Below are 57,671 nucleotides of genomic sequence, written 5' to 3'. Positions count from 1 at the left end.
AAAGAGTACATTTCAAAGGCAGTGAGGAGTTCAACAGCCTTGCAGATTCTTTCAATACCATGGCGGAAAAACTTCAGGAGTACGAAAGCAGCAGTCTTTCGAAGCAACTGATGGATAAAAAACGAATTGAAACACTGGTGAACAATATGCATGATGCAGTGATCGGGTTGGATGAAAACCATTTTATCTACATGATCAATGACGAAGCGCTGAAGATCACCGGTCTGCATAAAGAAGAAATCATCGGAAAAACGGTCCATGAAGTGGCTGTCAATAACGATCTGATACGGGAACTTCTTAAAAATATTGATCATCCGGTGAAAGAACCGATCAAGATTGTTCGGGATCATAAAGAAAATTATTTTGAACAGGATATTATCCCTATCAATATTGTAAAAACCGGTGAAAAGGAAACCAAATATATCGGGAAAGTGATTCTTCTCCGCAATATTACCCCATTCAAAGAACTTGATTTTGCTAAAACCAATTTCATAGCCACTATTTCACACGAACTTAAAACCCCGATATCAGCTATAAAAATGGGAGTACAGCTACTTGGAAATCAAAAATTCGGAGAGCTGAATGACCAGCAGAAAGAATTGCTGAAAAGCATCAATGACGATGGTCAAAGACTATTGAATATCACCGGAGAACTGCTGAATCTTTCGCAGGTAGAAACCGGAAATATCCGCCTGACCGTTGAAAAATGTTCACCGAAAGAAGTGGTACAGGCTGCCGTTAAAAATGTCGAAAAGCTGGCAGAACAAAAGAATATTCTCATCAATACCGAATATTTTTTAGGCGACAATGATTTCGTGAATGCCGATTTCGATAAAACAGTCTGGGTGATGAATAATTTCCTTACGAATGCCGTCAAACATTCTTTCCAGGACGAAAATATTAGTATTACGGTAGAAAAACAGGACTCAATGATTCAGTTCAGCATTACCGATACCGGAAGCGGGATTGATGAAAAGTATCACCGCCAGATCTTCGACCGCTATTTTCAGGTGCCGGGAGAACATCAGAACGGAACAGGGCTGGGACTGGCTATCTCCAAAAATTTTATAGAAAAGCAAAACGGCGAAATAGGAGTGAAGAGTTCCCCCAATCAGGGAAGTACTTTTTATTTCAGACTGCCGGTGGTTTAAACCGATTTTAAATAATTTTTTTTAAATTCGAATGAAAATCGCACAAGGTGAATACATCAGATCTAAAAGCTGATTTGATAAACAGAATCAGTCAGTTAAAAGAAAAAACAATGATGGAGGAGATTCAAAAACTGCTGGATTTTGAATTGAACGAAAACGAATATATTCTTACTGAATCCCAAAAATACAGAATTGCTGAAGGACAGGCAGAATACAAAAACTCAGCATATCTTACAGAGTATAAAGCCAATCAGGATATAGAAGAATGGCTGGGAGAAAAGTAACCTTGATAAATAAGAAGAAAGGAAAATAAAATTTGATATGATGAACAGAGTTCCAAAGGTGAAAAAAGTGATGCAGGATCAAAATTCTGAAGCCTGGAAACAACTGTGTCTTTATATTGATAAAGTAGCGGAAGAAGGACATGAGGAATTTGAACCGAGAAAAGGAATTGGTTCAGAATTATTTCAATTGATTGAAACGCTTCCAAAATCTATTGCCAAGCTGAAAAAAGTGAAAAGAATGATGCTTTATGGAAGTCATTTAAAGCAGATACCACCGGAAATAGGGGAAATGGAATCGCTGGAAGAGTTTATTCCTTATACTTCTTATAACCTTATGTGGTTTCCTTATGAAATCATACATTGCAAAAATCTTAAAAGAAGTACGGTGAGTACAAGAGCGCTTTATGGAAATTATAAATTCCGGACCCATTTTCCTAATCTATATCAGCGCCCTTTAAAGTATTATGATTCTGAAATTGTAAAGTGCAGTATCTGTAAAAATGAAATACCGGAAAGTGAAACGGATCAGTATTGGGTTTCATTACCGATCGCAACAGATGTTCTTCCTCTGCTTGTGAATGTATGCTCAGAAAGTTGTAAAGCAAAAATCCCGCAGCCTTCGGAATTATATGTTCAGTTTCCACATAAAGGAGGAGAATTTATAAAGCAACCCGAAAAATATTAATTCAATAGTCATTTTTATTCTTAGTCTTAGTCAATGCTTGATCATATCTTCGATTATTTCTTATCCATCTTTATAGCTGCACCGGTGATATTTGGGATATTCTGTTATTTTCAGAATAAAAAAATCATCACAAAATACAGACAGCCAGGCTCCAGTGAATTGAAAAATATCAGTGGAAAGATCGTGGTAGAAAGCGGCCCTCTACGTAAAAATTACCGTTTTTGTACTTTTCACATTCTGCTGAATCAAAACTCGGTTTTTTTATTTCCTACGGACTTCTATTGTATTCCCAGCCGTTTTATCAATCTTAATTTTAATTCTGATAAGAGAAATACGAAAAGTCCGACGGGACTGAGGGAATTTAGTTTCAGTAATCATTCTGTTACCTTAATCTCCTATCCCGACTTTTTGGTTAACAGGAAACGGACCATTTATCTGCAAAATCTTACACCTGACCAGATCAGGCTTTTTCAGGAAGCTTTAAAGAATAGAATGCCTTCTGTCCGGCATTAGCAAAATTCTTTTAAATTTACAGCATAACAAAACCATTCCATGAAAAGACCCATCAGTCTGTTATTGCTCCTATTCTTTTTCTGTGGCTATTGTCAGGTTTCCAAGAGAACGGCGGCTATCATTAAACCTCTTGAAAAAACAAGATTATTTTATTCAAGTGAAGACAAAGAGATAAAAAAAATAGAAGAATTACTGTTTAAAGATGCGAGTCCGGAAGACCTTGTCTACCTAGCAGAGAAAGGCAAAACTGTTCATGTAAAAGCAGTGGCTATTGATGTTTTGGCTCATAAAAAAGAGGGTGGAAAAATGCTGGATGTTTTTAAGAAAAATCTTTATTCAAAGGACAAATTGGATTACAGAGGAGGATGTATTGTCAGTGAACACCTTTTATCTGCGTATATTTTTGAAGGAGTCTCTGCAGGGGATCATTTTTCAGAAATAGAAAAAGAGAATCTTCACCGTGAAATGATAGCTATTGCTCTGAATGCAAAACCTGTTAATGGGGAACTTCTGGAGGCTCTTGCCTATGATTTACCGACTGATCATGATACCTATGCGAAAATAAGAAAGCTTGTAATGGATACAAAGTCACCCATACTGCTAGTGAATCTTGCAAAATATAAAAACCCTGATGATATAGAACTGATCAAAAGTTTTGGAAAACAAGCTTACCCGGCCATTCAAGAGTTTCCGGATCCTAAGTTTCTGCCGATCATGAAGGAACGTATTACTGATTCTTCTGATTTTGCTTTCATGGTTGCCTTAGCTGAATTCTGTAGTGAAGAAGCTAAAGAAATAGTGATTAAAGCCATTGAATACAATAAGAAAATCAATAAGGAAAAGGATTGTGACGGGAATTGCCTGACTTTCCTCTATCAGCAGATTTCCATAAAAAGATGTGCCCTGTATGATTCTGCACTGGCTGATCTTTGGGTAACAGATAAAATCATTTCTTTTGATATTCTGGGTGCCTATGAAAAAACACATACCCAAAAAGAAACCGCAAAATTTCTCCTGGATGGATTTTTGAAACCCGGAAAAGCCGAAATTATTGCGGTGAATGCATACGATATGGATCACTTGGAGGAGGATGGATCCGGTGAAATGATCTTTGACGATAATCTAAGGCTGGTTACCCTGTTAGAAAAAACAAAAAAGATCTCTAAGGAAGTGTATGAAAAAGCAGTAAGAAATTCTCTTCAGTATCTGGATGATCTTGATTTGAACCGTTTCATCTCAAAACTGAAAGACAATGATTCCGTACTTCAGAACAGAGATGTTCTTCTGGACAGGGTTAGAGATAATGACAATGCTTATGGTGCCCTCACGATCATGGATGGTCTGAAAATGCTCAAAGATAAAAACCTTTTCGATGATGGGGCAGCTATTATTGTCAGCAGAAAAGCTGAATTCAAAAAGGTTCCGGTCTGGGAAAAAGAGTATAAAAATTTTATCAAAGAAAATAACGTCAAAGAATAATTGAACTATGAATACTATAAAAATCTTTATAATCAGTATGTTTTGTACCCTTCTGCATGCACAGATGTCGGGACAGGCTTTTAAACTGGAAGAGCTTGCGAGATTTAATCAACTCACGATGACTGCTTTTAAAACAGAAATTAAGACACATCAATATACGTTCTACGATAAAACAGAAAGTCCTGTATTCATTCTGTTCGAGTATGACAGCCCTGGTTATATTTACAAGATCGGAAAATTTGAATACAGGGAAGATCAATCCCAGGACAATATAGAGTTTCAGTTCAAGGACAAAAAAGAACATGATGCCTACATAAAAACAATGCTCGCGGCAGGTTACAAACAAACCGAAAAAGGAAAGATTATGACCGGAGAAATCTATGTAGATTACTTTAAAAATAAAGCACAAATCAGAATGGTTTATCCTAAAACTTCACGGGATAACTATGCGATTCTTGTTTTTAAATAAAACGACTGTTCTGCTGACAGGAATAAAAAAGAGCTGTGAACAAAATCACAGCTCTTGCAGATATAAAAAAGATGATGAGTTTAATTTTTTATGAATTTCTGAACCATCGTTTTGTCTTTGCTGAACAGTTTAATGATGTATCTTCCTTTGGCCAGTTCAGAAACATTCACAGCATTACCTTTTACACTTTTCGTATTCATAATTCTTCCGGCTGCATCATAAATTTCAGCTTTGATGATCTCTTCACCGGATTTGAGGTGAAGAATATCCTGTACCGGATTGGGATAAATACTTAGATTCCCCTTGTCAGATTTAGTTTCTGCTGTGGCTAATATACCTCTGACAGCCGTTGTATAGGTATTGGTAATAATCGGGGCATTATAATCAAAATAAATATCGGCGGTATTGCTGAATACATCACCTGATGTCAAAGTAGACTTGGTTTTGATCTTGAAAGAAATATATCCGTCGTTATTCGCATCGTCAAACGGAAGCTGGATATTCTGGAAAATAAATTCCGCCATATTGGTTCCGGACATTCTCGTTACAAAACTGTGGCTTGCGCTTAATGGAACCAACGTAGAAAGATCAAATTTCGAAGTGTCAATCACATCTTTTACCACGATATTTCTCGCATTGGCAGTACCTTTATTTTCAAAGCGGATCAGATAATGAACATAATCTCCCACCTGGGTCTGTGCGATCATCGTCCCTTCAAGGCAGGTTTTATCATTCGGATCCTGTGAATTCACTACCGTTTGGTTCAGATTAAAGGTATTGTCAGCAGGTGTGTCATCCGGCGCTCCGTTGATCTGTGCAGTATAATGCAGGATGTCACCGTTATGTAAAGGCGGAGTATCCGTAGGCGTATTCATTTCAAATTTAGCCTTGATTTCTCTTGTTTCAAATGGAAGAAGACCTGTAAAATTCCAGCTGAGATTTCCGGTTGACTGTGAATTTGGAGTCACTGTAGCATTCATAAAATCCATCACATTGTCATTGAAACTGAATCCAATGGTTCCGGACTGCATGGTTGTTCCTTTATTTTTGAAATAGATTTTGTAATCCGATTCAAATCCCGGTACTGCCGAATTCAGAGGGATAATTGCAATTTCAAGATCCGGATGAGAACCATTTGCTGTCATACAGAAATCTCGGGTTAATGGACTGGCTTGCGAAGGAAAATCTACAGTGGAAGACGCTGGAGAAATGCTGAAATAAGCTGGATTTTCAAGAACCGGCGTCAGAGTATATAATCCCGCCTGTAACGGGATAGAGTAGTTTCCGGAGTGATCTGCAACAATACTTCCCGTAGTTCCTCCTCCAGATATATTGAATTTCTGGAACGCTTTATTGGCATCGGCCGGATCGCAGCCGTTTCCGTTAAGATCGTATTTCGTATTTCCTTTAACGGTATAAAATGTACCGCCCGGCGTGAAGGAACAGTAAGAGTTTACCGTCACATTATTATATCCGTACGCCACATTTTGGCTGTTGATACTGCTTATGTCTGAATCATCACAGCAGATATAACTTAAATTGGGGTTGTATTGATAAGATACACTTGTAGATCTTCCGTTTTTTATAAACAGGCTCTGTAAATTGTTGTTCGTAACATTGAGCGAGTTCAGGATCGTGTTGTGGCTTATGTCAAGTGAAGAAAGCTGATTACTACTCAGAAAAAGTATCTGCAGTAAAGGAGAAGCTGAAACATCAAGACTGGTAATGTGGTTGTTGGACACCTTTAAATAATTTAGAAGCGGACTTTGAGGTATACTGAGAGTCGACAGATTATTATAACTGGCTTCAAGTGATTTCAATTTAGGGGTATTCTGAAGATTGATTGTATTAAGCTGATTGACCGAACATACCAGATTTTCAAGTTTTGTTAAATTACTCACATTCAGAGTGGACAGTAAATTCCCGGAAATGTGGAACGTGTATAGATCAGTCAGCGAACTTACATCAATACTGGATATTTTATTATCACTGCAGAGAAGGGATCTCATTGTTGTACTTCCCGAAAAATTAATGGTTTGTACTTTTCCTCCCGTACATACAAGGATATTCATTTTCGGAAGATTAGAGACATCCAGATTCACGATACTGGCATCAGTTACACTTATGTTTTCCAGTAAGGAACAGCCCGTAAAATTTGCAGAAGACATATTGGTATTATTGTCGAAGTTGGCTGAACGTAGGTTTTGCATACCGCTGACGTCTACGGAAAGCAAGTTCGGAGCGTCCGATACATCCAGATTTTGCAGATTGGTAAATGATTTCACACCTTCTATTGAAGAGATCTGAATAAAAGTACTGCCGGTATAGCTGTAAATATTAATACTCTTGACATTGGCAGCTTCCGAAAGCTGTATTTCGCCGTCATTATTGGTGTCAATATTAGTCCAGTTATTAGCCAGATTCTGGGTGACATGGTTGGAAGTATTTCCTGAAAGCAATAAAGCTTTAAAATGAGGATCCGGAATGTTGACAATCTGCGCAAAGACAGATAAATGTGCAAGGAATAGCACAAAAAAGTAGACTTTTTTCATGGTTTGGTGATATTAGTTGTGTAAATATATAAAAAATAATATTATGAAAAATAATTGTGTTTTAGTTTTTATTTATTTATATAATAATGTTTTTATTGTTTTTAATTGAATTAAATTATTTAAATATATTGTTTGTGTTAATTTTATTTTTTTAAATGATAATTTGAAGGCTTTTTGAATCTGAATCGTTCTGCAAACCCTGTCAAGGTTGAAAATCTTGACATCGTTAAACAGGGATAAAAACAAAAAAAGCCGTGAGAACTCTCACAGCTTTTAAGATATAACAAGGTGAATTACTTTTATGCTTTAATAAATTTAAGCGTCAGTGTTTTGTTTTTTGTAGAAACTTTGATGATGTAGTTTCCTTTCGTCAGATCAGAAACATTTACAGCATTGTTTTTTACTCCGGTTGTATTCAGGATTCTTCCGGCTGCATCGTAAATTTCAGCTTTAATGACTTCATCTTTTGTTTGAATATGAAGAATATCTTTTACAGGATTAGGATAAATATTGAAACCATTTTTGCTGCTATTCACTTCAGATGTTGCCAGTACGGTTTGCACAGAAGTGGTATATGTATTGGTGACGATAGGAGCGTTATAGTCAAAATAAATTCTGGCTGTATTACTGAAGCTGTTTCCGGCTGCTAAAGTAGATTTTGTCTTTATTTTGAATGAAACATAGCCATCGTTGTTGGCATCATCAAAAGGAAGCTGAATATTTTCAAAAATAAATTCCGCCGTATTCGTTCCCGAAATTTTGGTAACAAAGCTATGGCCTCCGCTTAATGGAACCAACGTAGACAGATCAAATTTGGAGGTATCAATATCATCTTTTACAACAATATTTCTTGCATTGGCAATACCGTTGTTTTCAAACCTGATCAGATAATGAACATAATCTCCAACCTGCGTCTGTGAGATGGATGCTCCTTCCAGGCACGTTTTGTTGTTAGGATCAAACGAATTTACAACCGTCTGACTCAGTCTGAAAAGATTATCCTTAGGCGTTTCTTCACTCACACCGCTGATTTCAGATGTATAGGTTAAAACATTCCCCGCATTCAAAGCAGGATTCTGTGCAGAAGAACTCAAATTAAATGTAAGGATGATTTCCCTGGTTTCAAAAGGAAGAAGATTACTGAAATTCCAGCTTAAAAACCCGGTAGACTGAGAAGCGGGCGCCACCGTTGAACTAAGATAATTCATCAGATCATCATTAAATCTGAACGTTACATTTCCGGATTGTGCCGCAGTTCCTTTATTTTTATAAATGATTTTATACTTTGATGCAAAACCTGGCTGGGCAACGGTTACCGGAATAATTACGGTTTCCAGATCATTATGAGTTCCATTGGCAGTAAGGCAGAAGTTTTGCAAAACCGGGCCTGTCTGTGCAGGGAAACTGGCCGTACGACTTGCTGGAGTCATATTAAAATGAGAAGCATTTTCCAGAACAGGAGTGATGGTGTAATTTCCCGGGCGTAAATGCATAGAATAATTTCCGGAATGATCAGACACAAAACGTTGTGTTGACCACGTTTCCGCTACATTAAATAACTGAAAACCTTTGTTGACATCATTCGCATCACAGCCGTTATTGTTACTGTCGTATTTTACCGTTCCAAGAACAGGGTACGTCATTCCTCCCGGGTTGACGCTACAGTAGGTATTGAGCTCTACATAGCTGTATCCGTCGGTATTTAATTTATTTCTGATAGACTGGTACCTGTCCGCATCGCAGCATACATAGCTTAAGTTGGCATTCACACCCGGCATAACTCCTAAATCGAAATTAGAATTTCCGTTTTTGGCATTGACAGATTTCAAAGTAGGACTCTCTAAAAACAGATAGCTTAATTTGAGGTTCTGACTTACATCCAGCGTTGTAATATTTTCAGCAATGCTGAAATTAAGCAGATCCGTGATGGGAGAAACATCCAGTGAGGTGATAAAATTATTTTTTAAACTTAAAAAACCCAGTTGGCTGGTCCCGCTGAAGTTTAAAGAAGAAATACTGTTACCATAGGCCGAAAAATTATATAGACTCGGTCTGTTTTGAAGATCTACGGTTGTAAGTGCCGTATTGTTGGAAAGACTCAGATTGGTCAGACTGTTGCTGTTCTGAAAATTAACTGAAGTAAGAAGCGTATTGGCATTCAATGTTAAATCTGTCATTAAACCTGAACTATTCAGATTCAGTGACGTGAGTTTGGATGCTATCAGCGTAAACTGGAGCAGATCATTCAGCGGATTTAAAGTCAGAGACGTAAGATTAGGCTGTTCAATATAAATTTTTTTCAGCTTTAAATTATTGGATAAATTGATCGTTGAAAAATACGGTTCATTAATCGAGGTTTTATCCACTATACGAAGATCCTCAAGGATAGGAAGATTGGAAAAATTCGCACCGCCCAAACGGGAATTTCTTTCCAGTGTAATTTTTTTCAGAGCTGGGTTCTGAGTGAAATTCAGATTCGGAAGATCTACGGAATTGTAACTCATGTAAAAGTTCTCCAGAAGAGGACATCCCAATGTATTAATGCCGGTTAAATAATGAAATTCAAGAGTAATGTTTTTCAGCTTCGTCATATTACTCAGGTCAAGCTGAGCGATATCATAGTTTCCGTTTGATTTAAAAGAGACCAAATTAGCAAAGCTTTTGATGCCGGTTACATTCCCGATTTGTCCCTGGATCAATTGTATGTAAGAAACATTCAGCGCCTCACTTACCTGAATCTGCCCGTCATTATTGGCATCAATTTTAAACCAGTTTCCCGAAAGATCCTGAGCTACCGCATTGGTTGGGCTGGATGATAATAATCTGGCTTTGAAATTGGCATCAGGAATGGTGACCACCTGAGCATTGCAGACCGCAAACAGCAGCATCATAAAAATGATTAACTGAGCTTTTTTCATAATTTTTAGTTTTTTTGTTTGAAAGAACGGCAAAAATAAACCATCGAGATTGTTTCCCAATGGTTTATTCATTAAAAGTTTTAAAACTTGTACTATTTTACTGTTTCTCTATTAAATCTAAAAATTGCTGTTCATCAAGAATCTCTATGGTTCCGATATCCTGTGCCTTCTTTAGTTTGCTTCCGGCTTTTTCACCTACTACTAAGAAATTAAGATTTTTAGAGACGGCAGATATATTTTTGCCACCATGTTTTTCTACCATTTCCTCTGCAGATTCTCTGGTAAATAAAGATAATTTTCCGGTGAAAAGGAACGTTTTTCCTTCCAGAACATTCGAAAGAACCTCATTCGTACTTTCGCCTTTTTCAAGCTGTACTCCGTAAGACTTCAGACGCTCAATCATCAGAATGTTTTCAGAATTCTTGAAAAAATCCACAATGCTTACCGCGATCTTCGCTCCGATATCTTCTACCTGACAAAGTTCTTCTACAGTGGCTTCTTTCAGCTCATCAATGGTAGAAAAGTTTTTCACAAGTTTCTTGGCCACTGTTTCACCCACATGTTTAATCCCAATTCCGTAAAGAACCTTTTCAAATGGAATTTCCTTGGATTTCTCAATCCCTGAAATAATATTCTGTGCAGATTTTTCAGCCATCCTTTCCAGAGGAAGAATCTGTTCCTTCGTTAAAGCATAAAAGTCAGCAGGGTTTTCAACTAACTTTTCTCTGTAAAGCTGCTCGATCGTCTCACTTCCAAGATTATCAATATTCAAAGCCTTTCTGGAAACATAATGAATCATTCTTCCCACCACCTGAGGCGGACAGTGAAGTTCATTCGGACAGAAATGGATCGCCTGATCAACGATTTTCACCAATTCAGTTCCACATTCAGGACAGTTGGTGATATATTCGATTTCTCTGCTTTCGGAAGTTCTTTTTTCAGTATGCACCCCTACAATTTTAGGAATAATCTCACCTCCTTTTTCTACATACACAAAGTCATGCTCGTGCAGATCCAGTTTTTTAATGATATCTTCATTGTGAAGAGAAGCTCTTTTAACGATGGTTCCCGCCAGTAAAACCGGTTTTAAATTAGCTACCGGAGTGATGGCTCCCGTTCTTCCTACCTGATAAGAAACACTCTGAAGTTCAGTTTCTACCTTTTCAGCTTTGAATTTATAAGCCATTGCCCATCGCGGTGATTTTGCCGTGTAACCCAGCTGTCTCTGTTGCTGTAAAGAATTCACCTTTAAAACGATTCCGTCAATTTCAAAAGGAAGATTATGACGTTCCGTATCCCAGAAACTGATAAATTCCTTCACTTCATCCATCGTTTTGCAGAGTTTCGCCTGCTGTGAGGTTTTAAAGCCCCAGCCTTGTGCTTTCTGAAGCAGTTCCCAGTGGGTTTCTGCAGGAACATCCTCGGAAATAAACTGGTAAAGTACAGAAGAAAGACTTCTTTTTCTTACCTCTCCGCTGTCCTGCATTTTTAAACTTCCGCTGGCCGTATTCCTTGGATTCATAAAAGGATCCAAACCTTCCTCCTCACGAAGTTTATTAAGTTTGTCGAAATTTTTTCTCGTCAGATAAATTTCACCTCTCATAAAAAAATGAGCCGGGAAATCACCTTTCAGCGCCAGAGGAATATCCGAAATGGTTCGGACGTTGGAAGTGATTTCATCTCCCTGAAAACCGTCGCCACGCGTTACAGCCTGAGCCAGCTTTCCGTTTTCGTAAAGAATAGAAATAGAAGCGCCGTCATATTTCAGCTCTGCAACAAATTCCACCGGATCACTGATGGTTTTGATAATTCTCTTCTCCCAGTCTTCCAAATCGTCGAAATCGTAGGAGTTATCCAGAGAATACATTCGGAACTTATGCTGAATGGTAGGAAATACCTTGGTAATTCCTCCGCCTACACGTACTGTAGGAGAATTCTCGTCGTAAAATTCAGGGTGTTTTGCCTCCAGATCCTGAAGCTCTTCCAGGAGCATATCAAACTCATAATCAGAGACTGTAGCGGCATCCAGAAGGTAGTAATTTTCATTATGCTGATGAAGCTCTTTTCGGAGCTGCTCTATTTTTTGCTGTATATTTTCAGACATTCCGTTCTATCTTTTGAGCAAAAATAGCTAAACTAATCTCATTAAAAAATACCGCAATAAAATATTGTGGGAAAATTAAAAAAGCGTAATATGGTTTAATGTGTTGATTGATTGTGAATTAAAACGCTTGTTTAAATTAATTTAACACAACGTTATGATTTAGTTGAGAATTTGTTAAAGCTCTCTTAAACACCTGGTCCATAAAGTCAAAATACCTTTGCACATCTAATTTGTTAAGATGAGAAAAGTAAAGATTGTACTAGGATTATTGTTTTTGGGATTTGGAACACTGGCTTATGCGCAGACAACACAGGCTTCAATTGTGGGAAGAATTACCGGACTGGGCAGTACCGCTCAGGAAAAAGTGAAAGTAACCATTGTGAACGAGTCTACAGGGTTCAGGACGGAAACGGAAACCAATTCGAAAGGTGAGTATATTTTCAAAGAAATTCCTCTTGGCGGACCTTATACGGTGATCGTGAACGAGGAAAAGAAAGAAGGATATAACGTCAACTTCGGAGATCAGGTTACGGTAAACATGAGCTTAGGTGGTGACGAAAAGCAGATAGAAGAAGTCGTAGTCACCGGAAACCTTAAAAACAAGATCGGAAACCTTGGAGCAGCGACCGCGATTTCAGCGAAGAACATCAGCATGCTCCCGGTCAACGGAAGAAATTTCACCAATCTTACTGAATTGTCCCCATTAAGCGGAAAAGGCGGAAACCTGTCCGGACAGCTGGGATCTTCTACCAACTTTACGATCGACGGGATGACGGCGAAAAACCCGACTTCTGCAGGATCTACAACCAGCCGTAGCGGTGCACCGTTTTCTATCTCGATAGAAGCAGTTCGTGAATTTAAGATTACTACTAACCAATATGATGTAACCCTGGGAAGAAGCGGTGGTGGAACGGTAAGTGCCGTTACCAAATCCGGTACAAATAAATTCTCGGGAAGTGCATGGGAATATCTGAGAACAAACTGGCTTTCCAGCCCGTATGACATCAGAGGGAACAAAAGAGAGAATGATTTCTCTACATCTCAGTTCGGTTTTTCATTGGGAGGGCCAATTATTAAAAACAAATTACATTTCTTCGTTGCATGGGATCACCAGTTAGATTCAAGGCCGTTGCAAATTGCAGATATCAAATCTACAGATGATGAAAAAAGATTTAATACAACCACGCAGACGCTAAACCAGTTTCTGGATATTGCAAGATCAAAATACGGGGTAGGAAATTCGCCACAGTTCGGAAGCTTTGACAAAGTAAGAAATTCAGATGCAGGATTCCTTCGTCTGGACTGGCAGATCAACGAAAAAAACCTATTGACATTAAGAAATAATTTCACGTACGATCTGAATAAAAACGGATTGGCAGATAATACCGCGATCAATTTCTTTGAGTCTTACGGGAATGATAAAAACCTTGACAACAGCTTACTTTTGACGTTGAGAACAAACGTTAAGCCGAATATCACGAACGAATTAAAAGCACAATATTTATACACGTTTCAGGACAGTTATCAGAACAATCAATTAGGAAAACCGGTGCCAAGAGCAGTGGTAGAAGGTGTTACATCCAGTGTTGGAGCCACCAATATCCAGATTGGAGGACATCGTTTCGGTCAGGAAGGTTTCAGAAATAATGTATTTCAGATTGTAGATAATTTATACTACAACACGGATAAAATTAAATATACTTTTGGGGTAGACCTGATGTATACCAGATCAAAATCTGTCTACGGAAGTGAAGTAAACGGAAGATTCCAGTTTCAGGGTATGAAGAATTTTGAAGATCTTAAGCCTTACAGATTCTACAGAGAAGTACCTTTGATGGATGATCCATCTGTAAGATCCAGTATCTGGAATGCAGGATTATATGGGCAGATTCAGACCAAAATAGCAACAGGCCTTGATTTTATGGCCGGATTAAGATTCGATTACGGAGGATATCCGAAAGCTGAATTCAATCAGAAGCTTTTTGATGAAATGGGCATCAGAACAGATAATCAGATTAAATCATTTGTGATCCAGCCGAGATTTCAGTTTGACTGGAATATCAATGAAGGCAACAAAGATTTCTTAAAATTTGGTGCGGGAATCTTCTCTTCTGACATCAACAACTATATGGTGATCAATAACCTTGTTTTTGACGGAAAGCATCTGGCAACAGTAGATGTGAATCCTGGTAATGTTGGTCTGACTCCTAATTTCCCAGGATATAGAGATGACTACGGAAGCGTACCGTCACTTTCACAGTATCAGATCCCGACTATCAATTATACCGGAAAAGATGCGAAAATTCCAATCGTTTATAAAGCGAATATCTCTTATACCCACTTCTTTAATGAAAGATTCAGAGCGGGAATTGCAGGATACATGGCATTGGGAAGAAACAATTATTTTTACTACGACAGAAATATGAAGGCTAATCCGGCTTTCAACTTAGCCAACGAAGGTGGAAGAGGCGTATATGTACCTGAATCTACGATCATCAATAATGCAAATAACAGTGTAAGTATCGACTGGAAAGAAGGAAGAATCAATAAAAAATTCGGAAGAGTGCTTGAGCTTGTGAGTGATGGTAAAGTGAACCAGTACTCATTCGTGGTGGATACCAGCTACCGTTACTGGAAAGATGGAGAGATCACGGCAAGTTATACCTGGTCTGATATCAAAGACAATACCTCATACAACGGAAACGTAGCGAATTCGGCGACACTTTCCACTCCAGTTCAGGGTGATCCGAGAGATTTAAGAATGAGCTATTCTGACAACCAGTTCCGAAATAAAATAGTGCTTTACGGAAACTCGCCTACTATTGCAGGATTTACGCTGGGAGTAAGGTACTCCGGAATTGGAGGAACCCGTTTCTCAGTAACGGCAGGTGGAAATATCAACGGTGACTTTGTAGATTCCAACGACCTTGCGTACATCTTCCCGGAAATCATTACCCAACCGCTTCTTAATGATCCTGAAGTAGGACAAGCTTTGAAAGATTATGTGGAAAAATATAACAATGCTATAGCAGAACGTAACGGTGGTAAAAACGCATTCTACGGAGTTTGGGATGTACGTGTTGCTAAAAAAATCAAGTTTGATAAAATCGGAGCCTTTGAACTTTCTGTTGATATTTTCAACCTGGCCAACCTTCTGAATAAAGAATGGGGCGTTAATAAGTCTTATGGAAATACAGCCTTATACAGAGTTACAAAATTCAACCAGGCAACCAAGCAGTTTGAATACACTAAAAATACCAGCGGTTTAGCACCTCTTTCCGGGAATCCTTACCAGATTCAGATCGGTGCTAAATACAGTTTTTAATAGGTAAACACTACCTTTATCAAACGTTTTTAAGATTTTTATCTAATTATCTAAATTGTATTATGAAAAATTTTATCTTAGGGTTAGCAGTTTTAAGTACAGTCCTAATGAAGGCACAAACCCAGATTATCGCGCACAGAGGCTATTTCCAGGCACAGCCGCCTACCACGGAAAATTCTATTCAATCTTTAGAGAATGCCCAGAAATTAAAAATATACGGATCGGAATTTGACGTAAGAATGACCAAAGACGGCGTTCTGGTGATCAACCACGATGAGCATCATGGTGAAAAAGAGATCTCTGAAACTTCTTTCAAAGAACTGGAAGCATTGAAACTTTCCAATGGTGAGAAATTCCCTACGCTGAAAGATTATCTGAAGCAGGGTAAAAAAGATGCCTCTTTAAAACTGATCGTTGAGATCAAGCCAGCCAAAACTCCTGAACTGGAAAATGAGATCACTCAGAAGACTCTTAAAATGATTAAGGAAATGAAACTGGAAGGGCAGAGTGAGTATATTTCTTTCAGCTTAAATATCTGCAAAGAGATCAAAAAGCTGGAGCCGAAATTCAAAGTACAGTATCTGAACGGAGAACTGTCTCCTGAGCAGATCAAAAAAGAAGGTCTTGACGGTATGGACTATCATTACAGCGTTTTTCAGAAAAATCCAACATGGATTACTGATGCAAAAGCTTTAGGTCTTATCACGAACTCATGGACAGTCAATGATCCGGCAGTATACGAACAGTTGAAAAATCAAGGGATTGGCTTTGTGACTACAAATATTCCTGATCAGCTGAAAAATAAATAACAGTTTTTGTTACTGAAATGAATAGCCTGTCTCTTTTTGGAGGCAGGTTTTTTGTTTTTTACACCTCTAAATCACCCCGTCAAAAATTCATTGAATTTCCGCAGATGTTTATGCATTTTGTTGGTTATCGCAAAGACGCAAGTTTTTTTTCTAATTTGAATACTTTAAGACGCAAGGATTCTATCTTCGATAAAATTGAATACCCCTGTCATTGCGAGGAGCACAGCGACGAAGCAATCTCATCATCACCCTGAAAATCTTTGATTTTCCTGCGCCTTAAAAACGTGTTTAAATAAAGTTTTGCGCTTTTGCGGTATCCCATTTTTTTCCAACATTGTTTACATAAAAAATCTTTGATTTTTAAGTGCTTATATGAACTTTTTATGCGCAAATCATTTAGATTTCAAATAACATAAGTGTTAAAAAGCTTTTGTCTCTTTTGTGGTTAAAAAAACTTCGGAATCTAATACCTCTATTAAAATTGTATTAAATGTCTATTCTTCGGGTCTTGTCAAAATGTTCTTTCGTAAATTTGTCCTAAGAAAGAAAAATATTATGAATATAAACGGAAAAAATGCCATCGTAACAGGTGGTGGAAGAGGGCTTGGAAAGGCGGTTGCGTTAGCTTTAGCCAATGAAGGAGTACATGTGGCCGTTACTGGTAGAAATGAAGAAAACCTTAAAAATACAGTCGAAGAGATCAAAGCACTTGGGGTAAACTCTGCATATGCGGTTTTCAGTATTGATAATGAATCTGAAGTGAAAGCGGGAATCGAATCTCTTGCTCAGCAATTGGGAAGCGTAGATATTTTGGTGAATAATGCAGGAATCGGAGATTTTGGAAGCATTGAAGAAATGTCTTCTGAAACCTGGGAACAGGTTATTAAAACCAACTTATTTGGAGTGTATTATGCTTCCAAGGCTGTTTATCCTTTTCTGAAAGCAAATGGTGAAGGAGATATTGTTAACGTAGCTTCTACAGCCGGCCTTAAAGGCGGCCCGAATATGTCAGCCTATGCAGCTTCTAAAGCAGCGGTAGTTTCATTATCCCAATCGATGATGGCAGAATGGAGAAAGCAGAATATCCGTGTTATCACATTGACGCCAAGTACCATCGCTTCGGATATGAGCATCCAGGGAGGGCTTACCGACGGCAATCCGGATAAAGTACTTCAGCCGGAAGATTTCGCAGAATGGGTAAGAGATATTTTAAAAATGAACAGAAGAGCATTGATTGCCAACGGTTCCATTTTCTCTACAAATCCATAAAGCAAATTGATCGTTAATAATTACAAGTTGATTTAATTTAAGCAATAAAATATTCAATAGAAGCGGGCTTTAGCCCGCTTTTTTATTTATACAGACCTGTCCGGCTTTAGCCAAAATATAAAACAGATGCCCTGCTGGGTGTCAACGTCTCTTTGATCTTAAAAAGTTACCCGGTTCATCAAAACTTTCCATCTCTGCGATTAAAGCGAATATGATTATTCTCAAAATAAACCATACTCATAGCACTTCAATTTTTTTAACCGTAATAACATTCTTATTTTTGCACCAAATTACTTACGCAATGCAAAATTATTTAGAATTCAATTTCAAGATTTCTCCATTACAGCCATGGAACGAGATATTAATGGCAGAGCTTATCGAAATAGGTTTTGACAGCTTTACAGAAGAAATCGATGGAATTTTAGGATATATTCAGAAAGAACTTTTTAAAGAAGAAGAACTTAAGGCGCTTCCGCTTTTTGAAAATGAAAATGTAGAGATCACTTATTCGTTTGAAGAAATGCCGAATATCAACTGGAATGAAGAATGGGAAAAGAACTTTTCACCCATCAATATTGACGATAAAGTACTCATCAGAGCAGAATTCCATGAGTCGGTAGCGGGGATGCATGAAATTATCATTCAGCCTAAAATGTCTTTCGGAACAGGACATCACCCAACGACACACCTGATGATTCAACAGATGATGGATATTGATTTCAATGGTAAAAAAGTCCTTGATATGGGATGTGGAACTTCTGTATTGGCTATTTACGCAAAACAGCAGGGTGCCGGAGAGGTAAAAGCTATTGATATTGACGAATGGTCGGTAGAAAACTCAAAAGAAAATGCCGCAAGAAATGGTGTTGAGCTGGATATTGAACTGGGAACTGCAGAAAACTTAGGAAAAGAAAATTTTGATATTATTCTGGCAAACATCAATAGAAATATCCTGATCTCTGATATTCCTACCTATGTTGGTGTAATGAATGAAGGCGGTAAATTACTCCTTTCCGGGCTGTGTTTCTTTGATGTAGATGATATCCTTGAAGTATGTAAAGAAAGTGGTCTTGAGCTTAAGAAAAAGCTTCAGCGTGAAGAATGGGTAAGCTTGTTGTTGGAGAAATAATGAAACAAAATACGAATATGAAATCTTTACTGACCGTTTTATGTCTGCTATTCCTGCAGCTTTTTTCAGCACAGGAAGAAAATATGATTTATGCTGACGGCGTTTTTAGCTTTGAGGAAAATAAGCCTCAGAAAGTTTTTACAGACTGGACCAGAGTAAGAAAAGAACCCAATGTAAAATCGCAGGTTACGGATTCGCTGCAGACGAATCAGCAGGTGATGATTCTTAAAAAAGAAGAAGAAGCTGTCCTGAGACTAGGGGAGAGAGGTGCGAACTGGTACAAGGTTTCTTATCAGAAAGGAGATGCCATTTCCGAAGGTTATATCTGGGGAGGAAATCTTTGCGTAGGTTTTCGCAACAAAAACGGTTACGACTTCCTTTTTGGGCTTTCTAAAACGGTAGACAGAAAAAGCAAAGAATACAACGGAGTTGAAAAGCAGAATATCGCCGGCATCAAAATGATGGAAGGAAATACATTGATTGATGAGGTGTATTTTGATACAGGAAGAGGAGAAGAACTGAGCTATGGAACATTTACCATTGAAAGCGGGCACAAGCTGCAGAATGTGGAATTAACCCTTAAGGCAATAGTTTCCGGTGAAGCCTGCGGAATTGCTAGCTATAGCCAGTATGTATTTTTTAGAAATAAAAAATTGGTAGCTCTGCCTCAGCTGACGAATGTTGGGGATGCCGATGTGTATTATCATACGGAAGAATTTGTTTTCCCTAATGACAAAGGTGGAATCTCTAATGCCTTTATCTTTAAAACGGAGGAAATGGAAAAAGACGATAATGACAGGGAAAAGAAAAAGCATTCCTCCAAAACATATCTTTGGAACGGAAGTTCTTATCAACTGAAATAAGCTTTTAACTTAAAATAAATATAACCGCTGTATCAATTACAGTGGTTTTTTTATGTTTTGAATAAATGAACTACGAATGCAATTTTGTTGTTGAATAGAAAATACAGAAGGTGGAGCTGATATCTAACCCTGATTACCTCTTTTAAAGGGGTGAAATTAGCGTAAACTTAATCTTTTGGATGTATATGTGGTTTTATGCTAAATGAGCCCGATAAAAGGACATAATGCCTGCGTGATTCTTTGAGCGCGAAAGGATGATTCGAACCTGAGACCGTCCCGATTAAAAATCGGGATGCTCTATCGAGGTTTGTCTTTATTGAGTTATTAGGTAACAAAAAAGCCTCACAATAAAATTGTAAGGCCTAAGTGAGCGCGTCAGGATTCGAACCTGAGACCGTCCCGATTAAAAATCGGGATGCTCTATCGAGGTTTGTCTTTATTGAGTTATTAGGTAACAAAAAAGCCTCACAATAAAATTGTAAGGCTTAAGTGAGCGCGTCAGGATTCGAACCTGAGACCGTCCCGATTAAAAATCGGGACGCTCTATCGAGGTTTGTCTTTATTGAGTTATTAGGTAACAAAAAAGCCTTGCTTAGAAGGCAGATGCTCTATCCAGCTGAGCTACGCACCCATTAAATAATTTTGAAAAAATTACTAAAACTGTCGGGGCGGCAGGATTCGAACCTGCGACCTCCTGGTCCCAAACCAGGCGCGATGACCGGACTACGCTACGCCCCGATTATTAGGTCATCTAGACGAATTTTACTTCGTTTTTGCGAGTGCAAAGATAGAAAATTATTTTGAATAAAAAAGACTATTTGTGAAAATTATTTAATAATTATTTGGTGCACCATCACAGTCACAGATTATAAAAGAGACCATTTCCTTGTGTCTGAAAATATTAGATCTTAAATATCAGTGTTTTATAAATAAGTGTTTTCTCAATTTTAAATTTCATCAGGAATGAAAATAAAAATAAAAAAAACCTCCGGAATTTATCCGAAGGTTTATTATTGCTGGAAAAACTGCAATGTAAAATTTAATTTATTTTTTTATAAATTTTACATTTTCTGTTTTCTTGTCGCTTTTGAAAGTAATGAAATACGTTCCTTTTGTCAATTCAGCTACACGGATTTTCTGATCTTCAAGAGCTCCGGATTTTACGATTTGACCCACTGCGTTGTAAATTTCATACTTAGTATTATTAGCTACGTTCGTAACGTTTAGAACATCACTTACAGGATTTGGATAAACACCTGCTGTGTTTTTATCTTTTGTCACTTCGCTTGTAGACAATGCTCCTAATACTTTAAATTGTTTTTGCTGTGAAGTAGTGAAGTCATATCCACCCAATACAATGTTTCCTGCAGAATTTTTAACTCTGTAGAAACCTTCGTACTCATAGATACCGTCACCTTCAGAATCATTGATCGTGAAAGTATAACAGTCATTTACGGGCAATACCCAGTTTTGAGTCATTACTGCCGGAAGAGGCGTACTTGAAGTTGGGTTTGGAACGTCAGTATAAGGACCACCGCTGTAAACTACGGCACCTGCGCTGTTTTTTAAGTCCCATGTAGTTTCAGACCCCCAGTAGTCAAGCTGTAATTCAAATGTAAAGTTGGTATTAGATACAGGGATTGTATTCCCAAGAACTACAGAAGAAGAATCATTGCTGGCTCTTTGATCGGCAACTCCGTTTACAGAGGTGATTTTAGCAGAAACCGTTCCTGATCCCGCTCCTGAAGGAATGCTGATGATTGCATATTTATCCTGAGCTAAGTTTCCTGTCCAGTTAACAGTCTGCTGAGCGCCTCCGTTTACAGAATAGGTAATCACTGCAGATGTAAGGGCACTTGTTCCTCTGTTGTATATGGAGAACTGAGCGGTAATAGGTGCAGGAGTGTCAGCACACGATGTATCAAAGCAGTTTCTTTCTCCTTTTAGTTCTGCATCGTTGGCAAATAAAGGAATAGCAATATCTGCTGTAGATGTTTTCAGTTCCATTCTTCTTGGAGAATTGTTCATTACAGCTACCATTCTGTCCTTTTGGTTAATGGTGAAGATGTTCATACATGTATCGTAGGTATAATCCATATAGTTTTCGAACATTTCATCAGGAGTACCACAGGTATTGGATTTAGGGTGCGCAGGGCATCCTCCGTTGGACGTTCTGTGTGTCGGAGTATCTGCAACGTAATCGGTACCACAGTTCGCATCTCCCCAAATGTGTCTCAGACCCAGAAAGTGCCCCACCTCGTGAGTCATTGTTCTTCCTTTGTCATATGGTGCAGCTAATAAAAATGTTCCGTCATTATAAGTGCTGCTACCGAAAGTAGCATAGTTAGCGACTACACCGTCTGTATAAGCATAACCTCCATTTGTGTTCAATCCGGGTAAAGTGGAATTGGAAGGAAACTGTGCGTAACCAAGAAGATCAGCATCAGAGAAGTTTACACTCCACATGTTCATATATTTTGTAGGATCCCAGATCGTCACCGGCTTTACGTAGCTGTCAATCGCTGCCGTAGACCATGAAAGCTGACAAAGATTAACACGGTCTACTCCGTTGGTAGGATTTCCTTTAGGATCTACTTTTGCCAAAGCAAACTGTATCATGGTATCTGCGCCTACAGGGCTGGTGTTGGCTCCGGGAGTTCCGGCCAGTTTTCTATAGTCATTATTCATTACAGTGATCTGAGACTGAACCTGTGAATCTGTAATGTTGGGTGCTGTACCTAATGCCTGCCCACTGTGGATAACGTGTACTACAACAGGAATTGTAATAATTCCGCCGTTTTGAGACTTGTTAGCCTGTGCGTTGGCAATTAATGGCCCAATCCAGTCTTCAAACTGTTGCTCAGTCATTCTTTTCGGATCTTTTTGCTGTAGCATAGCTTCATATTCTGTAGAAGCACATCTCACAAACCCATTTGTTTTTCTAAGCTCTTCAAGGGAATAGACTTTTCCAAAAACAATCTTATCTTTAGGATCGTTTTTCTGTCCAAATACCAAACAGAAGAGTGTTAAAAAAAGTAAAAACGGTAATTTAAAAGTAGTTTTACCTTTCATGTGTATATAATTTAATTAATTTTACAAATATATTTATTTTTACTAATAATTTTCGGTAAAATCTAAAAAACAATGAAAATGAATTATAAATTGTTAATTGCATTAATTCCCCTTGTTTTGTCTAATATGAATTGTACTTCTCAACAAAAAGGAAGTTCGGATACCATTACATCAAATGGCGTACAGAAAAAATCCAGGATTCAAAAGATTGAAATCACGGAGCAGACCAGAGGTACAAACAGGATCATTACATTTACTCCAGGCTCCAGAAGCACATCTGTAAACGGAAATGTTTCGGCAGATGTTTTGTCTGCTTCAGCTTGGGAAAGTATTGTAAAACAGGCTGAACTGATCGATCTGGATAAAATAGCTTCATTAAAGTCTCCTTCAGAAGGAAGGTTTGGAGACCGGGCTTTCGCTTCCACTCTATTGATTACAGCTGATGATAAGATATACGAATCATCAACTTTCGATTCCGGCGCTCCACCAAAAGAACTGGAAAGCCTTTACGGAGAACTTTTCAAGGAGATAAAAGGCAGACAGAAATTTTCGAAGTAAAATTTAGAAAATAGATTGTCGCTCTTTGGTGTTTTAGAACCGGAGAGCGATTTTTATTATTTAAACCCCTTTCTTCCTTACAAATAAGTAAAAACTCACGGCAGCAAAAATAAATACGGCGGCTATATTGCAGTAATCCAGCCGTTCAAAAGAAATATTTTCGTACATTAAATTTCCGAAAAGTTTAGAACCTTCCGTATACACCAGAAAATCTGAAAACTTTTTCTCATTCATAAGCCCTGAAAAAATAAGCATAAACATGCTGAAGCCTATCGGATAAATAAAATTTTTGAATACCAGACTCAGAGTGAGTTGTATCATAGCGATGGCAGAAAGTGTGATAGAAAATTTCAGAAAAACATAGAATACCACCTCTCTGAAATCATAATTCTGAAACCCAAGCTCCGGGAAAATAACACTCAGGAAATAACCACTCAGAAGAAAAACCAGGTAAGTTAAAATCATCGAAAACCCAACCGTTATCAGGATAAACAATACTTTTGAAACAAATATTTTTGATTTTGAAACCGGTATGGTAAACAGAATCTTATAATTATTATTTCTGTATTCTACGTCACAACAGGCATGTACGAATAGAGAAACCAAAATAGGATAGAGCATATAAAGAAATAATGACACCGTCTTTCCCAATACCATTTTCCATGGATTTACTGTTCCCACTTCGATACCTTCGGTGAGGAGCCCGTAGACATAATAAAGGTCAAAAGCTATAATAATAAGAGCGGGAAGCAGCAATATCCCGAATATTTCCCTGTTCTTGGAAAGTTTGTACTGCTCGGAAGAAAAGGCTTTATAGAAAGTATTAGTCATGGTTTTTAGAAATTAGGTTAATGAAGATCTGTTCAAGATTCGTGCTCTGAGATTCTATATCGTAGATCTCAATTCCGTTGTCAATCGCTGTCTTTAAAAGTAAATTAAACTTTTCGTCATCGTTCGCCCTTACCGAAATCTTATTGGGACTGTTTACTGAGACAGGAAAAGATTCCTGCAGGACAGAAATAGCTTTTTCGGTATTGTTTACTCTCAGAACCACGTCTTTTTCCACCTGGCTCAGAAGTTCATTCTTCGTCCCCTGGAAAACCATCTTCCCACCTTCAATAATTCCGATGTGTGTAGCCGTTTTCTCCAATTCGCTCAGGATATGACTCGACAGGAAAATAGTTTTGCCCTGCTCGTTCAGATGCTGGAAAAGCTTTCTCATTTCAAAAATTCCCTGAGGGTCCAGACCGTTCAGAGGCTCATCCAGAATCAGCAGTTTGGGGTCATGAAATATTGCCATTGCAATTCCCAATCGCTGTTTCATACCCATCGATAGGGCGCTGGCTTTCTTTTTCTTTTCCTTGTGAAGATCTACCAGTTCCAGAACTTCGTCAATTCTTTTACTTCCCTTTCCGTAGATAATATCCAGATATTTTAAATTTTCAAAAACCGTCAGCTTCGTATAAAAACAAGGCGATTCTATCAGGTTTCCTGTTGAGGCGAGAATTTCTGTGCGGTTTTGTTTTAAACTCTTATTCTGAATAAATATTTTATCACCGGTTTCCTCCAGAAGTCCCAGAAGCAGCTTTATCGTCGTCGATTTTCCGGCTCCGTTTCTTCCCAGGTAGCCATAGATGCTTCCTTCCGGAACGTTCAGGCTGATGTTATTTAAAATAACTTTAGAACCTATGGTATAACTCAGGTCTTTAGTAGTGATGCTTTCCATTATTTCTTGATGGGTGTTAAAACAGTATTGATGTCTATATAAAAGATTCCGTCAAAAGAGCGGCTCCAGTTCTTTTTCATGTCTGTTTTCTGGTTGATGGTCGATACAAATTCTTTCTTCAGGAATGAGCTTTCCGGAATATTTCTCAGGTTAAGAAAGAAATACGGAGTTTTTGTCCTGTGAAATACATTTTCAATGGCATATTTTCCAGGCTTGTCAGAAATGCTTCCATTGTTATTTTGTTGGGCATATGAAGAAAAATCAATAATATAGGCTGAGTTTCCATATTGATTACGGATATAGGCACCTAAGGGGAGATAGTCTTTATTGTATCTTTCCGCAAAAGAGTGAATATTCGCGCACCATACGATGACCTTTTTATCCTTATAAACAGAATCAATCTGATACATAAGATTCTTAGCCATCAGTGAATCCCTAAAATGCATGCTCGGCATAGATCCTGGCTTATATTTCCAATTCTTGGTCAAATTATCCTTTATATCCCGAAAATATCGGGCGTATACTATATTTTCAGGTGTTTTTTCCAGTTTTAAAACAGCCTGTTCAAGTCTGGTAAGTTCCTGTAGAAATTCATTCTTTTGATTTCCTTTTAAAACCTTGTTGATGTATCTTTTATAAATAAAATTATTAAGCTCATCAGTACGTTTGTTGAGAATGGGGAAGGTCTTAATATCGATGTTATTGCGGCTTAAAAAATCTTTTAATAGCTTTCCACGCTTGAATGCCAGTACACCTCCCGAAAATTGAATATCAAAACCTCCCAGTTCAATAGGGTTAGCAGTTGTTTTGGTTTTTTGATAATACTGTATCAGTGGCTGGCTTTCTTTAGCACCCCACCAGTATCCGAAAAGCCCCAGACCTCCGATGGAATCTGCAGAAGTTTTAAGTTTATGATGCTTCATTTCTTCGTTCAAGATCCAGGTGTCGTACTGTCCCGCTTCGTAAAGCACAACATTATAGTTCATATTTTCATGAAGATATTTGATAAGTCGGCTTTTAGCCTCAGAAGTCGATCCGTCAATATGGGTGTTTTCCCCGAGTATTAAAATTTTATTATCCTTTAGAATAGAATCAAATATTTTCAGATCGCTGTTGTCACGGGATTCCATAGAAATACTTTTCAAAGGATGTTTGTAACGCTGGATTTCAGAGAGCTGTTCTTTGGTGTCTTTCTCAGGAATTTCCTGGTATATGATTTTGTTCAGGACAAAAATGGCGATAACGGAAATGATAAAACTGTAAAGTATTTTTTTCATTCATTAAAATTTACAGGTTGATAAATTTTCTATGGTTTTCTTTGATTGGTGTTATTTTATTAAGTAATGTTACTCTTCTGTGTGAATTATTTATGAGAATGACGAAAATAGTGCCGGTGAATAGAGTAGTGACGAATTGTCATTTTGGGAGTTTGGATTGAATACAGTGGAATCAATTTGGAGATTTTAGGAGCAAATTTGCCAGTCTCGAATAAGTACAAACGCTGAAGCTCACCATAAAAACATACGCTTTCAGAAGGTAAAAGAGGCAATTAATCCAAGTAACGACTCAGTTTTATATTGTGGATTTATTTAAGTTATAATAAATGAACAATTAATACGTTATATTTGTACAATCCGGTAATGTGCCGGAAATCTCAATACCCTCCTTATTCCAACACCCGATTTTAGCACATCTGTTTGTTCGCGTCAGGTAGATCAAACAAGATATGTTATGTCGCAAAAAGTAAAATTCTCGTCGGCTTCCGGTTCTCATTTTTATGCAACCCTCAGGAGCAGGGTAGACGAATTTTTCAGTCAGAATCAAAGAAGTCAACACGCCAATGCCCATATGTGGGGAAAAACTATATTTTTCCTTACAGGGTTTATAGGGATTTACCTTGTCATCATTTCAGGCCTGATGCCTGTCTGGATGCTCTTACCATTGGCAGCGGCTCTGGGTATGTTTAGTGCCTTTGTGGGTTTCAATGTATGCCACGACGCTATACACGGTTCCCTTTCAGGTAATAAAAAGGTGAATAAACTGTTCGGATTTATTTTTAATCTGATCGGTGCCAATCCATACGTTTGGAGCATCACTCATAATCTGGTTCACCATACCTATACCAATATCCCCGGACACGATGAAGACATTGAGATCGCCCCGGGATTGATCCGTATTGCTGAAGAAGATGAAGTAAATCGAATTCAGCGGTACCAGCATTGGTACGCCTTTCCGCTTTACAGTCTGGCATCCCTGTCATGGGTATTCCGTAAGGATTATGTGAAATTTTTCCAGAAAAAAATTGGTGCACATCAGAATAAACATCCTAAGCGTGAGTATTTCAATTTATTTTTCTTTAAAGCGCTCTATTACTTCCTTTTTATCGTATTGCCTTTATTGGTGCTGGATGTAAGTTGGTGGCAGTTTCTGATCGGCTTTCTGGTTTTGCATATTGCAGAAGGCCTGACGATGGGACTGGTGTTTCAGCTGGCCCACGTTGTTGAAGGAACCACTTTCCCGTTACCGAACGAAGCAGGGCAGATAGAAGAAGCTTGGGCGGAACATCAGATGCGTACGACAGCGAATTTCGCAACACACAATAAGCTCGCAGCATTTTTCCTGGGTGGACTGAACAGACAGATCGAGCATCACCTGTTTCCTAAAGTCTGCCACATACATTATGGAGAGATCTCCGTGATTGTGAAAAAGACAGCAATAGAGTTCAATTTGCCTTACAATGAAAATAAGAGCTTTTCATCCGCGCTGCGCTCCCATTTTCTAACGCTGAAAAAATTTGGCAAGGAGGCGGCTGTCAATTAACCCAATTATACCTTTTGGCTTGTTGTAAAAGTGCGGCCAAGCTTTATGTGATAGCTGTCAAATGGCGTCTCCTTAAATGAGTTCGAAAAGATCCGAACCTGTTGACCATGTATTCTGTGGGAAATTTAAAACCAGATTCGTGTCATTTAAATTGTATAGCAATCTCATTTTTACTCTCGCAGATTTTACAGATCAAGCCGATCTATAATACTGAAAATCTGCCTCATCTGATTAATCTGCGTGAATTTTTTAAAATTATGATATATCCGTTATCTTCATCAGAATCAATGAAATTGATTCCACCTTTGCTTTTCTTTATAAAATGTCATAATAATTTTATTTGCGTAAAAAAAATAAAACTTTCAGCAAGTTTTGCACGTAATCTGTTTTAATGGATTTTATTTCAGGAAGATTAAATTTTGTAAAATGGAAAGGCATAAACAGAAAAACTCACCATAAAATTGTGAGTTTTGTGAGTATGAAAGTAACATTATCGAATACTTTTATGGCCGACTTGATGCCGTTAGTTTAATTACGTGATTTGTTTTTTTTCTTAGTATTTATTTAACCTCAATTCAATTTTCCAGATCAAAGCTTGATATTGTATGAAAAGTATCTGCTTCTTTATTTTTTTCTCCTTGAAAAGTATCATAATTAACTACTAATAATTTCCCTTTATAGATAATAGTTTCACAAGGATTATCCAGTTTTCCATCGGAACCGTCTGCATTGTCATTTTCCCAAATCAGCGAAATGGTATTGGTATCTAAGTTAAGCTGATGCACACTGTTGTTCTCATAATTGGCGATAAAAATCGAATTTCTTTTTTCGTCATAAAAAAAACCGTCACAGCATTTTAACTGGTCTGAATCGAAAACTATTGTATTCGATTTTACTTTTCCGTCTTTGTCAAATTCTAGTTTATTAATAACGCCATCTCCAAAATTTCCTGCGTACAAATTTCCTTTTTTATCAAAAGCGATCCCGTCAATTCCTATCGTGTTTTTCGTAACTTCTGATTTTAAAGTAAAAGTGGCAATGATATAATTTTTTTTATTGGCTGCATCTAAAGTGATATTTTTAGAATTTAATTGTTCCAATGAAAAACTGTAAATTCCGCTTTCTCTTCTGTTTTTAAATAAAGCATCTGTTATATAAACCCGGTTTTTATACCATCTTACGGCTTCTCCGAAATTAAAGCCTTCAACCAAAACTTCAGCATTTACCGGTTTCCCGTCTTTTACATTAATCCGAATCAATCTTGAAAAATTTTCATTTCCTGTAAAAAACTGATTATCCATTATATATAAATTTCCATCGGGACCAAACTCCATTCCCATTGGATGTACTTTTTTAGTAATAGGATGTAATGGGAGTTGATCAAACCAAATGACTGGTTTATCGTTTTTATTAAAAGTTAGAATTCTGCTTCCATATTGATCAAATGAAATTGGATTGGTGATCGATAAAAATAGATTGCCTTTTTTATCTAAGGCCATCCCGTCCGGCGTTTGGTTTGTTTCTCCCAAATCAGCAAACAAGGTCGGCTTTATGAGTTTAGAAGGTTTGCTGTATACTATTTCTTGTTTGCGCTCTTGTGAAAACAGGTTTAAGGCATTCAATATAATCAGAATACCAATTGCATTTGTAATTACTTTTTTCATTTCGTTTTGTTGGTTTAATCATTTCCCGTTAAAAAGGGGTTTTATTATAGTACTTAACTATGCTGCCAGTAGAATAATAAATTTGATCATTTTGTTATTTTAAGCGAATATAACCATGTCATTATGATCCTGTTTTGAGAACCGTTGAAGAACCTGTTTAAGCATTCATATAATCGATTTTTAAATTTTATTGAATTCATGTGCTGAAATGCGGTTTTTATAAGCTAAAACAGGCTATTCAGATTAATTATCGGACTTTACTCCTATATTTTGTTACTTTGCCGTCAATTAAAATATATAATGAATTTTATTAAGAAAATTGACTTAAAAAGGACGGCGCTTCATTGCTTATACTGGATTTTCTTTTTACTGTTTTTCTTTTCAAATAAATCGGACAATGAAGATTCTTATGCATTCATTGTTGTTTATTCCTGTAAAATTTTAGCACAGGCCGCTGTTGCTTACGGTTTGATATATTGGATTATTCCGGAAACGTTAAATAAAAAAAGATATTTACTTTTCATAATTTCTGCCTTAGGCTGGCTTTATATTGTTTTTGCTTTTTTAATAATTTTAAAATTTTATTATCTGGAACCCAGATTTCCGACTTTCTTCGATGATTGGCTTGGGCATACAATGACGGTTCGTGAACGTCTTACTTCGGGTAAATTGATATTAAGAGAGTTTTCCTTTATCACATATCCCGTTATTATTTTAGGATTTATCAGCTTTAATCGCAAACAACAGCGTCTTTTAAAATTGGAAGAAGAAAAAAGATCAATAGAATTAAAGGTGCTGAAAAACCAGCTGAATCCTCATTTCTTGTTCAATACTTTAAATAATTTATATACTTTAACCCTAAAAAAAGATGATAAGGCACCTGAGGTCATTGCTAAATTATCTGAGATTTTAGACTTTGTTTTATATCGCTGCAATGAAGATTATGTTTCTGTGGAAAAAGAAATTACGCTGATTGAGAATTATATTGCTTTGGAAAAACTACGTTATGACGAAAACAGATTGGATATTGTATTTACGAAAGATATTCAGGAAACGAATAAAATTTCGCCTTTGATTGTATTGACTTTTATTGAAAATGCTTTTAAGCATGGTGTAATCAATGAAACTGAAAAAGCAACAATCAGGTTGAATTTAGAAAGCAAAAAAGGACAAATTATTTTTAGTATTGAGAATACAAAACCTCAAAATGAATTGGCCCGAATTTCAGACAAATCTAAAATTGGCTTAGAAAACGTCCGGAAACAACTGGATTTATTATATCCAAAAAAACATCAATTGGAAATTGAAGAAACGAAGACGTCTTATAAGGTTAAACTTTGTCTGAAAAATCAAACCGGGAAAGAAGTTATATGAGACCGCCAATAGACCATTCAAAACCATTAAATTAGCTTTTAGAATTTCAAACTACTTATCTCGAATGAAACACAGATGTATTATTATTGACGACGAACCTTTGGCAAGAGAATTAATTACTTCTCATTTGGCAAATTTTGAAAGTTTTGAGTTAATAGATTCTTTTGAAAATGCATTAAAAGCATATTCCTTTTTAGAGTGTAATTCTGTTGATTTAATCTTCTTAGATATTGAAATGCCTTTACTGAAAGGAAATGATTTCTTGAAAAAATTAAAAAATCCGCCTAAAGTAATTTTTACAACAGCTTACAGAGAATATGCGATTGAAGGCTACGAACTTAATGTGATCGATTATCTTTTGAAACCCATTACTTTTGACCGCTTTTTTGTTTCAATAGAAAAATTTAAACAGCTTCAAACTCCAAAGAAAGAAGTTCATGCAGAATCTGAAGATCATATTTTTGTAACAAGCGGCAATAGACATATTAAAATTATCTTTAATGAAGTTATGTATATCGAAAGCCTGAAAGATTATATAACGATTCATTTGGAAAATGGAAAATCGCATCATATAAAACAGAATATCTCGGTTTTTGAAAAATTATTGAATTCTGATTTTATTCGAATTCATCGTTCATTTATTATTCAGGCAAAAAAAATGACTGCTTATACTAAAAACGAAATTGAAATAAATTCCATAGAAATTCCCATTGGAATCAGTTACAGGGAAAACTGGCTGAATTATTTGGAAACAATTACTTCAAAATAGTAAAAACCGAATCTCATTGTTAGTTAAGATTCAATGGGAGTGATGAAGAAGTAGCAGTTATATTGGACTTTCTGTATTGCATGTCAAAAAATTAGAATGAGCCAAAAAAAACATCGAGGCCTTAAGGGTAAGGTTGAACTTCTGAAAATAGACATTAAATCGTGTCTCCTTAAGAGCGAGAAAGGATTCGAACCTGAGACCGTCCCGATTAAAAATCGGGATGCTCTATCTAGGTTTGCCTTTATTGAGATAGTATACAACAAAAAAGACTCACAATAAAAATTGTGAGTCTTTTTAAGTGAGCGCGTCAGGATTCGAACCTGAGACTGTCCCGATTACAAAATCGGGATGCTCTATCTAGGTTTGCCTTTATTGATATAGTATACAACAAAAAAGACTCACAATAAAAATTGTGAGTCTTTTTAAGTGAGCGCGTCAGGATTCGAACCTGAGACCGTCACTTAACAGGACTATCTTCGAACACTTTTATAATTGATTTAATGGAATTAAGTTCATTAACTGTTTGATTCATAATGTAATGTATTTTTAAAGGTGAAACCTTTTTCTTTGTTTGTATCTGTTAAATTTTCAGGGGTAATTATTAGTCAGTTAAAATATCAAAATCCATCATTCGAAAATCCATTTTTCCATAGGATGGATTTTCTGCTTTAACTATTGCTTATGGAATAATAAATATTTTAAGTAAATTCTTAAAGCATAACTATAAGTTATTACCATTCCCACTTTGAGCGATGAAATTTATGAGATTTTATGAGGTCTGTTTTTAGAAATTATTTCATCCAAGCTTTATGATTCTCCATCAATAAATGTAAGCACACTAATGGAATTTTACTGCTGGATGCTATCATGGTTGTTTTTCAGTGAAGATTAGAATACTTAAACTTTTATATTTTAAGTATACAGCCTTAAGAAGACAAAACAAATTCAGTTATATAAATAATCTGTAATCATAGCTTCGCCCTTCAAATCTTGAAAGTAATTTGCCGATTTTTGCAATTTGATTAGAGGAATCAATTGTTGATGGGAGCTTGGAATAGAGATCAAGTGAGTTCCAGTTCATTTTTGTTAAGCCTAAAATTTCGGAAGCGATGACATCTATGTTGGATTCCCCATGATGTTTTGTTATTTTTATTGGAGCTGGAATACTTCTACCACCTAAGTAGAATTTATAGTTTGGCTGTTTTACGGAAGGCACAATACCATGTGTCCAGAGTAATGCGGTTCGCTTGTTGGTCACTATGCAGGTTCCCCTAGAGATTGGGAATTTGTCAACTTGCAATTTATTATCAAAAACATTCATTGCGACAAATTTTGCATCAATATCATAATTGATTTCAATTAGATCAATTTTCTTTATACCAGCCTGATTTAAACTGGCCTTAATACCATTTATTTCATCCTCAGTAAACTTAGTCCTTTTATGGATAACAACTCTTTCTGGTAGTGAATCCAATGACTGGTAAAATAATTCTCTAATCGAGACTCCGAATTGAAAAGCATCTTTATATGACAAATAAGGATTGTTCTGTTTGTCCAAAAAATAATTATCTATTTTTGAAAGTCTGTATTTTAATCCTTGACCGTTTGAATCATAAATGTGGCTACATCCAATAACAATCTCTGATTTATTTTTAACTTTTGAAATACTGTAACCGATTCCTGCGTAAGCGGTTTTTCGTTCTTGATTGTTTAGTATCCAAGGAGTCCGTAAAGATTTAACATAAAAAGATAACGAAAGCCACCAGTATATCTGACACTTAAGCTTGTCATCCAATGTGTCTTCTCTGATCAGTTGCGTTGATATGCCTTTTGAGGCTGAAAATGCTTTGATATAATCGTGGAGATCAAAAGTTTCTATTTCATTAATATACGTTTCAAAAGGCTGCCATTCAAATGGAATAAAAATTACGATAGTACTGGCGCTTTGAATCGCAGAGATCTTCTCGATTTTATTGGTTATCGCTCTTGCCAGCCTTATGGCATTTTCATGAGTCTCCTTGGAGTTATCAGCTACAAAATTGATATCCATCCATGAAGCATCATCATTGGTAGCAGGTATGTTTATAGGAAGATTAAAAGCTGATAAGAAACCAGGATAGTCAATAAGATAGTCGGTATTAATATTCTCAGTGGAATGTTTTGAATTGAGTTGGGTCAGGAATGCAAATAATCTTTCCCCGTATTTTTGTGAACAGATGATTGAAAGATTAATTTCATTGGAATGTATTATTCCATTAAGATTCACATCGTAAGGACGGTTATTAATTAAACCGCGCATAGGATGGTAATCTTTAAAATCGCTATTAGTCGCAATATTTTTAAATATGAGTTGTGGTTCCAAAAACTGAATTCCTCGAAATTGTGTTTGCTTATTATCATAATTTTGAGGAACGTATGATCGATATTTATTATCTATCACATCAATTTCTCCAAATGCTGTATTAGAACTGATCTGAAACTCAAATCCTGTCCCCGATAATGGAGGGTACTCAAATTTTACTTTTTTATGGTTAAATAAGATCCCATTCCACAGTTCTAATTCTTCATTATATTTATTGTTGTACAATTTCTCAAGCAAATTTTTACTAATACTCTGTTTTTGACTTTTCTCTATTTCACAATCTGAGTCCAAATATACAGTTGGTGCAAAAGCCATATATCCAAAGTGAGAATTTTTGTCGAAATAAAGAGAAATAAAAATTGCCTTGTGAACAGTGATATCTCCGACTTTACTGAGAATGTTTTTTAACCATATTTTGTCTTTATAATTGGAATTTACTTCTTTAGTATAGCAGAAATATTTTGAAATAGCTGTAAGCATTAGATTTTTAAAAGCTGTAACATTTTCTATGTCAAAGCGGGAAATCGCCTCTCTTTTTACTTCCGACTTTAGATATGGCTTAAAAATTGAGTTTATCTCACTCAATGTTCCTAATGCGTAGACATTTCCTTTAAATGGTACAGCAGAAATATTTGTTTGAGTAGTTAGAGTTTTGAGGAAGCTCCAAGGCTTTTCATTACCATACTCTATTTGAAGTTGAAATACTTCTTTCGGGAATACAATTGGATGAAGGTTACTTTTAATATACTTGTCCGTTTTCTTGAATTCAAGCTTGAACTCTGTATTGAATGTTTCGGTTTGATTGGTGCTTTCAAGGATTTTTTGAATTTTTTCAGAAAGCTCTTGGCTATCTTCAAATATTGCCTTTGATAAGTGAATTAGCATTTTATCAAATCCGTCAGTTGCAATATAATAGGCTTCTCTACCTGAAGCTCTAATATATTTAAGCAAGTCTTTTACCTCGCTATTTATTTTTTCACCATAGCCACACCAGTAAAGACGCCCGGAACCCTTTTTTGAATAAGCAGCTTTTAAGGCATCCATTAGCGATTTGTCTCGGCCACTGTAACCCGCTACAATAAAGTTTTTGTCAACATGGTAATTCCCTAAATGTTCCTGAAATATTTCATGCTGATTATCAAGCTCTGTATCTGTGTTTTTTAGCGTTGAATATTTATAATCTCCATGTAAGGCTATACATAGCAATTCTTTTGTACTTTGATTTCTAAATATTCGTTCTGCATTATCTAAGGTGATCTCAATAGGCGTAAGGTTATTTTGATGGGCTGCGCGAACTATCAGTCCGTCAAAGTTTGTCGTCCATACCGATTTTACAATTCCTTGTGAAGCCAAAAAACACAACAGTTTGTATCCAATATAAGGTTCTTTATTTTCGATCAAACTGAAGAAATATTTTCTTCGATCATCTGCAATGGGGTGAGCTTTCTCTGCATAGAAAGTGTATTCCTCAGCAGCGTCAAGTATAGGATAATTGCCATGATTGTCCAGCCACTTTTGAATACTCTTTCTTACTGTTTCGTTTTTGTGATTCTTGTAATATTCTGCAGCATTTATGTTTTTAGTAATGTAAATGTCCCTTTTCCATTCCCAAATACAATCATAAGCAGATTGAATACCAGAGCTAATCGAGGCTCCTGCTCCAAGTAGGAATGAATGGGGTACATCAACATTTCGTTTTACTGATCTTAAAAACGCATCGTATTCTAAATATAAATTTTCTTCCATTAAATTTTATAGGTGTTGTAACTCTGAAGTATTGTAAAAATCTTTTATAAATAATAAATTTTAGTTCACATAAATATACCAAAATTATCTTCCATCTTATAAAGGATACACAAGTATTATCAATCCGCGAATAGTAATGATTTATTTTTTTTGAACTAATTTAAGCCTAAATACCTAAAGACTTTTACGGCTTACCGTAATCTTAATTTGAAAAGATGCTATGTGCAATGGGGTTTTGCTCTATTTTTTAGACGAGACTGGCACTTGTGAGATGTAGGTCTTAATAGCATTGTTACTTAAATATCATTTCCTGACGAAAAGCAGCGAATGATTTACGTTTTACGTTTGAAACCAAAAGAGTTCTTACATTTGGGGTTGCTATGAAAGCAACTGAAAAGAAATTAAGAACTAAATTTGGAAATGAAATTGTAATTCCATAATCACTTATTAAATGTTTGAAAATGTACTAAAAATGCTAAATACATATTCATATGAAAACAGTTTATTTATATGTTCGTGTAAGTAAGGATGAACCAAAAAGAAGAGGATCCCTCCATACCACTGCAGGATGATAAATTATTGAAATAATGTAAATATAACAATAAAGAAGTCAAAGGAATTTATCGTGAAGACTTTTCAACCAAGAATTTCAATCGGCCAGAATGGAAAAAACTAATTTTAAGAATTAAGCAAAAATTAGGTCCAGGTGTCGATAAGGTCTGAAAAGTCATTGTTCTAACATCGAATCTATTTGATAAGTAAGGATTACGCTATTTATGTTCTGTTGGCGTGCAATTCTTATCAATACTGGATATTACTCTTCATCAATAGCTTTTGTCCTATGTACATATCAAAATGATCTCTTGCCCATTTTTCCTTTAAAATTGCTATATCTATAATATTATCCTTTTGAATAGCTCCTTTAGTGAAAAGATCTGTTTTGTTATGCTGTGACACATTGAAGTGATACATGATTTCATTGATATGGAAAACATAAAAGTATTGCCATCCATCTTTATTTTTCTGAGGTCTATAACAGATTTGCTTGGTCTTCAACCATCAGTGTCGATATAAATCAAGATAACTTCATATTCGTGATCATTTCGGGGATCGTTACCCATAATCATTTTGCGAATATGTTCTGCATGAGGCCCGAGATCCACATCGGAAAAAACCTTATTTTTTGAAATATGACATCGCCAAAGAATGGATAGAAAAAAACAGCTGTGTTTTAGCGTAATCCAAATTTTCGTATCGTACATAGGGGATGATTTCATGGTTGCCGGGTATTATTTCCTAGTTACACCAGAGTTAGTGGAAGGTTCTGAATATAGGTCATATTCAATATCTATCGAATTACTTATTAAGAATTGTTCTGTCTTTCCCTGCTGATTTTTTTCAATTAAATCTGTTAGCTTCATGTTTTTTGCTTATTATATTGATTTTATTCCCCATAACTGCATAACCCCTAGATCATCCGGATGCATTGTTTACCAAAAATACTACTCAGTGAAATACTGAGTTGTTGGTGCTCATTGCATTATTCCAATGCCTACATTATGATGCCAAACCCAATTTGTAGGAGATTTTACCAATATAGAACTAGTGGCAAATTTTGGAGTTTTAATCCCTAAATCTGAACTACCAGTTGCAAATTTAGCATCGGAAGCTATTTCATTTGCGAGAAAAGATAAGAGCATTAATTTTAATACTTTTATCACTCAATCTTTACATATCTTCAATATCAGCGTGTTTTATATTATACTTTTTCAACAAGATATAGGCCTTCTCAGAAAGAGCTAAAGTATTTTGCTCGGTGATTAAAAAATCATCTTTATGAGCCTCTCCATGAATTTTTGCCCAATAGAAATTTGGAAGTTCTTTTTCAGGATAAAGCTCCAAAAAAGTTTCAGACTTAGATATTAAAACCTCGTCAAAGCTAATTCCTGTCAGGTACTCTGATTCTATTCCTTTTCTTAATTGTTCGGTTACTATATAGCACGGAAAGGATTCAAGAATATCATCCCCCAACCAACCATCAAACTCATAATGGAGATTTTTAATTAATGGAGGGAAAAAAGAATTATCTATTTTAGTTTTGTCTCCTAGTCCTCCTGCTACTTCAGGTTCTAATAGTTTATACATAGATTAATAATTGGCATTTAAGAACCAAACCTGTCTTACTTTTGTAAGGCAGGTTTGGAATTAATTACGCATCATTTAATGCATAATTATAAAGAGCTTTTGTAAGTTCTTCGTTTGACAAAGCATGATTATCACCAGTATTAGATTCTTCAATAGCATCTAAGAAGTAATAAAAATCAAACAAGTTAGAATATTTCATTCCATTATTAGAATACTCTATGTTACCTTCTGTTTTCTCTATTTCAAAAAAAGCCAAATTATTGTCTATTTTTAAAGGTTGCTCCATATAAATTTCGACCACCTCAGATTCAGTATCTAAAGATTGTATTTGGCAAAAATCTTCATAAGAGCCTCCACTTCTGAAATATTGAACTAATTCTAAAAGTTTCATATTTATGCATCATTTATTCCATATTCAATATCTATCGAATTATTTAATAAATCTTGTGAAGTTTTTATTCATTTTTTAATTAAATCTATTGTAAAAACAGGGCATTGAAAATTAATATCCTGTTTTACCTTAAATACATTTGAAAAAATATTCTTTATTCTTCTTCAATTAATTCTAAGAATAAATCCTGTAAATCTTCATTAATTTTTTCATTGCTATTTTCTGTAGTTAGGATGAAATCATCATCTATTTCAGCAGTATAGGTACTTCCATCTAAGATCCCTAATACATGTGATAAAGTATTAATTTCGACAATTCGTAAAAATTTTAAAAAAACGTCTCTTTCTTCTTTTGAAAACTCTATATACATGGGTAGAATACCTTTCCATACTGGATCTCGTGCTTCATTTGTAGTATTCAGTAAATTTTCATACAACTCTATATTTCCTTCGATGACATCTCTTTTGAGAATTTTTACTAATTCTAATGGTTTCATATATGATATAATTATATTTAGTTTATTCTTAATTTATTCTATTATTTTTATAAATGAATCAGGATATTTTGTTTTGTTTAGTTGAATTAATTCTTGTAATGCACTATTGGGTATGCCCTGTGATCCATAAACTCGTCTTAGCTCAAATATATCTCTAGCCAAAACTTGACGGGCATTTTCAAATCCTTTCGTACTACGGGATACGATCCCATTAGGGCCCAAAAATCTATGCCCTTCTGCTGGAACTAAAATTGTTGGAGCGGTTTTATGCTCATAGCCAACAACTAATCTTTTCATAACTGCACTTTGTCCCACATGATGTGCGTCCAGCCCAATTTCAACACCTCTTAACTTATTATAATCTCCTACTTTCCATATTTTACTCTCTATTACCTCATCTGTAGCTTTTCCTTTGGTAACAATAATGGCTAATAAACCAACCCCCATTGCAAGATATTGATTTTCCGGTTTCCAAGTACTTAAGACCTGTCCACCTACATCAAAGAAACCTGCTGGATCACCAAAACCTCCAATCATTTTTACTGGTCCATCACTTAGCCTTCCAGCATTCTTCCATCTTGACCAGGCAAAATCACTTTTAGAGTTCCAATAATCCATGTACTCATTTACATGGCTACGAATCTCCATTCCCCAGAAAAAGCTGGTCTTAGTAAGTACAATGGGAGGAACGTTAATATGAACTCCACCTTGTTCATCAGTACTGGTGCCTATTGAAATCCCAATATTGGCAAGCAACATATTGGTATATGGTTGGCTCCAATTAATTCCATTCCCGTCGTAATCCATTGAAACACCGTCAGTACTGGTAAATCCTACACCGGTATTATACCAAGTCGTGCCATCCTGAGAATTATTCCAAAAACCTGCGCCCAAGTCCATACTCATTCTTCCATCCGGATCATATTTCATCACCGGATTATTCATCACATAAGCATAGGGAGAAGTAGAATGGTAGCTTTCAGAAAGCTGGTCCATCCCATTCCATCTTCCCAAATCAGGCATATACTGTCTCCAGCCGTAATCTAAATTTCCGCCACTCTGCAATTCTTTGCCGTTATAAAGATATTTAAATTTATTGTTCGTTGTATCCCCCGTATTATATCCTGCGTGTTTTAGTCCAAAAGGATAGTAATTATTTTCTTCCAAAATAACTGCTGCACCTCCGGTTCCCTTTGTATAAGAAACTCTTATATTCCCCAGATGATCTGAATATTGATATACATATCTATTGTTTATAAAATCATAATATCCTTCCTCATTGGCAAAAACAGACGATTGTGTGCTACCTGCTGCATTTGATGTATATTGGAACCCTCCGAGATAGTCGGTAACTTCAAGGTCTTTATGCATCTGTTGTTTGGACCCGTCAGAAGAATAGACATATTTGACTAATCCACTTGTAGAATTTGGAGTAATTTGAGAAGGAAGATTTAAAAAATTATACGTAATTTTTGCCTGCCCTTTGTCCAGGTGTTGGGTAATATTTCCATTATTATCATACTGTAAAGAGGCTCCCTGTCCAGAGGGAAGAGGGTATCCGCTTAAAGCATTTCCTTTTCCGGATTCCTGTACAAAATCCAACTGGTTACCCCCATTCAGATAATTATAGGTAAGGTTGTCTATGACCTCCGCCTTTCCATTAATAGCGCTTCCTGTTCTATGGAGCGAAGTGATATTTCCGCCAAGATCATATTCCATAACCTCACTATATTCCTTGGAGTACGGATTGGTATCAATCTGAAAAAAACCTGCCAAAAGTCTTTCTGCCCCGTCATATACATACCCGTATCTTCTCAGTGGCTCGTTGGCTCCTGAAGCTGTTTTCCAGTCTACTTCAGCAATCCTGCCATTATATTTAGGTTTTACCTTCAGATTAAAAGAATTGTTTGGCATTTCTGCTCCTTCTACAGTATTGTATTTTATTCTGTATGCGAAAAGCTTACTGCTCATATTAGCTATATCAGACGCGTTAATCCCTGTAAGCGATCCTCTGATATTATATGAATAATCAATGCTTTGAAGACCTGCTCCTGTTTTTTTATTAATGACTTGTCCCAAATCATTGTAGGTAAGCTCAGACAGCAATTCTTCTGGAGCGGTATTAATCTGTTGATAATGTTTCAGTAAGTAGCCTTGTGGGTTATACGTATATCTGTCTTTAACTGTAACTTCGGTATTGGCCGTATTTTTTGAATGATATGTAAACGTATGTTGTGTTTTACCGGAAAAGTCAAGCAAAGTCTCTGTTTTTGTAAATCCTCCCAAATGGTTTTTACTAAAGCTACCTACCGTTCTACCTAACTGATCATACCAAACAGCATCTGAAGACCAGCTGTCATTCTCAATATTTTTATTGTAGGTGATAGTAGGGAGTGTTTTTGTGCTCCTTATAGATGAAGCTCCATTAGATGTAATAACCGCAGGAATAGAAGTCAAAATCGGCTTACTTTGTATCTGGTCAGGCTGTTGAGGTGATCCCTGAGGATATTCATCATAATAGTTTACTGACAAAATGGTCATGCTTCCAGTAGGAAAAGCATCTTTTGTGTAATAAATATTAAGGTTGTTTTGAGTAAATGGAGTGATACTTGCAGTTTCATTATTACCCGCATTAACAGACATATTATTCAATGCAGTCTGCATCGCTGCTCTTGTTGCTGTATTGGCAAAAAAACCAGTATACACAACTCTTCCCAATGAATCATATTTGGTAAACAGCCAACCTGGTTTTCCAAAATTATTCACTAGTGATCTTAAGTTGGGGTCCTGCACAAGTACCTGCCTGTTCTGTTTGTCATATACAAAATATTCCATGCCCTTTCCTGGCAATTTTTTCTCTGCAAGCCTATTATACTTATCATATATATACACATAACATAAACTGCTGAGTACAGGCTGAATTTGCGCATTTGTAGTGATTACAGCTGCCTTCGGAGGAATTATAAAAGAGAGATTCCCAAAATCATCATATACATAATAGGTATCAAGATTTTCAACAGCCCCGGTTTCTTTAGTATTTAGCCTTCTCACTAAAATAGTCTGTCCTAATGAATTGGTAAAAATATGAGACTCATTCCCGTCTTCATCTTTAGATACTGATTTGTATAACGCATTCGCATTATAATATCCATTCGTTGTGTAAGTGTCACTAGCCGCAAAACTGAGTACTGCATCATTGAGCTGTGAAGAAGCATTCCAGGTAATGGTAGCTTTGAATCTTTTTACTTCATTGGCTGAATTGGATAAAAACTCAGCTTTTTTTGTATGGCCTCCGCTAAGCTGCCATTCTGTTCCAGGTGCTGCACTTTTCTCAATTCTTCCCAGTGGCGAATTTTCGTAAGCTACTTCAGAGAATGCATTGGAAACATTGTAGTAAGTATTGACTGAATTTTCTCCCACATTAGACATGTAGGCGCCATTCTGTGAATCAACAGGAAGAGGAAGGTAGCTTTTTGAAGGTCTTCCCAAATGATCAAAGGCTACAGGAACTACAACATCTTTTCCTGTTGGAGACCCCTTTACTGCAATATTCTGGATGCTTCTTCCCAACCCATCAAAATATTGGACCGTCTGCATCTGCTGAGCACCGGCCTGTTCGCTGATAACAGGTTCAAGGTAAGTTCTGCTGTAGGTGTAGTTTTCCGTATTAGTCAAACTCTGTGCATTAAACAAAGCAGACAAAAGAAAGTATATAAGTATTAATATTTTTTTCATAATCTTTGTTTTTATTGCTGTTTCGTATTGTATTTAAACTCCTGAATAATATTTCCGTTGACATTAACAACTGCTTTGAGCTTATTATTGCTGTCGTACTTATAGATCTCTCTCATACCATTAGGCGGGGTAACGGTTGTAACTCCAATTAAAGGATCATAAGTATAAGTGGTGATCAGGAATTTTTTTAACGCATTATTTGTTCTGAAGGCATCCAGCGAATTAATCAGTTCTGTTTCAGAGGCCGTATCAACATCAGAATTTGATTTTGATACAATGTCATCTGCCAATCCAGCTATATCAGCTAATGAAGCACCTTCTATTTTAGCGATAGGCATCGTATTGTTATATCCCCAGATAATCACTGAAGGAAATCCCTTCCCTGTATTTTCATCAGATACAGTAGTATATTGACGATTATTACCTGCGGAGTCATATACATCATACTTCACTGTTGTTTTAATACTGCTATCATTTGGATTAACAAATACAACAGAAGTAGGCAGAAGGCTGTTGTTGTCAAATTTCACTCTAGAGTTTAAGACTGTTTTTCCGTTGTTTTTATTAATGGTTTGAACAGCTTCTGAAAGAATATGTGCATTTTCAAGATGTGCATACTCTGCAACACCAGAAGGATAAATAAATTGTTGTTCTATATTATTTCCATCCGAGGTTACGTCCTTTATTGAGTTCGGGCCAAGGTTTGAAGAATTAATAACTGTTTCTTTTTTATTTTCTACTATACCACCTGTTTTTGTATAATCTTTACTGCTCAGGGAAATCTTTTTCACATAAGCTGGTATAGTGATATATGGATTAGGTCCAATATAAAAATCATGAATCTGATTGGTAAAGTTATCCAGTTCATAAACATAATTTTCAGAACGTATTAGCTGATTCTGATCATTATACATTTCTTTTTTTGAAACAAGACCTCCTTTGGTAATATTATAATAAGGATAATAATATATGGGGAAAAGCTGAGTACCTCCATCCTGATATTTAGGATAATCATCGGGCGTAATATAAGAGATTCTTGTATACCCGTTTCCGGCTTCAGAAACCTTTACATTTTTATACATTATAAACCCCTCATTAGCACTGTTCTTACTGTCGTTATCATAATAAAATGCATAACCACTTGAACCTGTTTCTTCGACGTTATCATAGTTGTAATTCAATGTTTTAACAGGAGATGTTTCATTAATTCCCGTGTAATATTTAATGCTATTTAAGCGTATATGCCCATAATGGACTGTATTTTTTGCCTTCCGAATAGGGCCTTGTTTAATTTTAATTTCATATACCTGAAAAATCCCGTAACCCTTTCCCCTCCCGGAAAACTGTAACGTATAAGTACCCGGATATCCATAATAGGTATTCTCAGCCCATTCAATTGTTTTTGGAAAACACTCTTTACCATACATAACCTCACCTGAACTGTTCTTAATTACAAAGTCTGTATGGAATGGTTCGGGTTCTGGGTCACCTATTATAGGTGTATTGGGAGGTGTTTCATTATAGCCTTGTGTTGTAAATGAAAATTTAAAACCTATTTTTTTATTAGGATCTCCTGAAACCGTAAAAGTATATGTATTTGACTGACCTGTATTAAATTGATAATCAGGTTGAGCTACAATGTTCTGTATATCTGAGTCAACATAATTACGCAGTATTGAATCTAAATAATCTTGGTTGTAATCAAAATAATACTCATGATTTCCATATACATACTGTGTTACACCTCCGGAGGGAGAAATAATTTTTTCCAGTGTATTGGTAAAATTATAATCTGTATAAAAGTTTTCAGGTACAGAGCCTGTCCAATCACAATAACTATTATTTACGGTTGGCAGGAAGTTATTATTCTTCTGGTTATAAACAAACGAAGTCTGTTCAGTTTTTACATCATTTTTATCATTCATAACAATTGAGGAAAGAAGTCTTTTTCTCAGGGACTGCTCGAATGGTTCAACAGAATTTATATAATTAAAATTATATGTGCGTATAAGCTGATCAAAGGAGTTTTTTAATATTATTTTCTTGAGGCTGTAAAGATCGTTGGGCGTTCCGGAAAGGCTCTCATCAAACTGATAATCAAATATAACTTTTCCCAAATCTGTATCTACTGATTTTAATTTACAATACTGGTACATCAGTTCTCCTGTAGAAGCTCTGGTTTTAGATTTTTTATCGTAATTATAAGTTGCCAGTATTTTACCCGTTGGACTTACTATTTTGGTCAAGAAATAAGCAGATTTATATCCTTTTCGAGGTATAAAAGAATCACCGTCATATCTCATTTCATAATCAAAATCATTGAAGATATATTTGTATCCTTTCCCGTCAGTAATAGTAAAATTTTCAATTTTTAATGTAGCCGTATTATTGCTTTTTTCATAATCAAATTTCAAATTGTTTGGAGTTATGTTGAGAAGACTGAAAGTATTATTCACTATATCTCTTTTGATCTGAAATTTTCCGGATGCACTAGGCAAGTTGTAATAATAATAATCGTCAAAAAGGTTTTTCTCATATTCAGCTCTGGAAGCATCATCATATCTTTCATCCAGTTCATCAACGATCTTTTTATAAATTACACTTCCTCCAAAAAGAGTCCAACCTGTACCTACATCGCTGGCTGAAAAATTACTATCCCATACATAAACAGGATTGTAACTCAGATTAAAGACATTCCTAATATTTTTGTCCTGTATCGGGACTTCTATGACAGGAACATTTATGTTGGGTTGACCCGTTACCTGATTAACAGGATTATCTGTATATCTTGCCATTGATGCCATTGAGGGTGAGGCGATAGGAGACGTCGTACCTTCTCCTAAGCTCTGTTGGCTATAGAAATTGGTGACTAAAAATAGTAGAAAGAAAAATAAGTATTCTTTCTTCCAATTAAATGTATTCATCATTTGAGTTATTATTTCTTGATTAGTTTTGCATTCGCCGTTTTATTGTTATCCGTCTTTATCATCACTAGGTAAGCTCCCTGGATCAAATTCTGAGTATTAATCTTCGTTACTTTATTTTTCGTTTTCAAACTCTGCAACTGTCTTCCACTCATGTCGTAGAGAATAATATACGCTTCTTTAAATCCGATGCCTATTTCGACATAGGCATAATCTGACACAGGGTTTGGATAAATTTTGATGTCCTGTTTTTCAATAAGCTGATCTATCTGTTTATCACCAAGTTTTACGATCTTCCAATTTTCTTTTCCAAGTTCTTCTGCGCTGGTTCCTGCAAGGAGAATTGAACCATCTCTGTTCAGCTTAATATCTGAAAGCCTTTCTTCTTTTTTACGGGATTCACCTTTTACATGCTCTCTCCACTGCTCGTTTCCGTCCACGTCTGTGTAAAGCAACCAGAATGTTTCGTCGTCTGTTTCAATACGTCCTTCTGCCTGAGTATATCCTCCTAGAAGAATCCCTTTTGAAGATTTATCATCCGATGAATGAAGGACACTCATTCCCATTAAAATATCCCGATTCCCGAAATTGAAGGACTTTTGCCACATTTCATCGCCCCTTTCGTTTAAAGAGATCAACCATAAATCTGTTCCTTCTTTAATACCAACCGTTTTGTTTCCTGACCTTTCAGATCTGGATTCCCCACCAATTACATATCCATTTGAGGTTAAAGCTAGGGTTCTCAAATGATCATCGCCTTTTCCTCCAAAGTTCTTTTCCCATTCTACTTTTCCGGTTTTGTCGAGCTTCAAGATCCAGTAGTCGCCTTCACCGAAGTTTTCTGTTTTCTTCGAACCTCCTACATCACTTCTTGAATAGATCCCCACCAATACACCGCCGTCGCGGGTCGGGATCATTTTTTCCACTTCATCAAATCCTTTTCCACCTAAAACAGATTGAGACAGTTCTTTTCCGTCTTTATCCAGCTTTATGATTAAAACATCTTTTGAACCGAATCCTTTAGAAGAGTTTTGAATGTTTCCTGCTACAAAGAAACCCATATCGGTAGTCTGTACCACAGAACGGGCCTCTTCATCCGATGATGACCCCAGAGTTTTCTGCCACAATTCATCTCCGAATTCATTGAGCCGGATCAGCCAGATGTCAGACCCTCCTTTGGAATCGTCTTTCTTGTCCTGACTCTTTCCGGAAAGCGAAGTTCCTGATACAAGAAATCCTCCGTCCTGAGTAACCACAGAACCTGAGAGGTAATCATGGTTATTTCCGGAGAAATATTTCTCCCAGACCTGTTCTCCCTGCTGATCGAGTTTAACCAGATGGAAATCATATCCGTTATTCTGCTTACTGCTTCCAGCCTGAAGCTTATTGCTCTGTATTGAACTGCCAGTAATAAGATACTGTCCATCAATGGTTGTGGTAACTTGGTTTAGAAAATCCTGGGTAGAGGATCTAATATCTTTCTGCCATAAAATATTTTGAGCAGATACGTTAAACAATGTGCACAGCAATAGTGCGCTGAAAATGTTTTTTCTCATAGGCGTTTGAGTTTTTAAGTTGTGAACTTATTGATTGTATTGATTTCCCACAATGGGGAAAACCCCATATTTCTTATCAGGGAGATTAATCCCTTACATTACTATTACCACAAAACTAGTTGAGTATAGCGACAGAACCTGTCGTATTATATGCAGATACAATTTTTATTGCTTTTCAGCAGAATATATTCGTTAATGGCTAAAGTATAATAATAATTTCAGCCGCATTATAACCCAGATTATAATCTTTATAACCTGGGTTATAAAATTCAGAAGGCTATATTTTATTACATTTTATATTCTTGGCTATTGGGAGACGGATCAAATGGTATCTCATACAGCCTACTGGAGAAGCTATTGAAACGAGGCTAGCTATTTTGCCTTAGGCGCATAATAGAGTGATGAAAATATATTCATATTTACATGGTAAAAAGGCTTAAAAACTGGTTTTGAGCCAATGTAAAAATCTATAAGATCTGTAAGGAGAAATCTTTTGTAAAGCTCTATATCAAAGCGATAAGAAGAATGTGAACTGATTAATCAATTAATTCACTACGAGTGGATATATGTTTTTTTTAAAAGGAAGTAGCAACATGGCATCGTTTTTCAGGAAAGATACGATCCCGAAAACAGAAGAAACAACACCTATGATTGTCCAAAAGTCCATAAACCAAATATAAGAAATAAATATCTACAGTTGGCATGGGTGCATAAAGATTTTTTATCTCGAATGCATCTGGAATCATATTTTATCTATACAAAGCTGGCAAGGAAAAATACGAAAAACACAATGCAGCGTGAAAATGATTTATAAACCCATTAAATATTTTCCAATTGTGTTTTATTTTTAATTTTATAATTTAGCCATATAAAAATCGCCCTATGACTATGACACTTGGAACCAAGCTGACCAGACTGAGAAACAATAAAGGATATACCCAACAAGAAGTTGCCGATAGGCTGCAGATATCCCAGCCTGCATATTCGAAATGGGAATCGGATGCTGTAAGGCCTGACTTGGAAAGCCTGCTTAAAATCAGCAATATCTATGAAATAGACCTCAAAGAATTAGTAGATGATGCTGGTCATATTATATCAAATAATACATTTGATTCTTATTCTTCAAATGCAATAGGCACTGTGTATAATGCGACTTTTAATGTAAACTCGCCTGACCTGATAAAAATGCTGATTGATAATCAAAAAGAAATGGCCAAACTCATTGAAATACAGGGAAGATTAATGGATAAGATTTTTGATGCCAAATAAAACTCTAATCGGCCATCTATTGTAACCAGAAGTGTTTGGCTTTAGTCGGACTGAGGCTTAGATCTTTTTTTCTTTCTCTTCTTTTGGTTCGGGGCCATATCATCAGGCTGTTCATATGCCAAAGAATCAGGGAGAAAGGAAATATCGAACAGTTCGCTACCATAAAAGATGTCACATTCAGGTTCCTTGTTTTGGGCAGCCTGAAGGTTATAAATCTGCTTTTTCTCCTCAGCATTGCCGTTTTTCATAATCAAAGCATAATTCATGGTGTCTTTTAATTCTCTTTCAAAGCTAAACATTGAATCAAAGAGTGATTCACCAGAGCCTTTAAAAGCCAGCCTGTCAAATTGCCCCACTTTGGCAGAATGCTGCTCATTTTTTCCGCGCGAGTTGTTCATAGGGCTTAGCTTAATTTTATTGGTAATGTCCTTACGACTGACAATGACCTGAATATGCATTTGTTCTCCTTCCTTTCGCTGGCCTACTTTCGCCAGTTCCTGTTTAACCTCCGGATCTTTATGACTGTAATAACGAAAATGTTCAAGCTTACCGTACCATAAAAGATCTTTACTACCTTCAATGCCTGTTCGTCTGAAGTTTTGGGCATAGGCATCCATTGCCCTAATTGCAAACTCCTTCAATTTGTCTTCCGCTCCCTGATCCCCAAACTTTCCCCTTAGAAATGCAATCTCTTTTTGACTGGGGCTGATATTGACAAGAAAAAACTTAGCATCGTTTTTTCCCAATTTGGCGATGTTGTTATCAATCTTAACCCTGACTTCCTGGTGAATAACATCTCTGCGAGCTGTGCTGAACCAGAGTTCTTGTTCTCTACCATCTTCACTGGGAGTGCGGTTCTCTTTTTCCAGGTATTGCACCAATTGCCCGCAACTTGCTTTATTGTTGCCCGTTTCTGAATCTGTGATATTGATATACATGATCTAAAGATATTTAAGTGATTGCCTGACATGGGCGATAAGCTCTTCTTTCTTTATGGCTGTCGTAGCCCAGCCCATTTCTTCTCGCTGGGAAATGTAATATTCCAGTAATTCGCTGAACTGCTGTTTGAGTAAGTCCTTCTCTTTCTGCTTTGCCAATAAAAGCTTCAAACCTTTTAAAAGGTGTTCATTATGCAGTACAATAGTACCCGTTTTTTCACTTTCTGCTAAAAGATGTCTGGCAATTCTCTCCAATAATTCTGTTTGTCTGGTAGCTGCTGCTTTCAATAATCCCGCATCTGAAAACAAGGGTAGCAGGAAATCTTTTTCCTGCTGCTTAATAAAAGACAGGATACGGCTAATTCCGGAGGAAAGATCCTTTTTAAGTATCTCGTCCCCCGAATCGGCAGGATCTTTTTTACTGCGGTAAAAGTAATCCACCATCTGGCAGAAAATATCTTTCTTACTCCGGTGTAGGTTCTGGGCCAGCTTTTCCAGTTTAAGGTCTACTTCCTGAGGATAGCGGATGCTATTGGTGTCTCTTTGTTTCATTAAATCTTATTTTTCCATTATTCTCGCCTTTGCTAAATTCTTAATATCAAGTATACCGGCCAGTATACCTTTATCATCTCCATAATCAGCCTTTAAAACCACCAGTATACCCTGGGTATACCTTAATGTCCCCGGGCATCAGCCTGGGGCAAGCTGAGTAGGGCTCTGCCCAACTCCCGCTTGCTTTTTTCAAAACATTATGTTGCCGCTCAATTATTTCCATTAGTACTGTATTTATTTTTTTTTAAAAGTGAAGAAAAGCTTGTTTTTCGTAATAGCGTCCCAGCTGTGTTAGGGAGAGCAGAGCATTCACCCTGCGGGATGAATTAAATAAAACATAGTGAACAGCTTTGAACTGCCCGGTATCTTATATGATTTATTATAATATCCGCACATACAATCTATATCTGAAATCTTTCTACAAAGTACGGGCTGAATAATGAAAGTATTGATACTAAGCACAATGCCAAATGAAGCCTGTGGACGCAAAAGAATGCCATTCCCTAAAAATAGATGAAGTTGTGTATTGTGATTTTCGAGCGCAGGCGGGAACGCCTGCGTGAGCTACGATAAGCTATCGTGAAGGCAAGAATGCCCGAAGATCGGAATGTAAAATTGCCGGATTGTTATCAGGTTGTATAGCATGCTGTCAGGACAGCAAACAAGTTGTCATTACTGAGAGAGTATATTGCAGCCTGCCGGAAGGCTATCATGCAAGAAAGTAGTACCGATTGATTGCCATATGGATAAACCAATGGCTGTGATGAAAACAAGGATGCATGAAAATTAGCAGGCAGGTATTATCAATAGGTTTTGACAGCTGTAAACGATTATAAAAAGCTATTACTGTTGTCAATGACGGAAGATATTTTAATGTAGCGGTTATTTCCGCTTAATATTATTCAAGATGAAGTTTTTTAAAGAATATTTTATTCCTCAATGTAGCATCATCCATCATTTTTTTAAAACTTATCACCTCGACATACATATTGTAGCCTCTTAAAAAACCGAAATAACCTTCATCATCAGGACTCTTAGTTAAAGAATGTAATTCTTCAGCAAACTCTCTTATTTTAGGTGTCAAATCGCAGACAACATATGCATAAACGGGAGTTGAATCATTAACTTTAATCTTCTCTAAACCTTCAGGCATTTCATATTTTCCAGCCCGAATATCTTTCACATACTTTCCAATTTGCATTATTGGATCATCATCGGTTTTGTATGCTTCTCTTTTGGGACGTTTGAATTCAAAAATGGTAAGAGGATTGCTATAATTATTATCGCCGCTTCTAAAAGACTGCTTTTTATCAAATACCACCAAATCAGGTTCCCCTAAAGCGTCTTTTTTTGTTGATATTTTCTTGTCTGATGCTACAAATTCTGAAAAAATTAACCGTTCGTCCAACAACCATAAATTATGTTCTTGATAATCACAATTTTCAGAAGTTTTACCCATAGGAAAAATTAGGTTATGAATATCCTTCTCTAATTCACCTTTTCCATCTTCTTTTCTCTTTAAGAGTTGACGAAAAGCATCTAAAACAATTTTTCTGTTAAATACATAATGAGCCAAATCACTTTTTCCTATTTCCGAAATCTTTGAAATAGCTTCAGCCATTTGTCCATTATGTGAAATTTCCGGATTGTCCAAAAGGCTTTTAAGCTCAGCTCGGGTTTTTTGCTCTTTTCTAAATTTTACTTCCTGTAAAGCAAGTTCAATATCTTCATCTTTTAAATTATATGGAATTGCAGAGATATCTAATTCGTTAAGATATGATTTGTGCCAGGGAGCTGATTCATTTACGTAATTTCTTATCTGCTCGCTTTTTTTCTGAACCCGAACCTGTACATCATCTCCAAATGCTTCTTTAGAGATTTCACTCGCTTTTCTTTCAAGATCAGCTTGCCCAAAAGGGAAATACATATCCTTTGATTCTTTTGGAAAATCAAACGTTTCACGTTCAAGAGAAACATTATCATCTAAATATTTCCCCAAAATATAAGTTTTTATGATATAATTTCTCTTTGCTTTATTTTCATCTTCCTCGAAAAACTCATCTTCAAATTCCGGGATATACTTATGTAAGGGAGTATCTGTAACCTCTCTATTGTGACCCGTTAAACTAACTCTGCTTTTTTGGTTCCCAGGATAATAAATTTTAAAAACCTTTGCAACAAATTCATATTTATTGAGCTTATCATCTTCAAGGATAAAGTCTTTACTTTTCCAAAGCTTTATTTCGTTGATTTCGTTCAGGAAATCATTTAAAACAATTGAATGATTTCCTTCAGCTTCTTTAAGGATAATGGTAGGTGGTGAATAAGTATCATTGATGAAGTAAATTAGTATCTTGTCTAGAATTCTTCTTGCAATTGTTTCTATTTGTTTATCAAAATTTTGACCTGATTTAATGTTTTCTAAAGTAACGCAACTATAGGTGTCCACAGCATTACTTGCTTCAATCTTCTCATCAACAATTATTTCATATTCTCTTCCAAAACGGAAGTAACGGGATTTTAGAGACTGGTTATTATCTTTAAAAGTACTGCTTACAAATACATTGCTGAAATACTTAACAAACATAAACCTGCCAAAACCTTTTCCTCCAATAGTTTTTTTATACTCACTGTAAAATGTATCGAAACTATCTCTGTTTTCTTGAGTAAAGCCAACGCCATTGTCTCTGATTTCAATAGTTTTTACACTTGGTATTGAGTTATCAATATCTAAAGTTTTTTCTCTGTGTAAGACAATCTCGATTTTACCGTTATTGATTTGCTTTAAAACAATAGATTGGATTGAATTAACAATTGCTTCAATGATCGGAGTATATATATTTGATTTACTACGTATGTTATCAATCGTTCCTTGTATGTTAATTCTACTCATTATTCAACAATATTTTTTTAAGTAATCACAATGATTTGCTATCTGAAGGTAAGTCCGGAATGATTCTTTTTAAATAAGAGCATCAGCCAAACACATTTTAAAAAACTATTACCGTTTGTAAATTTATAAAAAAAGTATATGGCAATCGTTAAAGTACTTAACAAAAGGTCTAAAATTAAATCCAAGAACTTAAAAACGATTTAATAGCTCTTTAGTACTAAACTTTAATTTTATCTCAATAAGACTGGTTGTTTTAAAGCCATCAAAAGCCAAATGGTGCCACTGAGTGCCAATTTAAGAACATACTTCGTTTTCGGAATTAATTTCCGGAAAAAATGAAGTCATGTTATATAAAGAAACAGTCAGTCCGGAGATGTGGGATCTTCTTCAAAAACTTATGCAAGATCAAGTACTAAAAGATCATTTTTTGGTCGGGGGAACAGCTCTGGCTTTACGCTTAGGACATAGATTATCAGTAGATTTAGATCTATTCTCTATTAAAGATTTTGATATTGGTACTATACTAAATCATCTTCAAAATACATATGGAATCAAATTAGAAAAAAGTAGGTTATCTAATAACACCCTGCTAACCTATATCAATAACATTAAGGTTGATATTATCTCTCACCAATATCCTCTTTTAAATCCTGTGGAAACTGTGGAGGGAGTGCGTATGATATCGAACGAAGATATCGGAGCGATGAAACTCCACGCCATCCATCAGAGTGGTGAGCGGTATAAGGATTTTGTAGATATGTACTTTTTACTTGAGCATGAACCATTGAAATTCTATCTTGAAGCCTACCAGAGAAAATATAATAAAGATCCATATTGGGCGGTCATAGGTCTGAATACACATAACAATATAATTACCTTTGAAAGCATAGATCTGATTAAAAATAAACGACAGGATTGGAAACATATCAAAAAGCGCTTGGAATTAGCAACTAAAAACCCTTCCCATAAATTTGCACCGGAGAAAAAAGATTTGTCTGTTAAGACAAAGAAAAATAGGGGCTTACGTAGGTAGATTGCGTGAAAATTCGTAAATTTGATAATAGTTTAATTAAAAAAAATGGAAGCACCAATCAAACATATCCCCAATCTTCATCCCAAATTCTTTTGGGAGTTTAGATTTGATGAAATTGATTGGAATGGGGCTTATAAAATGGTAATCGGTCGTATCGTAGAGCGTGGCAGTCAGGATGAAATAGATGAGATTGTGCGTTTTTACGGTCGTGAAAAAGTAATTAAAGCAATCCGTAATGAAATTTATTTTTTACCTAACTATGCTATTGAAGATGCTTTAAAATTCTTTCCCGAACTTAAAAAGGAAGAAATGTACTGTTACTTAAACCGTAAGGATAAACCCTACGATTGGATATAACAAACTGCCGCTCATCTGCTTTTTGTTTTACAAATACTACTGCAATTAATTTGTAAAATGGAATCCGTCTTCAATTATAAAGACAACCTAAGAATCCGCCAAAAACAAATTTTAAAAATGAAACGCTTTCAGAGAAATGATGAATATCTCACTCCTCCGGGTTCATTGAGCCAATTACTTTCCCATCCCATCAATAAAGGTCAAAATGGCATTGATATATCAATATTCAATGATCACAGGTATGCATTTTTCTTTTGGAATAAATGGACACAGAACCTAATCAAAGAAGATCGAATTAATTATCCTCCATGTTTGGTTACGTTAGATTGGCATCAGGATTTAGTCTGTCCTGAAGATCTTGAAAAGAAATATCTGGAAAAGTTGGATTTAAACAGCAATCAGGATGTTGCTGTATATGCATGGAATAATTTAAGTAGTATTAATGATACCCATATTATGTCGGCTGCTTATCTTAATATTATTGGAGATGTTTATGTCCATTGCCGTCAGGGATCATTTGATAGTGACTGGGAAGATGATCACATTATTGACCGATATGGAAATACCCATACTATAAAAAAGTTTAAAGACTACAAAGATTTAGAAAACGGGCTTTTGGCCAGTGATGAAAACAATGTTTATTTTGATATAGACCTAGACTTTTTTACTTTGCAAAATCCTTTCAACGGGGAAGGCCCTATTTATACCTATTTATCTGAAAAAACAATAAAAGAAATGCTTGATCATAAACATCCTTTAATGCAATGGATTTTTAAACGGCTTCAGGGAATTACTATTGCAATAGAACCGGAACATAGTGGTGGATTGTTAAAAGCAAACAGACTGCTAAATGTAATCAACAATATCTGGTTTAAGCCATCACTATTTACGTCATATCCTGGCCAGTGGGATAAAGAAACGAATTGGAAGCATTTAAGATAATACCATTTTTCGGATGTAAATTAACGACGTTTAAGTGCTGGTCTGTTAATTCAGCTATGGACTGAATAATATCAAAAATATCTTCATTGATCCAGCTCTCGCTAATCAAGTTTTCCGGTATGTTTTCATAATCCTGAAACATATATTCAGGATCGTCTTCGTCCCTGTGCAGTTCTTTGCAGACATTATAAAATTCATTGATATATGTATAGTCTGAAAGTTCGATCCAACGGCCATATAATGAACCTTCATTGTATTTTTTATAGGTACCCACATACACGCGGGCCTCATCTATCTGGATTTGCTTTTTCATTTTGAACAATTTTTGAGATTATGGGCTTTAACAGTTGTTTTACAGGTGGGTGTTTGTTCCTGAATCGCATTTTTACCCGTCCTGCCTGGAATCCGATTTATTCGGTAATGAGAGGAGGAGCTGTTTTCGTTTTCTAATACGATCTGTAATATTCTATTGGGTATTTCTGACATTTTTTTATTCGTCTAAAGAGCCGGAGTATGCTTTGTTTCGTTTTCACGAGCATAAAAAGGTTAGTGTTTAGCAAGGGCAAGGTTTTTCGGGAAAATACGACCCGAATGGGTGGAGATTTTTGAAAACCTAAGGGCCTGACCTTGCCCATGCGTTAAGAACACGGAATTATCTTTGCTCTTGAAATGGAACAAAAAGCATCCGGTCTCTATCGGATAAAATTTGTGGAAGCAATCCCATCAATAATCAATAAGGCTATAACAAAGCCAATGAAAGGCAAATAATGCCTCATAGAACCATTTGATAAATAAAACTTACCTGATGAAATACCTTAGCGAATGCCAGCAAAAAACATTGGCTATGAAAAAGGAAAAACCAATTACCAGACCTCCCAAAGCATATATTCGAAATAATTATAGATATCAGCTTCCCCCAATAAAAAAGATGCCTATCGAAGAAGCTATGGAAATGCTGCATAAAGCCGGGATCGACGTAAGTGAAGAAGAAGCGGAAGAAATCATGGAATTTCTTTATATGCTGACACAAATAACCCTCAAAGAATTTTTCTCACCTGACTGATTATTCGTATATTAGCTTTACAAAGAGGTCAAAAACAAGCTAGCCCATTTCGGACTGTCTCACAGCGCTGAAATACAAAATCCATACTAAATACTTTCCTCGGTATTCTATTCTTACCCATCAGTTTTAATTTTAATAAAAATATACGTTATGGTAACTGCCGATTTATACATCAGGGTTTCTACCGATGAACAAGCCGAAAAAGGATATTCCCAAAGAGATCAGGACGAAAGACTGCGCAAGTATTGTTTTCACAACAATATAACAGTTGGACAGGTTATTTACGAAGATCATTCGGCGAAAAGCTTTAAGCGTCCTGAGTGGATCAAATATCTCATGGAGGTGAAAAAGAAAAGCCATAAAAGCAGCCTTGTTCTGTTTACCAAATGGGATCGGTTCAGCCGAAATGCCGGAGATGCCTACCAGATGATCAGCCAATTGCAAAAAAACGGGGTAAATCCCCAGGCCATAGAACAGCCATTGGATATGGCTATCCCTGAAAATAAGTTGATGCTGGCTATTTATCTGGCCTCTCCTGAAGTAGAAAACGACAGAAGGGCACTGAATGTCTTTTATGGTATGAGAAAAGCAAAAAAAGAGGGAAGGATTATGGGAACAGCTCCATACGGCTATATCAACCGGAGTATGGAAGACGGTAAAAAGTATGTCGCAATCAAAGAGCCTGAAGCCACCAATCTAATCTGGGCATTTAATGAGGTTGCTAAGGGACATACTCCGGCAGAGCATATAAGGCTAAAGATGAATCAGAGAGAAGGCAGAGGACTAACGAGAAATACTTTTATCAATGCCATGAGAAATACGGTGTACTGTGGCAAAATCCACATTGGGCAGTATAAGCAGGAGGAAGCACACTATATCCAGGGTAAGCATAAGCCTTTGATCAGCGAAGCATTGTTCTACAAAGTGCAGGATGTACTGGACGGGAACAAAAAGAAAGAAAGACCCGGAGGAAAAGTTCTTTGCAATGAACATTTTCCGTTAAGAGGGCTTTTAACCTGTCCGCTTTGTGGAGGTAATCTTACGGGCAGTGGTTCGAAAGGACATTCGAAAATATACTACTATTACCATTGTACAAAGAAATGCAGGTTTAGATATAAATCCGATACTCTGAATGATCTTTTTGAAAAAGAACTGAGAAAATTTGAATTTAATCCGCCTTTGAAGGATATATTAAAGAAGCTTTTGCTCAGTAACTATAAGTCTTTCACAGGGGGTATTGACGAAAAGAGAAAATCGGTATCAAAACAGATAGATGCGATCAATGAAAGAGTATCAAAGGCAAGAGATCTTTATCTTTCCGATAAACTCGATGAAGAGGATTACAGGGAAATAAAGAGCAGTGGAAAATTAGAAGCTGATAAGCTGGAAGAAGAGCTGGGGTATCTGGTTTCCGAAACCAAAGCATATGATATTCAGAACAGGCTTGATCATGCCCTAAATGCTATTTCAAACATCTCAAAGCGTTATAAACAGGGAGATATGGAAACAAAAAGGATAATTGCCAGTTCGATATATCCTAAAAAACTCGAATTTGATGGAACAACATTTCGAACTGCTGAAATGAATACCATTGCAAAGTATATCTACCTTACTAACAGCAAATTAATGAATAAAAAAAACCGACATCAAATTGTTGAAAATTATGATGTCGGTTGTGTGAGCGCGTCAGGATTCGAACCTGAGACCGTCCCGATTAAAAATCGGGATGCTCTATC

General features: G+C 36.2%; 42 protein-coding genes and 2 tRNA genes (1 of these 44 running past the window's edge). 21 read left to right on the top strand and 23 right to left on the bottom strand.

The genetic code is table 11. From position 1 onward, the window contains the following. The 6 genes in view from IW22_RS16165 to IW22_RS16140 are tightly spaced (at most 47 nt apart) and all read left to right on the top strand, a layout consistent with a single transcriptional unit that may run on beyond the window. On the top strand, positions 1 to 1,151 hold the 3' portion of the coding sequence (locus IW22_RS16165; protein WP_034728424.1) for an ATP-binding protein. Its footprint begins 565 nt before the window's first position; 1,151 of the gene's 1,716 nt are visible here — the last part of the coding sequence; the start codon falls outside the window, past its left edge; its stop codon occupies positions 1,149 to 1,151. A 47-nt stretch (positions 1,152 to 1,198) separates the two neighbouring features. Continuing rightward, positions 1,199 to 1,435 carry a hypothetical protein gene (locus IW22_RS16160; protein WP_034728421.1) on the top strand — a complete coding sequence of 79 codons (237 nt, stop codon included), beginning with the start codon at positions 1,199 to 1,201 and terminating at the stop codon, positions 1,433 to 1,435. A 37-nt stretch (positions 1,436 to 1,472) separates the two neighbouring features. After that, a complete protein-coding gene (locus tag IW22_RS16155) occupies positions 1,473 to 2,120 on the top strand; it encodes a hypothetical protein (RefSeq protein WP_081873966.1) in 648 nt (215 codons plus the stop codon). Between the two features lie 33 nt (positions 2,121 to 2,153). After that, positions 2,154 to 2,633: a hypothetical protein gene (locus tag IW22_RS16150; RefSeq protein ID WP_034728417.1), complete on the top strand. Its 480-nt coding sequence runs from the start codon at positions 2,154 to 2,156 to the stop codon at positions 2,631 to 2,633. Between the two features lie 39 nt (positions 2,634 to 2,672). Then, positions 2,673 to 4,112, top strand: a complete 1,440-nt coding sequence (locus tag IW22_RS16145) for a hypothetical protein (RefSeq protein WP_034728415.1) — start codon at positions 2,673 to 2,675, stop codon at positions 4,110 to 4,112. A gap of 7 nt (positions 4,113 to 4,119) precedes the next feature. Beyond that, positions 4,120 to 4,581 carry a hypothetical protein gene (locus tag IW22_RS16140; protein ID WP_131401750.1) on the top strand — a complete coding sequence of 154 codons (462 nt, stop codon included), beginning with the start codon at positions 4,120 to 4,122 and terminating at the stop codon, positions 4,579 to 4,581. Between the two features lie 80 nt (positions 4,582 to 4,661). On the opposite strand, the gene IW22_RS16135 is transcribed toward IW22_RS16140, so the two are convergent. From IW22_RS16135 to ligA, 3 genes are all read right to left on the bottom strand, one after another. Continuing rightward, a complete protein-coding gene (locus IW22_RS16135; protein ID WP_034728410.1) occupies positions 4,662 to 7,133 on the bottom strand; it encodes a T9SS type A sorting domain-containing protein in 2,472 nt (823 codons plus the stop codon). Between the two features lie 299 nt (positions 7,134 to 7,432). Next, a complete protein-coding gene (locus IW22_RS16130; protein ID WP_034728408.1) occupies positions 7,433 to 10,051 on the bottom strand; it encodes a T9SS type A sorting domain-containing protein in 2,619 nt (872 codons plus the stop codon). A 97-nt stretch (positions 10,052 to 10,148) separates the two neighbouring features. Further along, positions 10,149 to 12,155 carry an NAD-dependent DNA ligase LigA gene (gene ligA, locus IW22_RS16125; protein WP_034728405.1) on the bottom strand — a complete coding sequence of 669 codons (2,007 nt, stop codon included), beginning with the start codon at positions 12,153 to 12,155 and terminating at the stop codon, positions 10,149 to 10,151. Positions 12,156 to 12,393: 238 nt separating this feature from the next. On the opposite strand from ligA, the gene IW22_RS16120 reads away from it, so the two are divergent. The 5 genes from IW22_RS16120 (at position 12,394) to IW22_RS16100 (ending at position 19,550) form a co-directional block, all read left to right on the top strand. After that, positions 12,394 to 15,480 carry a TonB-dependent receptor gene (locus tag IW22_RS16120; RefSeq protein WP_034728403.1) on the top strand — a complete coding sequence of 1,029 codons (3,087 nt, stop codon included), beginning with the start codon at positions 12,394 to 12,396 and terminating at the stop codon, positions 15,478 to 15,480. Between the two features lie 62 nt (positions 15,481 to 15,542). Continuing rightward, positions 15,543 to 16,289, top strand: a complete 747-nt coding sequence (locus IW22_RS16115; protein ID WP_034728401.1) for a glycerophosphodiester phosphodiesterase family protein — start codon at positions 15,543 to 15,545, stop codon at positions 16,287 to 16,289. A 555-nt stretch (positions 16,290 to 16,844) separates the two neighbouring features. Then, positions 16,845 to 17,558 (top strand): 3-ketoacyl-ACP reductase, encoded by a 714-nt coding sequence (locus tag IW22_RS16110; protein ID WP_034728399.1) that lies wholly within the window; start codon positions 16,845 to 16,847, stop codon positions 17,556 to 17,558. Positions 17,559 to 17,859: 301 nt separating this feature from the next. Continuing rightward, entirely contained in the window at positions 17,860 to 18,687 is an 828-nt protein-coding gene (prmA, locus tag IW22_RS16105; RefSeq protein ID WP_034728397.1) for a 50S ribosomal protein L11 methyltransferase, read from the top strand. Positions 18,688 to 18,704: 17 nt separating this feature from the next. Next, a complete protein-coding gene (locus IW22_RS16100; protein ID WP_034728689.1) occupies positions 18,705 to 19,550 on the top strand; it encodes an SH3 domain-containing protein in 846 nt (281 codons plus the stop codon). Between the two features lie 490 nt (positions 19,551 to 20,040). On the opposite strand, the gene IW22_RS24440 is transcribed toward IW22_RS16100, so the two are convergent. The 3 genes from IW22_RS24440 to IW22_RS23745 all read right to left on the bottom strand — a co-directional run bounded on the left by IW22_RS24440 (position 20,041) and on the right by IW22_RS23745 (position 22,622). Next, positions 20,041 to 20,181 (bottom strand) — tRNA-Lys (locus IW22_RS24440). A 32-nt stretch (positions 20,182 to 20,213) separates the two neighbouring features. Further along, positions 20,214 to 20,288, bottom strand: a tRNA-Pro gene (locus tag IW22_RS16095). Positions 20,289 to 20,594: 306 nt separating this feature from the next. Continuing rightward, complete coding sequence (locus IW22_RS23745) at positions 20,595 to 22,622, bottom strand: M43 family zinc metalloprotease (RefSeq protein WP_051891273.1); 2,028 nt, start codon at positions 22,620 to 22,622, stop codon at positions 20,595 to 20,597. 78 nt (positions 22,623 to 22,700) lie between these two features. On the opposite strand from IW22_RS23745, the gene IW22_RS23740 reads away from it, so the two are divergent. Beyond that, positions 22,701 to 23,180, top strand: a complete 480-nt coding sequence (locus IW22_RS23740; RefSeq protein ID WP_131401749.1) for a hypothetical protein — start codon at positions 22,701 to 22,703, stop codon at positions 23,178 to 23,180. 60 nt (positions 23,181 to 23,240) lie between these two features. On the opposite strand, the gene IW22_RS16080 is transcribed toward IW22_RS23740, so the two are convergent. Genes IW22_RS16080 through IW22_RS16070 form a run of 3 tightly spaced genes read right to left on the bottom strand, consistent with a single transcriptional unit; the run spans position 23,241 to position 26,183 of the window. After that, positions 23,241 to 24,011 (bottom strand): ABC transporter permease, encoded by a 771-nt coding sequence (locus IW22_RS16080; RefSeq protein ID WP_034728395.1) that lies wholly within the window; start codon positions 24,009 to 24,011, stop codon positions 23,241 to 23,243. Next, positions 24,004 to 24,906: an ABC transporter ATP-binding protein gene (locus tag IW22_RS16075; protein ID WP_034728393.1), complete on the bottom strand. Its 903-nt coding sequence runs from the start codon at positions 24,904 to 24,906 to the stop codon at positions 24,004 to 24,006. Before IW22_RS16075 ends, IW22_RS16080 begins: the two co-directional genes overlap by 8 nt. After that, on the bottom strand, positions 24,906 to 26,183 hold the full coding sequence (locus IW22_RS16070) for an erythromycin esterase family protein (RefSeq protein WP_034728390.1): 1,278 nt from the start codon (positions 26,181 to 26,183) through the stop codon (positions 24,906 to 24,908). The genes IW22_RS16075 and IW22_RS16070 overlap by 1 nt, the downstream gene beginning before the upstream one ends. 454 nt (positions 26,184 to 26,637) lie before the next feature. Here IW22_RS16070 and IW22_RS16065 point away from each other — a divergent pair, with 454 nt between their 5' ends. Beyond that, on the top strand, positions 26,638 to 27,726 hold the full coding sequence (locus tag IW22_RS16065; RefSeq protein WP_034728387.1) for a fatty acid desaturase family protein: 1,089 nt from the start codon (positions 26,638 to 26,640) through the stop codon (positions 27,724 to 27,726). A gap of 575 nt (positions 27,727 to 28,301) precedes the next feature. Here IW22_RS16065 and IW22_RS16060 read toward each other — a convergent pair. Then, on the bottom strand, positions 28,302 to 29,390 hold the full coding sequence (locus IW22_RS16060) for a hypothetical protein (RefSeq protein WP_034728385.1): 1,089 nt from the start codon (positions 29,388 to 29,390) through the stop codon (positions 28,302 to 28,304). 300 nt (positions 29,391 to 29,690) lie between these two features. On the opposite strand from IW22_RS16060, the gene IW22_RS23735 reads away from it, so the two are divergent. Further along, positions 29,691 to 30,764: a sensor histidine kinase gene (locus IW22_RS23735; RefSeq protein WP_051891271.1), complete on the top strand. Its 1,074-nt coding sequence runs from the start codon at positions 29,691 to 29,693 to the stop codon at positions 30,762 to 30,764. Positions 30,765 to 30,828: 64 nt separating this feature from the next. Next, positions 30,829 to 31,533: a LytR/AlgR family response regulator transcription factor gene (locus tag IW22_RS16050; protein ID WP_034728382.1), complete on the top strand. Its 705-nt coding sequence runs from the start codon at positions 30,829 to 30,831 to the stop codon at positions 31,531 to 31,533. Between the two features lie 949 nt (positions 31,534 to 32,482). Here IW22_RS16050 and IW22_RS16040 read toward each other — a convergent pair. The 9 genes from IW22_RS16040 to IW22_RS24725 form a co-directional block, all read right to left on the bottom strand. After that, entirely contained in the window at positions 32,483 to 35,641 is a 3,159-nt protein-coding gene (locus IW22_RS16040) for an SIR2 family protein (protein ID WP_034728376.1), read from the bottom strand. Positions 35,642 to 36,442: 801 nt separating this feature from the next. Then, positions 36,443 to 36,697: a hypothetical protein gene (locus tag IW22_RS16035; protein ID WP_034728371.1), complete on the bottom strand. Its 255-nt coding sequence runs from the start codon at positions 36,695 to 36,697 to the stop codon at positions 36,443 to 36,445. A gap of 672 nt (positions 36,698 to 37,369) precedes the next feature. Continuing rightward, the gene (locus tag IW22_RS16025; protein WP_034728367.1) at positions 37,370 to 37,786 is read right to left on the bottom strand and encodes a hypothetical protein; all 417 of its coding nucleotides are present in this window, start codon (positions 37,784 to 37,786) and stop codon (positions 37,370 to 37,372) included. Between the two features lie 64 nt (positions 37,787 to 37,850). Then, positions 37,851 to 38,177: a hypothetical protein gene (locus IW22_RS16020; RefSeq protein ID WP_034728366.1), complete on the bottom strand. Its 327-nt coding sequence runs from the start codon at positions 38,175 to 38,177 to the stop codon at positions 37,851 to 37,853. A gap of 154 nt (positions 38,178 to 38,331) precedes the next feature. Further along, positions 38,332 to 38,673, bottom strand: coding sequence for a hypothetical protein (locus tag IW22_RS16015; RefSeq protein WP_034728365.1), 342 nt, complete (start codon positions 38,671 to 38,673; stop codon positions 38,332 to 38,334). A gap of 33 nt (positions 38,674 to 38,706) precedes the next feature. After that, positions 38,707 to 42,408, bottom strand: a complete 3,702-nt coding sequence (locus IW22_RS16010) for a DUF6443 domain-containing protein (RefSeq protein ID WP_081873964.1) — start codon at positions 42,406 to 42,408, stop codon at positions 38,707 to 38,709. An 11-nt stretch (positions 42,409 to 42,419) separates the two neighbouring features. After that, complete coding sequence (locus IW22_RS16005) at positions 42,420 to 45,335, bottom strand: hypothetical protein (RefSeq protein WP_131401748.1); 2,916 nt, start codon at positions 45,333 to 45,335, stop codon at positions 42,420 to 42,422. Between the two features lie 8 nt (positions 45,336 to 45,343). Further along, positions 45,344 to 46,888: a T9SS type A sorting domain-containing protein gene (locus IW22_RS16000; RefSeq protein ID WP_034728363.1), complete on the bottom strand. Its 1,545-nt coding sequence runs from the start codon at positions 46,886 to 46,888 to the stop codon at positions 45,344 to 45,346. Between the two features lie 544 nt (positions 46,889 to 47,432). Then, on the bottom strand, positions 47,433 to 47,555 hold the full coding sequence (locus tag IW22_RS24725; protein ID WP_262483632.1) for a hypothetical protein: 123 nt from the start codon (positions 47,553 to 47,555) through the stop codon (positions 47,433 to 47,435). A 215-nt stretch (positions 47,556 to 47,770) separates the two neighbouring features. Between IW22_RS24725 and IW22_RS15995 the strand changes: the two genes are divergently transcribed. Continuing rightward, entirely contained in the window at positions 47,771 to 48,157 is a 387-nt protein-coding gene (locus IW22_RS15995; RefSeq protein WP_051891269.1) for a helix-turn-helix domain-containing protein, read from the top strand. A gap of 41 nt (positions 48,158 to 48,198) precedes the next feature. Here IW22_RS15995 and IW22_RS15990 read toward each other — a convergent pair whose 3' ends face one another. From IW22_RS15990 to IW22_RS15980, 3 genes are all read right to left on the bottom strand, one after another. Beyond that, positions 48,199 to 49,095 carry a DUF5712 family protein gene (locus IW22_RS15990; protein ID WP_034728362.1) on the bottom strand — a complete coding sequence of 299 codons (897 nt, stop codon included), beginning with the start codon at positions 49,093 to 49,095 and terminating at the stop codon, positions 48,199 to 48,201. A gap of 3 nt (positions 49,096 to 49,098) precedes the next feature. Further along, complete coding sequence (locus tag IW22_RS15985) at positions 49,099 to 49,647, bottom strand: BfmA/BtgA family mobilization protein (protein WP_034728361.1); 549 nt, start codon at positions 49,645 to 49,647, stop codon at positions 49,099 to 49,101. Between the two features lie 898 nt (positions 49,648 to 50,545). After that, the gene (locus IW22_RS15980) at positions 50,546 to 52,540 is read right to left on the bottom strand and encodes an ATP-binding protein (protein ID WP_034728358.1); all 1,995 of its coding nucleotides are present in this window, start codon (positions 52,538 to 52,540) and stop codon (positions 50,546 to 50,548) included. A gap of 343 nt (positions 52,541 to 52,883) precedes the next feature. Here IW22_RS15980 and IW22_RS15975 point away from each other — a divergent pair, with 343 nt between their 5' ends. Genes IW22_RS15975 through IW22_RS15965 form a run of 3 tightly spaced genes read left to right on the top strand, consistent with a single transcriptional unit; the run spans position 52,884 to position 54,872 of the window. Further along, complete coding sequence (locus IW22_RS15975; RefSeq protein ID WP_034728355.1) at positions 52,884 to 53,573, top strand: nucleotidyl transferase AbiEii/AbiGii toxin family protein; 690 nt, start codon at positions 52,884 to 52,886, stop codon at positions 53,571 to 53,573. A gap of 45 nt (positions 53,574 to 53,618) precedes the next feature. Further along, a complete protein-coding gene (locus IW22_RS15970) occupies positions 53,619 to 53,930 on the top strand; it encodes a DUF6922 domain-containing protein (protein ID WP_051891268.1) in 312 nt (103 codons plus the stop codon). 57 nt (positions 53,931 to 53,987) lie between these two features. Next, entirely contained in the window at positions 53,988 to 54,872 is an 885-nt protein-coding gene (locus IW22_RS15965; RefSeq protein WP_034728353.1) for a UPF0489 family protein, read from the top strand. On the opposite strand, the gene IW22_RS15960 is transcribed toward IW22_RS15965, so the two are convergent. Next, entirely contained in the window at positions 54,817 to 55,185 is a 369-nt protein-coding gene (locus IW22_RS15960) for an antirestriction protein ArdA (protein WP_051891267.1), read from the bottom strand. The two genes, IW22_RS15965 and IW22_RS15960, sit on opposite strands and share 56 nt — an antisense overlap. 492 nt (positions 55,186 to 55,677) lie before the next feature. On the opposite strand from IW22_RS15960, the gene IW22_RS15955 reads away from it, so the two are divergent. Both IW22_RS15955 and IW22_RS15950 read left to right on the top strand, forming a co-directional pair. Next, positions 55,678 to 55,935, top strand: coding sequence for a hypothetical protein (locus IW22_RS15955; RefSeq protein ID WP_034728341.1), 258 nt, complete (start codon positions 55,678 to 55,680; stop codon positions 55,933 to 55,935). A 150-nt stretch (positions 55,936 to 56,085) separates the two neighbouring features. Then, a partial coding sequence (locus IW22_RS15950; protein WP_117616590.1) for a recombinase family protein occupies positions 56,086 to 57,671 on the top strand: 1,586 nt, incomplete at its 3' end.

Source organism: Chryseobacterium sp. JM1 (assembly GCF_000737715.1).
Classification (GTDB): Bacteria; Bacteroidota; Bacteroidia; order Flavobacteriales; family Weeksellaceae; genus Chryseobacterium.
The sequence above is the reverse complement of the archived record's forward strand: the minus strand, read 5'-3'. Positions and strand labels throughout refer to the sequence as shown.

What these genes read in the sequence shown, in the direction of transcription:
- IW22_RS16145 (WP_034728415.1), top strand. Translation starts at nt 2,673, where the DNA reads ATGAAAAGACCCATCAGTCTGTTATTGCTCCTATTCTTTTTCTGTGGC.
- IW22_RS16140 (WP_131401750.1), top strand. Translation starts at nt 4,120, where the DNA reads ATGAATACTATAAAAATCTTTATAATCAGTATGTTTTGTACCCTTCTG.
- IW22_RS16115 (WP_034728401.1), top strand. Translation starts at nt 15,543, where the DNA reads ATGAAAAATTTTATCTTAGGGTTAGCAGTTTTAAGTACAGTCCTAATG.
- IW22_RS15975 (WP_034728355.1), top strand. Translation starts at nt 52,884, where the DNA reads ATGTTATATAAAGAAACAGTCAGTCCGGAGATGTGGGATCTTCTTCAA.
- IW22_RS16015 (WP_034728365.1), bottom strand. Translation starts at nt 38,673, where the DNA reads ATGAAACCATTAGAATTAGTAAAAATTCTCAAAAGAGATGTCATCGAA.
- IW22_RS16060 (WP_034728385.1), bottom strand. Translation starts at nt 29,390, where the DNA reads ATGAAAAAAGTAATTACAAATGCAATTGGTATTCTGATTATATTGAAT.
- IW22_RS15980 (WP_034728358.1), bottom strand. Translation starts at nt 52,540, where the DNA reads ATGAGTAGAATTAACATACAAGGAACGATTGATAACATACGTAGTAAA.
- IW22_RS16070 (WP_034728390.1), bottom strand. Translation starts at nt 26,183, where the DNA reads ATGAAAAAAATACTTTACAGTTTTATCATTTCCGTTATCGCCATTTTT.
- IW22_RS15960 (WP_051891267.1), bottom strand. Translation starts at nt 55,185, where the DNA reads ATGAAAAAGCAAATCCAGATAGATGAGGCCCGCGTGTATGTGGGTACC.
- IW22_RS16050 (WP_034728382.1), top strand. Translation starts at nt 30,829, where the DNA reads ATGAAACACAGATGTATTATTATTGACGACGAACCTTTGGCAAGAGAA.
- IW22_RS16010 (WP_081873964.1), bottom strand. Translation starts at nt 42,408, where the DNA reads ATGAAAAAAATATTAATACTTATATACTTTCTTTTGTCTGCTTTGTTT.
- IW22_RS16000 (WP_034728363.1), bottom strand. Translation starts at nt 46,888, where the DNA reads ATGAGAAAAAACATTTTCAGCGCACTATTGCTGTGCACATTGTTTAAC.
- IW22_RS16130 (WP_034728408.1), bottom strand. Translation starts at nt 10,051, where the DNA reads ATGAAAAAAGCTCAGTTAATCATTTTTATGATGCTGCTGTTTGCGGTC.
- IW22_RS15995 (WP_051891269.1), top strand. Translation starts at nt 47,771, where the DNA reads ATGACTATGACACTTGGAACCAAGCTGACCAGACTGAGAAACAATAAA.
- IW22_RS15990 (WP_034728362.1), bottom strand. Translation starts at nt 49,095, where the DNA reads ATGTATATCAATATCACAGATTCAGAAACGGGCAACAATAAAGCAAGT.
- ligA (WP_034728405.1), bottom strand. Translation starts at nt 12,155, where the DNA reads ATGTCTGAAAATATACAGCAAAAAATAGAGCAGCTCCGAAAAGAGCTT.
- IW22_RS16080 (WP_034728395.1), bottom strand. Translation starts at nt 24,011, where the DNA reads ATGACTAATACTTTCTATAAAGCCTTTTCTTCCGAGCAGTACAAACTT.
- IW22_RS15955 (WP_034728341.1), top strand. Translation starts at nt 55,678, where the DNA reads ATGAAATACCTTAGCGAATGCCAGCAAAAAACATTGGCTATGAAAAAG.
- IW22_RS15985 (WP_034728361.1), bottom strand. Translation starts at nt 49,647, where the DNA reads ATGAAACAAAGAGACACCAATAGCATCCGCTATCCTCAGGAAGTAGAC.
- IW22_RS15970 (WP_051891268.1), top strand. Translation starts at nt 53,619, where the DNA reads ATGGAAGCACCAATCAAACATATCCCCAATCTTCATCCCAAATTCTTT.
- IW22_RS23735 (WP_051891271.1), top strand. Translation starts at nt 29,691, where the DNA reads ATGAATTTTATTAAGAAAATTGACTTAAAAAGGACGGCGCTTCATTGC.
- IW22_RS16040 (WP_034728376.1), bottom strand. Translation starts at nt 35,641, where the DNA reads ATGGAAGAAAATTTATATTTAGAATACGATGCGTTTTTAAGATCAGTA.
- IW22_RS15965 (WP_034728353.1), top strand. Translation starts at nt 53,988, where the DNA reads ATGGAATCCGTCTTCAATTATAAAGACAACCTAAGAATCCGCCAAAAA.
- IW22_RS16025 (WP_034728367.1), bottom strand. Translation starts at nt 37,786, where the DNA reads ATGTATAAACTATTAGAACCTGAAGTAGCAGGAGGACTAGGAGACAAA.
- IW22_RS16005 (WP_131401748.1), bottom strand. Translation starts at nt 45,335, where the DNA reads ATGATGAATACATTTAATTGGAAGAAAGAATACTTATTTTTCTTTCTA.
- IW22_RS16065 (WP_034728387.1), top strand. Translation starts at nt 26,638, where the DNA reads ATGTCGCAAAAAGTAAAATTCTCGTCGGCTTCCGGTTCTCATTTTTAT.
- IW22_RS16135 (WP_034728410.1), bottom strand. Translation starts at nt 7,133, where the DNA reads ATGAAAAAAGTCTACTTTTTTGTGCTATTCCTTGCACATTTATCTGTC.
- IW22_RS16120 (WP_034728403.1), top strand. Translation starts at nt 12,394, where the DNA reads ATGAGAAAAGTAAAGATTGTACTAGGATTATTGTTTTTGGGATTTGGA.
- IW22_RS16150 (WP_034728417.1), top strand. Translation starts at nt 2,154, where the DNA reads ATGCTTGATCATATCTTCGATTATTTCTTATCCATCTTTATAGCTGCA.
- IW22_RS23745 (WP_051891273.1), bottom strand. Translation starts at nt 22,622, where the DNA reads ATGAAAGGTAAAACTACTTTTAAATTACCGTTTTTACTTTTTTTAACA.
- IW22_RS16110 (WP_034728399.1), top strand. Translation starts at nt 16,845, where the DNA reads ATGAATATAAACGGAAAAAATGCCATCGTAACAGGTGGTGGAAGAGGG.
- IW22_RS16020 (WP_034728366.1), bottom strand. Translation starts at nt 38,177, where the DNA reads ATGAAACTTTTAGAATTAGTTCAATATTTCAGAAGTGGAGGCTCTTAT.
- prmA (WP_034728397.1), top strand. Translation starts at nt 17,860, where the DNA reads ATGCAAAATTATTTAGAATTCAATTTCAAGATTTCTCCATTACAGCCA.
- IW22_RS23740 (WP_131401749.1), top strand. Translation starts at nt 22,701, where the DNA reads ATGAATTATAAATTGTTAATTGCATTAATTCCCCTTGTTTTGTCTAAT.
- IW22_RS24725 (WP_262483632.1), bottom strand. Translation starts at nt 47,555, where the DNA reads ATGGACTTTTGGACAATCATAGGTGTTGTTTCTTCTGTTTTCGGGATC.
- IW22_RS16100 (WP_034728689.1), top strand. Translation starts at nt 18,705, where the DNA reads ATGAAATCTTTACTGACCGTTTTATGTCTGCTATTCCTGCAGCTTTTT.
- IW22_RS16075 (WP_034728393.1), bottom strand. Translation starts at nt 24,906, where the DNA reads ATGGAAAGCATCACTACTAAAGACCTGAGTTATACCATAGGTTCTAAA.
- IW22_RS16155 (WP_081873966.1), top strand. Translation starts at nt 1,473, where the DNA reads ATGATGAACAGAGTTCCAAAGGTGAAAAAAGTGATGCAGGATCAAAAT.